Source organism: Nocardia alni, assembly GCF_019038435.1.
In the GTDB taxonomy this organism is placed as follows: Bacteria; Actinomycetota; Actinomycetes; order Mycobacteriales; family Mycobacteriaceae; genus Nocardia; species Nocardia alni.
The window spans coordinates 1-42,894 of sequence record NZ_JAGPOX010000079.1 but is presented as its reverse complement, the minus strand read 5'-3'; the positions used below and the strand labels follow the sequence as shown (position 1 = coordinate 42,894).

At 68.1% G+C, this 42,894-nt stretch carries 43 protein-coding genes and 1 riboswitch; of the genes, 13 read left to right on the top strand and 30 right to left on the bottom strand.

Features of this window, described 5'->3' with window-relative positions:
• Positions 1-134 precede the first annotated feature (134 nt).
• The 16 genes from JZ791_RS26755 to ftsH all read right to left on the bottom strand — a co-directional run bounded on the left by JZ791_RS26755 (position 135) and on the right by ftsH (position 14,673).
• A complete protein-coding gene (locus JZ791_RS26755) occupies positions 135-695 on the bottom strand; it encodes an FHA domain-containing protein (protein WP_254206349.1) in 561 nt (186 codons plus the stop codon).
• Positions 696-981: 286 nt separating this feature from the next.
• Positions 982-1,347: a histone-like nucleoid-structuring protein Lsr2 gene (locus tag JZ791_RS26750; RefSeq protein ID WP_216897989.1), complete on the bottom strand. Its 366-nt coding sequence runs from the start codon at positions 1,345-1,347 to the stop codon at positions 982-984.
• A gap of 115 nt (positions 1,348-1,462) precedes the next feature.
• On the bottom strand, positions 1,463-2,935 hold the full coding sequence (lysS, locus tag JZ791_RS26745) for a lysine--tRNA ligase (protein WP_216897997.1): 1,473 nt from the start codon (positions 2,933-2,935) through the stop codon (positions 1,463-1,465).
• Positions 2,936-3,196: 261 nt separating this feature from the next.
• A complete protein-coding gene (locus JZ791_RS26740) occupies positions 3,197-3,619 on the bottom strand; it encodes a rhodanese-like domain-containing protein (RefSeq protein ID WP_216897996.1) in 423 nt (140 codons plus the stop codon).
• 5 nt (positions 3,620-3,624) lie between these two features.
• A complete protein-coding gene (locus tag JZ791_RS26735) occupies positions 3,625-4,227 on the bottom strand; it encodes a cysteine dioxygenase (protein ID WP_216897988.1) in 603 nt (200 codons plus the stop codon).
• A 280-nt stretch (positions 4,228-4,507) separates the two neighbouring features.
• The gene (locus JZ791_RS26730) at positions 4,508-5,341 is read right to left on the bottom strand and encodes a type III pantothenate kinase (RefSeq protein WP_216897987.1); all 834 of its coding nucleotides are present in this window, start codon (positions 5,339-5,341) and stop codon (positions 4,508-4,510) included.
• Between the two features lie 13 nt (positions 5,342-5,354).
• Positions 5,355-5,774 (bottom strand): aspartate 1-decarboxylase, encoded by a 420-nt coding sequence (panD, locus tag JZ791_RS26725; protein WP_216897986.1) that lies wholly within the window; start codon positions 5,772-5,774, stop codon positions 5,355-5,357.
• Between the two features lie 12 nt (positions 5,775-5,786).
• On the bottom strand, positions 5,787-6,713 hold the full coding sequence (gene panC, locus JZ791_RS26720; protein WP_216897985.1) for a pantoate--beta-alanine ligase: 927 nt from the start codon (positions 6,711-6,713) through the stop codon (positions 5,787-5,789).
• Positions 6,710-7,651 carry a Rossmann-like and DUF2520 domain-containing protein gene (locus JZ791_RS26715; RefSeq protein ID WP_216897984.1) on the bottom strand — a complete coding sequence of 314 codons (942 nt, stop codon included), beginning with the start codon at positions 7,649-7,651 and terminating at the stop codon, positions 6,710-6,712. Before JZ791_RS26715 ends, panC begins: the two co-directional genes overlap by 4 nt.
• A 127-nt stretch (positions 7,652-7,778) precedes the next feature.
• Entirely contained in the window at positions 7,779-8,915 is a 1,137-nt protein-coding gene (locus JZ791_RS26710; RefSeq protein ID WP_216897983.1) for a DUF6779 domain-containing protein, read from the bottom strand.
• A gap of 73 nt (positions 8,916-8,988) precedes the next feature.
• Positions 8,989-9,456, bottom strand: coding sequence for a DUF3180 domain-containing protein (locus tag JZ791_RS26705; protein ID WP_216897995.1), 468 nt, complete (start codon positions 9,454-9,456; stop codon positions 8,989-8,991).
• A 133-nt stretch (positions 9,457-9,589) separates the two neighbouring features.
• Positions 9,590-10,126, bottom strand: coding sequence for a 2-amino-4-hydroxy-6-hydroxymethyldihydropteridine diphosphokinase (gene folK / locus JZ791_RS26700; RefSeq protein WP_216897982.1), 537 nt, complete (start codon positions 10,124-10,126; stop codon positions 9,590-9,592).
• A gap of 76 nt (positions 10,127-10,202) precedes the next feature.
• Positions 10,203-10,667 (bottom strand): dihydroneopterin aldolase, encoded by a 465-nt coding sequence (gene folB, locus JZ791_RS26695; protein WP_216897981.1) that lies wholly within the window; start codon positions 10,665-10,667, stop codon positions 10,203-10,205.
• Positions 10,664-11,500 carry a dihydropteroate synthase gene (gene folP, locus JZ791_RS26690; RefSeq protein ID WP_216897994.1) on the bottom strand — a complete coding sequence of 279 codons (837 nt, stop codon included), beginning with the start codon at positions 11,498-11,500 and terminating at the stop codon, positions 10,664-10,666. Before folP ends, folB begins: the two co-directional genes overlap by 4 nt.
• A 62-nt stretch (positions 11,501-11,562) precedes the next feature.
• Entirely contained in the window at positions 11,563-12,180 is a 618-nt protein-coding gene (folE, locus tag JZ791_RS26685; protein ID WP_216897993.1) for a GTP cyclohydrolase I FolE, read from the bottom strand.
• 141 nt (positions 12,181-12,321) lie between these two features.
• Positions 12,322-14,673: an ATP-dependent zinc metalloprotease FtsH gene (gene ftsH / locus JZ791_RS26680; protein WP_216897980.1), complete on the bottom strand. Its 2,352-nt coding sequence runs from the start codon at positions 14,671-14,673 to the stop codon at positions 12,322-12,324.
• Between the two features lie 358 nt (positions 14,674-15,031).
• On the opposite strand from ftsH, the gene JZ791_RS26675 reads away from it, so the two are divergent.
• Positions 15,032-15,964: a hypothetical protein gene (locus tag JZ791_RS26675; RefSeq protein ID WP_216897979.1), complete on the top strand. Its 933-nt coding sequence runs from the start codon at positions 15,032-15,034 to the stop codon at positions 15,962-15,964.
• A gap of 87 nt (positions 15,965-16,051) precedes the next feature.
• Here the strand turns inward: JZ791_RS26675 and JZ791_RS26670 are convergent, their stop codons facing one another.
• Entirely contained in the window at positions 16,052-16,873 is an 822-nt protein-coding gene (locus JZ791_RS26670) for a DUF1266 domain-containing protein (RefSeq protein ID WP_216897978.1), read from the bottom strand.
• A 116-nt stretch (positions 16,874-16,989) separates the two neighbouring features.
• On the opposite strand from JZ791_RS26670, the gene JZ791_RS26665 reads away from it, so the two are divergent.
• The 3 genes from JZ791_RS26665 (at position 16,990) to JZ791_RS26655 (ending at position 20,275) form a co-directional block, all read left to right on the top strand.
• Positions 16,990-17,241 carry a DUF2277 domain-containing protein gene (locus JZ791_RS26665; protein ID WP_216897977.1) on the top strand — a complete coding sequence of 84 codons (252 nt, stop codon included), beginning with the start codon at positions 16,990-16,992 and terminating at the stop codon, positions 17,239-17,241.
• A gap of 256 nt (positions 17,242-17,497) precedes the next feature.
• The gene (locus JZ791_RS26660; RefSeq protein WP_216897976.1) at positions 17,498-19,066 is read left to right on the top strand and encodes an aldehyde dehydrogenase family protein; all 1,569 of its coding nucleotides are present in this window, start codon (positions 17,498-17,500) and stop codon (positions 19,064-19,066) included.
• A gap of 330 nt (positions 19,067-19,396) precedes the next feature.
• The gene (locus JZ791_RS26655; RefSeq protein ID WP_216897975.1) at positions 19,397-20,275 is read left to right on the top strand and encodes a PfkB family carbohydrate kinase; all 879 of its coding nucleotides are present in this window, start codon (positions 19,397-19,399) and stop codon (positions 20,273-20,275) included.
• Between the two features lie 13 nt (positions 20,276-20,288).
• On the opposite strand, the gene JZ791_RS26650 is transcribed toward JZ791_RS26655, so the two are convergent.
• The 3 genes from JZ791_RS26650 to JZ791_RS26640 all read right to left on the bottom strand — a co-directional run bounded on the left by JZ791_RS26650 (position 20,289) and on the right by JZ791_RS26640 (position 25,672).
• On the bottom strand, positions 20,289-20,972 hold the full coding sequence (locus JZ791_RS26650) for a nucleoside/nucleotide kinase family protein (protein ID WP_216897974.1): 684 nt from the start codon (positions 20,970-20,972) through the stop codon (positions 20,289-20,291).
• A 63-nt stretch (positions 20,973-21,035) separates the two neighbouring features.
• Positions 21,036-23,273, bottom strand: a complete 2,238-nt coding sequence (locus JZ791_RS26645; protein WP_216897973.1) for a protein kinase domain-containing protein — start codon at positions 23,271-23,273, stop codon at positions 21,036-21,038.
• Positions 23,270-25,672, bottom strand: a complete 2,403-nt coding sequence (locus tag JZ791_RS26640) for a serine/threonine-protein kinase (RefSeq protein ID WP_216897972.1) — start codon at positions 25,670-25,672, stop codon at positions 23,270-23,272. The genes JZ791_RS26645 and JZ791_RS26640 overlap by 4 nt, the downstream gene beginning before the upstream one ends.
• Before the next feature lie 140 nt (positions 25,673-25,812).
• On the opposite strand from JZ791_RS26640, the gene JZ791_RS26635 reads away from it, so the two are divergent.
• Positions 25,813-27,417, top strand: coding sequence for an amidase (locus tag JZ791_RS26635; RefSeq protein WP_254206340.1), 1,605 nt, complete (start codon positions 25,813-25,815; stop codon positions 27,415-27,417).
• Positions 27,418-27,465: 48 nt separating this feature from the next.
• On the opposite strand, the gene JZ791_RS26630 is transcribed toward JZ791_RS26635, so the two are convergent.
• The 5 genes from JZ791_RS26630 to dacB all read right to left on the bottom strand — a co-directional run bounded on the left by JZ791_RS26630 (position 27,466) and on the right by dacB (position 32,935).
• Complete coding sequence (locus JZ791_RS26630) at positions 27,466-28,371, bottom strand: LysR family transcriptional regulator (RefSeq protein ID WP_216897971.1); 906 nt, start codon at positions 28,369-28,371, stop codon at positions 27,466-27,468.
• A gap of 341 nt (positions 28,372-28,712) precedes the next feature.
• On the bottom strand, positions 28,713-29,300 hold the full coding sequence (gene hpt, locus JZ791_RS26625; RefSeq protein WP_216897970.1) for a hypoxanthine phosphoribosyltransferase: 588 nt from the start codon (positions 29,298-29,300) through the stop codon (positions 28,713-28,715).
• Positions 29,301-29,350: 50 nt separating this feature from the next.
• On the bottom strand, positions 29,351-30,346 hold the full coding sequence (tilS, locus tag JZ791_RS26620) for a tRNA lysidine(34) synthetase TilS (protein ID WP_216897969.1): 996 nt from the start codon (positions 30,344-30,346) through the stop codon (positions 29,351-29,353).
• Positions 30,347-30,349: 3 nt separating this feature from the next.
• Positions 30,350-31,465, bottom strand: a complete 1,116-nt coding sequence (locus JZ791_RS26615; protein ID WP_216897968.1) for a zinc-dependent metalloprotease — start codon at positions 31,463-31,465, stop codon at positions 30,350-30,352.
• A gap of 12 nt (positions 31,466-31,477) precedes the next feature.
• The gene (gene dacB, locus JZ791_RS26610; RefSeq protein WP_216897967.1) at positions 31,478-32,935 is read right to left on the bottom strand and encodes a D-alanyl-D-alanine carboxypeptidase/D-alanyl-D-alanine endopeptidase; all 1,458 of its coding nucleotides are present in this window, start codon (positions 32,933-32,935) and stop codon (positions 31,478-31,480) included.
• Between the two features lie 168 nt (positions 32,936-33,103).
• On the opposite strand from dacB, the gene ppa reads away from it, so the two are divergent.
• On the top strand, positions 33,104-33,595 hold the full coding sequence (ppa, locus tag JZ791_RS26605; protein ID WP_216897966.1) for an inorganic diphosphatase: 492 nt from the start codon (positions 33,104-33,106) through the stop codon (positions 33,593-33,595).
• Positions 33,596-33,647: 52 nt separating this feature from the next.
• Here the strand turns inward: ppa and JZ791_RS26600 are convergent, their stop codons facing one another.
• A complete protein-coding gene (locus tag JZ791_RS26600) occupies positions 33,648-34,469 on the bottom strand; it encodes a crotonase/enoyl-CoA hydratase family protein (protein WP_216897965.1) in 822 nt (273 codons plus the stop codon).
• A gap of 167 nt (positions 34,470-34,636) precedes the next feature.
• On the opposite strand from JZ791_RS26600, the gene JZ791_RS26595 reads away from it, so the two are divergent.
• From JZ791_RS26595 to JZ791_RS26585, 3 genes are all read left to right on the top strand, one after another.
• Positions 34,637-34,957, top strand: a complete 321-nt coding sequence (locus tag JZ791_RS26595) for a 2-oxo-4-hydroxy-4-carboxy-5-ureidoimidazoline decarboxylase (RefSeq protein WP_216897964.1) — start codon at positions 34,637-34,639, stop codon at positions 34,955-34,957.
• 75 nt (positions 34,958-35,032) lie between these two features.
• Positions 35,033-35,506, top strand: coding sequence for a YbaK/EbsC family protein (locus JZ791_RS26590; protein WP_216897963.1), 474 nt, complete (start codon positions 35,033-35,035; stop codon positions 35,504-35,506).
• A gap of 110 nt (positions 35,507-35,616) precedes the next feature.
• Positions 35,617-36,081: a flavin reductase family protein gene (locus JZ791_RS26585; RefSeq protein WP_216897991.1), complete on the top strand. Its 465-nt coding sequence runs from the start codon at positions 35,617-35,619 to the stop codon at positions 36,079-36,081.
• Positions 36,082-36,088: 7 nt separating this feature from the next.
• Here the strand turns inward: JZ791_RS26585 and JZ791_RS26580 are convergent, their stop codons facing one another.
• The gene (locus JZ791_RS26580) at positions 36,089-36,832 is read right to left on the bottom strand and encodes a LysE family translocator (protein WP_216897962.1); all 744 of its coding nucleotides are present in this window, start codon (positions 36,830-36,832) and stop codon (positions 36,089-36,091) included.
• Positions 36,827-36,940: riboswitch (SAM riboswitch) on the top strand. (Overlaps the previous gene by 6 nt.)
• 43 nt (positions 36,941-36,983) lie before the next feature.
• Here JZ791_RS26580 and JZ791_RS26575 point away from each other — a divergent pair.
• A complete protein-coding gene (locus tag JZ791_RS26575) occupies positions 36,984-38,303 on the top strand; it encodes an aminotransferase class V-fold PLP-dependent enzyme (protein ID WP_216897961.1) in 1,320 nt (439 codons plus the stop codon).
• Between the two features lie 180 nt (positions 38,304-38,483).
• Here JZ791_RS26575 and JZ791_RS26570 read toward each other — a convergent pair whose 3' ends face one another.
• The 3 genes from JZ791_RS26570 to JZ791_RS26560 form a co-directional block, all read right to left on the bottom strand.
• Positions 38,484-38,672: a hypothetical protein gene (locus tag JZ791_RS26570; RefSeq protein WP_216897960.1), complete on the bottom strand. Its 189-nt coding sequence runs from the start codon at positions 38,670-38,672 to the stop codon at positions 38,484-38,486.
• Positions 38,673-38,693: 21 nt separating this feature from the next.
• Positions 38,694-39,155, bottom strand: a complete 462-nt coding sequence (locus JZ791_RS45310) for a DUF2752 domain-containing protein (RefSeq protein ID WP_308163107.1) — start codon at positions 39,153-39,155, stop codon at positions 38,694-38,696.
• A gap of 83 nt (positions 39,156-39,238) precedes the next feature.
• Positions 39,239-39,868 (bottom strand): TetR family transcriptional regulator, encoded by a 630-nt coding sequence (locus tag JZ791_RS26560; RefSeq protein ID WP_254206344.1) that lies wholly within the window; start codon positions 39,866-39,868, stop codon positions 39,239-39,241.
• 103 nt (positions 39,869-39,971) lie between these two features.
• Between JZ791_RS26560 and JZ791_RS26555 the strand changes: the two genes are divergently transcribed.
• The 3 genes from JZ791_RS26555 to JZ791_RS26545 all read left to right on the top strand — a co-directional run.
• The gene (locus JZ791_RS26555; RefSeq protein ID WP_216897957.1) at positions 39,972-40,760 is read left to right on the top strand and encodes an SDR family oxidoreductase; all 789 of its coding nucleotides are present in this window, start codon (positions 39,972-39,974) and stop codon (positions 40,758-40,760) included.
• A 9-nt stretch (positions 40,761-40,769) separates the two neighbouring features.
• Positions 40,770-41,834: an NAD(P)H-dependent amine dehydrogenase family protein gene (locus tag JZ791_RS26550; RefSeq protein WP_216897956.1), complete on the top strand. Its 1,065-nt coding sequence runs from the start codon at positions 40,770-40,772 to the stop codon at positions 41,832-41,834.
• Between the two features lie 417 nt (positions 41,835-42,251).
• The coding region (locus JZ791_RS26545) for a WXG100-like domain-containing protein (protein ID WP_368858339.1) at positions 42,252-42,894 on the top strand (643 nt) is incomplete at its 3' end.

Below are 42,894 nucleotides of genomic sequence, written 5' to 3'. Positions count from 1 at the left end.
GGTCGGGTACCGCTGCGTAGGCGACGAAGGAGCAAGCAGCGGTGCCCGACCGACGCGCCCCCAGGGCGCCGAAAACCCGCCGGAGCGAAGCGGAGGCCAAAGACACAGCAGCGAAGCGGAGGCCAAAAATACAGCTACAGGTCGCGGTCGGCGATGATGCCGCTCTGCAACGCGAGCGCCGCCAAGCGAACCCGCTTCTGGTTCTGCGGCAGGTCCTCCACCCCGAACTTCGAGAACAGCGTGCGCAGATGGGTTTTGATGGCGTCCACGCTCAGGAACAGCTCGTCGGCGATCTGCTGGTTCGAGGCGGGCGTGGCGAATTCGGCGTTGTTCTTGTAGGGGCGGCACAGCGCGATCAGCACCGCGCGCTGGGTATCGGTCAGCGAGCGCAGCGTGGGGAACGAGGCGGCGGAGGTACGGGTCGCATCGTCCGATACGCCGCTGAAGTCGTGGAACGAGACCATGGAGGTGCCCATGCGAATCCGGTCTCCGGCAATCAGCCTGCGCCGCCCGGCCAGCCGTTCGCCGTTGACGAAGGTGCCGTTGCGCGACAGGCCGTCGTCCACGATCGTCCACTGCGCGCCCAGATATTCCACCGAGGCGTGCAGACGCGAGACCTCGGCATCCCAGGACAGCGTGAGATCCGCCTGCGGCGAGCGTCCGATGGTGATCCGCTGCCTGTCGGGGCTGAGCATCAACTCCTGCTGACGCCCAGTGTCGTCGGCGAAGCGCAGAAACGACTCGCGTACCTCACTCACCTCGATCCCCTGCCCGTCCGCCTGCGACTGTTCTTGCACAGATTCCATGGTGCCGCGTGCCCGGAGACCGAGCAAGATCGCCGTGAACGAACCCGCCGAACACCGTTCCTCGGTTATATCCGATATGTATGAAAACGCCGCTGCCGTCCGGACGTCGCACGATTCCTCCGGACGGCAGCGGCGAAATGGAACAATCGGTCTTGTTCCACGCGCGCACCACTTACTAGTTGGTGCGGCCGACTTCCTTGTTGTACGCCTCGGTAATGTCGGCCGAGATACGACCGCGGGCCGACACCTTGTGCCCCTTGCGCCGCGCCCATTCACGAATTGCCGCGCTCTGCTCGCGGTCCATCGACACCCGGCTCTTGGGCGCACCAGTGCTCAAACCCGCGGACTTGGTGCGACGCCGGCCACTCACGCGGCGCGCGTTGGCGACCCATGTTTCCAAGCCACCGCGCAGCTTCTCCGCGTTTGCCTGAGACAAGTCGATCTCGTATGAAACACCGTCGATCGCAAACTCGATGGTCTCGTCCGCGTTGGACTCCCCATCGACATCGTCGATCAGGCTAACGGTGACCTTCTTTGCCATGAGATGAACGTCCTCTCGAAATCGTGCGACCCGCATACTAGGCCGATACCCGAGTCGAGAATACCTCTAATTCCGAAATTTCCAAGTCGAGATTCGACAATGAATCCAGAGGCGCTCAGCGAGAGGTCGGACGCACAATTGGGAACAGTATCGTTTCTCGGATTCCGTGACCGGTCAGCGCCATCAGCAACCTGTCGATTCCCATACCGGTACCGGTAGTAGGCGGCATGCCGTGTTCCATCGCCGCGAGGAAGTCCTCGTCCAGCCGCATCGCCTCGTCGTCACCGGCCGCGGCCAAACGGGCCTGATCGATGAACCGCTCCCGCTGAATCACCGGATCAACGAGTTCCGAATAGCCCGTTGCCAACTCGAACCCGCGCACGTAGAGATCCCACTTCTCGGTCACGCCGGGCTTGCTGCGATGCTGCCGGGTCAGCGGCGAGGTCTCCACCGGAAAATCGCGGACGAAAGTCGGCGCGTACAGCTTGTCGCCGTACACGTGCTCCCACAGTTCCTCGACGAGCTTCCCATGGCCATACGCGGTGACCTTGCCCTCGGGAATTTCCAGACCCACCCGCTCGGCCAGCGCCAGCAATTCCGGCACCGTGGTTTCCGGGGTGACCCGCACACCGAGGGAGTCCGACAACGACGGGTACATCTCCACGGTGTTCCACTCACCACCGAGGTCGTATTCGGTGCCGTCGGCCAGGGTGACCACCTGGGTGCCGAAGACCTCCTGCGCCACCTCCTGGATCAATTCACGCATCATCAGCGCGGAATCGTCATAGGTCCCGTACGCCTCGTAGGTTTCCAACATGGCAAACTCCGGCGAATGCGTGGAATCCGCCCCCTCGTTGCGGAAGTTGCGGTTGATCTCGAAGACCTTCTCGATACCGCCGACCACACAGCGCTTGAGGAACAGTTCCGGCGCGATACGCAGGTACAGATCGATATCCAGGGCATTGGAATGAGTGACGAAGGGCCGCGCCGCGGCGCCGCCGTGCAGGGTTTGCAGCATCGGGGTCTCGACTTCCAGAAAACCCCTGCGCTCCAACGCATTTCGCAGCGCCAGCACGGCCTTGACCCGGGTCCGCGCCATGAACCGCGCCTCCGGCCGCACGATCAGATCGACATAACGCTGGCGGACGCGCGATTCCTCGCTCATCTCCTTGTGCGCGACCGGAAGTGGGCGAAGCGCCTTGGCCGCCATCGACCAGGAATCGGCCATGACGCTCAATTCACCGGTGCGCGAAGAGATTACCTCACCGTGCACGAATACGAAGTCGGCAAGGTCGACATCGGTCTTCCAGGCGGCCAGCGCATCGGCCCCGACACCGTTCAGGCTGATCATCGCCTGCAACTTCGTGCCGTCACCGTCCTGCAGGGTGGCGAAACACAGCTTGCCGGTATTGCGGACGTAAATGACGCGCGCGGCCACGCCGACGACCAGCCCCGTCGGGGTATCCGGTTCCAGGTCCGGATAGGCGGCCCGAATTTCCGCGAGGGTATGTGTGCGCGGCACCACTACCGGATAGGGTTGCACGCCCTGCTCGAGCAGCCGTTCCCGCTTCTCCCGGCGAATCCGCATCTGCTCGGGTACGTCGACTTCCGCTGCGGCGGGACGGCTTTGTCCCGCGGGATTCGTGCCCGCGGCCCGGCCGGATGAAGGGGTGTTCGGGGAGCTCACACGCCTACCCTATCGTGTGCGGGAAATGCTTTAACGCACCGGTCGATGTCAATTCTCGACCACCCGCCGACGCCGCGTTATCCGCGACGCGAAACGCGCCGGAAATGCGATAATACGGACACCGGCGCGAAAACGACTGTGCCGCCCGGCTATTCGGGTAAATTACAACGAAACCAAGTCGCCCATCGTGCGCGCGAAGTGCGGTGCGCCCGCCGCCGCCGACAGGAGTCCGGCCGCCTTCAGCGCCTGATATCCGCCGACCAGATCGGTGGCGCGGTGCAATCCCAGCCGCTGCAGGGATGCCGCGGCCAGGCTGGAGGTATAACCCTCGGAGCACACCACGACCCATTCCACGTCGTGGTTCGCGGCCAGCGCCAAGCGCGCGGAACTGGTCGGATCCAGCCGCCACTCCAGCACATTGCGTTCGATCACCAGCGCGCCCGGTAACGTGCCCTCTTTCACCCGCTGCGCCTGCGGTCGAATGTCGACCAGTACCGCACCGCGCTCGACCGCCTGCGGCAATTCGAACGCGTAGATCCGAGTCAACGTCGCGCGTGCCTCGTCGAGCATGCGATCGATCGTCACATGGGTCATTTCACAGGGCCTTCCGGCTGATCGGTGAGTACGGTCCGGCTGCGGCGCAGCGTGCCGTGACCGGTGACCTCGTAATAGGACATGGCTGACAGGGGTGGTGAATACGCGTGCACGGACAGCGTCGGATCCGCCGGGCCCGCGATCGGGCCGGGTGCGCGCACGACGTCGTGCACCCAGCCGAGCGGAAATGCGGCCTGATCTCCGGCCGACAGCGTGCGCCCGCGCAATTCCTTGCCGTTCCAACGGAATTCCGAGAGCGCACCGCTGAGCACGGTGAGCGCGCCCAGCGATCCGGCGTGATCGTGCAGTTCGGTGGATCGGTCCGGCACCCAGCTGATCAGCCAGATGTCGACCTCGTCATCGGCGAGAAGTCTTGTGGCCCATCGCTCTTCGGTGGGCCACAGGCCGCCCTCGGGTAACAGGTGGTCGTATCGACCGGCCAGGACGTCCTCGGCGCCCTCATCGGTCAGGCGCAGCAGATCGGCCGGGCGAAGCCGGGTGGGCAGCGCCGAGGCGACCCCACGCTCGGTGATCTCGGCGGGCAGCCGGGAATTGCGCGGCAGATGCTGCGAGGAAAGGGTGACGGCAGAAGTACGCATGAGGCGAAACTCCAGAAGAAGTGTGGCGGTCGGGGGCAGAGACGAAGCCCCGACAACTGCCGAGGCGAATCAGCCTCGACAACACTCCTGGATGCTCACGCGGTAGGACACGAGCCGAAGTCTAACAGCACCCACGGATCGCGCAACTACCCTGTCGGATACGCCACATCTCCATCGCCACCGATTCCTTCTGCTCGGCGGAACCGCTGATTTCGTACGGTCCGGGTAACTCACCGGGTACGGGCTGAGACGGCCACCGACTTCCCGCCGTCCGCCAACGCTACTGGTGCCGCACGCCAGTCTGGCCTGAGCCGCGGGGAGGCGGGCTGCGACGTTGCTGGTTGCGCTCGTACACCACGCGCAGGCCCTCATGGGTCAGATGTGGTTCGTGGCGGTCGATGGTCTCGGATTCCGGCACGATCAGGGGCGCGTTCGCACCGGTCGCGACCACCGCGACATCGTCACCGGCGAATTCGTCGAACTCGTCGCGGATCCGGTCGACCAGGCCGTCGACCAGGCCCGCGAAGCCGAATATCGCCCCGGCCTGCATACATTCCATGCTGTTCTTGCCGACCACCGACCGCGGCCGGGCCAGCTCTATGCGGCGCAGCGCCGTGCGCGCCACCAGCGCCTCGGTGGAGATCTCCACACCCGGTGCGATGCAGCCGCCCAGGAACTCCCCTTTGGCGGACACCAGATCCACACAGATGGCACTGCCGAAATCGACCACGATCGCCGCGGAGTTGTAGCGGTGATAGGCCGCCAGACAGTTCACGATGCGGTCCGCCCCCACCTCCTTGGGATTGTCGACCAGCAGTGGAATTCCCGTGCGCACGCCCGGCTCGACCAGCACATGCGGCACATGGCTCCAATAGCCGCTCATCATGTCGCGCAACTCGCGCAGCACCGGCGGCACCGTCGAGAGCGCCGCCACCCCGATCACCTGATCGATGCGTTCGCCGATCAGCCCGCGTACCTGCATCGCGAACTCGTCGGCGGTCAGCTGCTGGTTGGTGTGTATGCGCCAGGTCCGCTCCAGCGTGGCGTGGTCACCGCTACCGGAGAACAGCCCGATCTCGATACTGGTGTTGCGCACATCGATGGTCAGCAGCATCGCCCGGCCTCCGTCACGCCGGGGTCAGCGAGCGAGGGGACGTCAGCCCCGATCCCTCGGGTGCGTGCGCCGGGTCGCTGCCGAGGTCCACCTGCCGGTTCTGCTCGTCCACGAAGACCACCCGCGGGGCGTACTCGCGCAGTTCGGCCTCGTCCATCATGCCGTACGCGATCAGGATCACAAGATCGCCCGGATGTACCAGGTGTGCTGCGGCGCCGTTGATTCCGATCACGCCGGAGCCGCGTTGCCCGGCGATGACGTAGGTCTCCAGACGGGCGCCGTTATCGATGTCGACGATGCAGACCTGTTCGCCCTCCAGCAGATCGGCGGCGTCCATCAGGTCCGGATCCACGGTCACCGAGCCGACGTAGTGCAGATCGGCGTGGGTCACCGTGGCGCGGTGAATCTTCGATTTCATCATGGTGCGCAACATGGTTCGTCTTTCCTAACGCAGGGCCGCGGCGGTTTCGGGGGTGGTCGGATGGCCGTCGATGTCGGCGCCGACCGTCACCGCCATGTTGTCGATCAGGCGAGTGGCGCCGACCCGGGCGGCGACGAGCAGGCGGGCGTTGCCGCTGCCCGGAATCGGGCCCAGGTCCGCGCCGCGCAGTTCCAGATAGTCGACCTCGATATCCGGTGCGCCGTCGAGTACGGCGCGCGCGGCGGCCAGCACCCCGTCCGGGCCCAGGCCCGCGGCGTGACGGCCGGCGGTCAGGGCCGCCGAGAGCGTGGTCGCCAGGTCTCGCTGGACCGGATCGAGGTAGCGGTTGCGCGAGGACATGGCCAGGCCGTCGTGCTCGCGGACGGTGGCCACCGGGACGATCCGCACATCGACATTCAGGTCCCGCACCGATTGCCGGATGAGGGTGAGCTGCTGGTAATCCTTCTCGCCGAAGTACGCCTCGTGCGGGCGGGCGATCTGCAGCAGCTTGTTCACCACGGTCAGCATGCCGGCGAAATGCGTCGGCCGGCTCGCCCCTTCGAGTTCCGCGCCGAGCGGCCCCGGCTGCACCATGGTGCGCGGGCCGTCCGGATACATGTCGGCGGCGCTGGGCGCGAACACCAGCTCCACCCCCTCGCCGCGCAGCAGCTCCACGTCGGCGTCGAGGGTGCGCGGGTATTTGTCCAGATCCTCGTTCGCACCGAATTGCAGCGGGTTGACGAAGATCGAGACGATGACGATCTGATTGGTGCGCCGGGCCTGGCGGACCAGGTGCAGATGCCCCTCGTGCAGTGCGCCCATGGTCGGCACCAGCGCCACCGTGCGGCCCACCGAACGCAGGGCGGTGGACACCGCGGTGAGCTTCGCCGGATCGTGCAGGACGGTCAGCTCGCCCGGTACGTACGCGCCACGCAATGAGGTATCGATCATCGGTCGTTCCTTTCCTGTCGCCCGCGATCATCCAGCAAATCGATCAGGGCGGGATTCTTCCCGGCCCGCTCGGCCGTGCGCAGCGATAGCGCGCGATATCCGGCGGCCAGACGTGGGTCGGTGCCGGCCAGCGCGGCCAGGTGCGCGGACACCGCCTCGACGTCACCGCGCGCCACCGGGCCGGTCAGTGCGCCCTGGCCGCGGCGCAGGGCGTTGTCCAACGCCGCCGAGGCCAGCGGGGCGAGCATGCGTTCGGCGAGACCGTTCGGCTCGTCGTCGACCACCTGCTGGCCCAGCAGCCCCGGACCCGCGAGCGCGGCCCGCAGCGCCGCCACCGCGTCGACGATCAGCGTGACCAGGTGGTTGCTGCCGTGTGCGAGTGCGGCGTGGTAGAGCGTGCGGTGCTCCTCCGCCACCCGGACCGGCTCCCCGCCCATCTCGATCACCAGCGACTGCGCGATCGCGTACCCGATCTCGTCGGCCGCGGTGACGCCGAAACAGGCGTTGGCCAGGCGCGCGAGATCCTCGTCGTGACCGGTGAAGGTCATCGCCGGGTGAATGGCCAGCGGCAGCGCGCCCCGCTCGGCCAGCGGCGCGAGCACGCCGATGCCGTTGGCCCCCGAGGTATGCACCACGATCGTGCCGGCCCGTACCGCGCCCGCGGCCGCCAGGCCCGCCACCAGTCCCGCCAGCTCGGTGTCCGGCACGGCCAGAACGAGCAGCTCACTGCGTGCGGCGACCTGCTCGGCCGGCAGTATCTGCGAATCGGGCAGCCGCGTACGCGCGCGATGCAGTGACGCATCCGAGATGGCGGATACGCCGAATACGACGTGACCGGCGCGTTCGAGCGCCGCTCCCAGTGCCGAACCCACGCGTCCCGCCGAGACGATTCCCACCGTCAGCCGTGCGGGCGCAGGATCAGCCCGCGACACAGGCATATCCGAGGCCACCGTTGTCCTCTCGAGAAAGTTCCAGTCCCGCGAATGCGCGGGTACCAGACGTTACGTACCGAGAATAGGACCCGGCTCTCGCCCGGGACAGACCAGGCCCTGGTGAGATTGCTAACTACCGTGCGCCACGCTCGGACTGGAGATTGGCCATGATCTCGGCGACCGAGAGCTTGCGGCCCGGAAAGTCCTCCTCGGACTCCGCACGGCGGCGCCGGCGGGAGGTGGAGGTGGATGTTCCGACCGGCGTGGACTCGGTGTGGACCGGACGTGTGGACGGATCCTCCTGCGCCGGCGACGTCCGCTTGGGTATGGACAGCCAGGAGAAGCGCGAGGACTCGGCGGCTGTGGGCGTCCGCGATTCGGACGGCTCGGCATCCGGCGAATCGGCGTCCGAGGACTCCGCGGCTTCCATGGATTCCAGGGATTCCGAATCCGGCGTGGACGCCTCATCCGGCCCGGCGGCCTCGAACGGCTCGAAGCCGAACGGCGACCACTCGGGATCGGCGCCCGGCACCGGCTCGGCGTCGGCGTCGGCATCGGCGTCGGCGTCGTCGGCCGAGCCACGCGCCTCGTCCGCGTCCAGTGCCGCCAGATCCTCGGCGGTGATCACCGAGGTCTCGGCCGTGACCGGCTCGTCGTCGGGGCTGGCGAAGGCCGGGGGCTCGGGGTGGTCCGGCTCGAAGACCGGGGTCAGTGGATAGCGGGGAATCACCGGCGAACTCCAGGCGTCCCAACCGTCCGTTTCCTCCGGGTTATCGTTCGCCGAGTCGGCGGACGCACCGGGCAACTCCTGCAGGCGGACCGCATCGGCACGCAGGGCGGGACGTTCGACGAGCAGATCGCCGTCGAACAGGCGCTGCAGACTCTCGCGCAGCACGGTCAGCTCGGCGCGCAGCGCGGCCATCTCGCCGGCGTCCGCACCGACCTCCTGGCGCACCCGGGCCTCGATGCCGCGCTCGTATTCGCGCCGCACGGTGACCTCGCGTTCGAGCTGTAACTCGTACACCGTCTGCAGGTCGTGCACCTTCGCTTGGTCGGCCGCGGCCTCGCGGCGGTAGCGGGTAGCGGCAATGGCGCCGATCACCGCGGCCCACAGCGCCGCCACCAGACCGACCCGGACCAATTGCACGCTGCTGCTGAATACCAGGAATGCGCTGGCGACCAGACCGAGCAGAATCAGACTGCCGATGACCAATTTCCCCGCATGATCCCGTCGGCGGCGGGAAGAACTGCTACGGGCGGGCGACACCATGTCCGCAAGGGTAGCCTGCGCCGGGAGTTCCGGTGTGCAGCTTAATCGGTGATTCGAGCGGCTAAGTTAGCTGTTAAGTTGCTGGCTCATCGGGCGGCTCGCTGGGCGCGCGGCAGCAATACTCCAGCCACAGAGCCGCGGCCACCAGCAGCAGGCCCGCGATCAACCCCGTGATGGCGCCCGGTGTGTCGGAGCCCGCGGCGTGCAGCGTCGAGCGCTGCGGCAGCACCCAGATCAGGAATCCCAGCCACACCCCGGCCGCCAGCGATCCCACCTGCGCCGATGCCTTGGCCAGCGCGACCGCCCGCGCGGCGGTGATCGGATGCATATGTTTGGGACCATCGCCGATGCGACGATCGCCCACCCTGGTCCGGATCACGAAGGCCAGGACCGCCTCCAGCGCCGCCACCGGATACAGCGAGGCGCCCGCGATCACCGTGATCGGCGGAAAACTCGAATACGCCCACCGCGTGGCGATCCAGGCGACCACCGCGGCGATCAGCACATTCGCCGCAAGGTCCAGAAGCTTGGTCGGCCGCATCACATTCATGCCAGTGCCTCATTTGCGCCGCCGGCAGCTCCACATGAATGGCGGCGCTTCCGAGGGCCTCCGTGGTGACGCTCCGCTGCCGCCTCCGGCCCGCCGGTACGCACCGCGAATCGTCGAGGTTCGATCACGGCTCCGCCCGGCGCAATGTCAGTTCGGTCAGTCGAACGCCCTCGCGCTCGGCCGGATCCAGCGCGTCCAGCAGGTCGCGCAGCGGGCTCGGCCGTCCCTGCACCTCGAGCGTCGCCTCCGGCTCGATCTCGAACCACGGCGTCAGCACGAAGGCCCGGTTGTGCGCCTGCGGATGCGGCAGCGTCAACGTCGGATCGGTACTGCGGCACACGCGCACACCGTCGGACCGGCGGTCGGCGCACCACACCACATCCACATCGAGAGTCCTCGCACCCCAGCGCACCTCACGCACGCGCTCGGCGGCCTGCTCGAGTTCCTGGCCGCGCAGCAGCCAGTCCCTCGCATCCGCCGACGGATCGTCCACCAGCAGAACCGCATTGAGGTAGTGCTGCTGCGGCACACCACCCCAGGGCGCGGTCGAATACACCGAGGACACTCGAATCAGCCACGGCGCGAAGGCATCCACGACACTGCGCAGATGAGCCAGGCGGTCGCCCAGATTCGACCCGATGGACAGCACCGCCCTGCTCATGACCGCACCTCGCTGACGCTCGGCTCCGTCATGCGCCGGGCGCGCTGTGCCCATGATTCGCTCCGCTGCGCTCCGCTCATGACTTCACCTCGCGGCTGCGTGCGGCGACCACGCGAACGTCGCTGAAGGCGTGGGGAATCGGTGCGGATGGCTTGTGCAGGACGACCTCGGCCGCGGTGACCTTCGGATCGTTCATCACGTCGTCGGCGATCTCCGACACCACCGTCTCGATCAGATTGCGCGGCGGACCCTGCACGATCGCCACCGCCCGCTCGGCCAGCTCACCGTAGTGCACGGTCTCCGAAAGATCATCGGTCGCAGCGGCTTTCGTGAAATCGAGCCACAGCGTGATATCGACGACGAACTCCTGCCCGTCGCGGCGCTCGAAGTCGAAGCAGCCGTGATAGCCGTAGGCGCGCAGCCCCCGCAGTTCGATGCGGTGCTGGTTGGCCTCCGCTTCGCTCCCCCGCTCCGTCAGTCCAGAATCGACCCGGGCCGCGAACTCCGTAGGGTCCTGGCTCTGCTCAGGCTCTGGTCTCATCGCGTGAACGTTCCCTCCGTGGTTCCGGTTCGGTCGACGGCCCGGCCCCAGGCGTCGGTGACGGCGATCGCGTCCAGGGTGGCGCGCACATCATGCACCCGCACACCCCAGGCGCCGCGCTCGGCGGCCAGTGCGGAGATCGTGGCGGTCGCGACCTCCCGACCGTCCGGCGGACGCAGCTGGTCATCCTGCGCCAACAGCGCGCCCAGGAAGCGCTTGCGCGAGGCGCCGATCAGGATCGGCAGGCCCGAGGCGACGTAACGCGGCAGCGCGCCCAGCAGCGCCCAGTTGTGTTCGGCGTTCTTCGCGAAGCCCAGTCCCGGATCCAGCACCAGACGCTCCGGCCGCACCCCGGCCGCGACGGCGTGGTCGACCTGCGTGCGCAGCTCGTCCCAGACCTCCGCGACGACATCGTCGTACCGATCGGCCGGACCGGTGTGCCGGTAGTCCGCGCCCGCGCGCCAGTGCATGAGAATCCACGGAACTTCAGCAGCCGCAACGATTTTCGCCATATCGGGGTCGGCACGACCACCGGAGACGTCGTTCACCATCGCGACACCGGCCTCGATCGCGGCCGCGGCGACCGGCGCCCGCATCGTGTCCACGCTGGTGGGCACGCCCGCCGCCGACAGCTCACGGATCACCGGCACCACCCGCCCCGACTCGGTGGCCGGATCGATCCGCACCGCGCCCGGTCGGGTGGACTCGCCGCCCACGTCGATGATGTCGGCGCCCAGCTCGTACAGCTCGAGCCCGCGCGCCACCGCCAGGCTCGGATCCAGATAGCGGCCGCCATCGGAGAACGAATCGCTGGTCACGTTGACCACGCCCATCACGACGCAGGAACGCGCACCGCGCGGGCGTACGGGCTCATCTCCGAATGTGGCCACCGCGCTCACTTCCGCAGGATGAGATCCAAGGCCTCCGCGCGCGAGGAGGCACTGCTCTGCAACAGACCGCGCACCGCGGAGGTGGTGGTGCTCGCGCCGGGCTTGCGGATACCGCGCATCGCCATGCACAGGTGCTCGGCCTCGATCACCACGATCGCGCCGCGCGGGTCCAGCTTGCGCATCACCGCGTCGGCGATCTGGCTGGTGAGACGCTCCTGCACCTGCGGGCGCTTGGCGTAGAGATCAACCACACGAGCCAGCTTGGACAGACCGGTGACCCGGCCGTGCGTGCCCGGGATGTAGCCGACGTGCGCGACCCCGTGGAAGGACACCAGATGATGTTCGCAGGTGGAGTACATCGGGATGTCGCGCACCAGGACCAGTTCCTGATGCCCCTCGTCGAAGGTGGTGTTCAGCACCGCGTCCGGCTCGGTGTACAGACCCGCGAACATCTCGCGGTACGCGCGCGCGACGCGGGCTGGAGTATCGACCAGCCCCGGGCGGTCCGGATTCTCGCCGACCGCGAGCAGCAGTTCTCGCACGGCAGCCTCGGCCCGTTCCTGATCGAAGCCGCGACCGGTTTCGAGCGCGACCATGCCGTTGGTGATCGCCGTATCGGACATCTCGTCGGACGTCCGGGCCGCCGCGCGGTTGTTGTTGGCCGACACTCGCGGACACCTCCACACAATCTATGGCGCCTGGCGGCGCGGGTCGGGGCACCGGCAAATCTCCGGTACCCCGATCTCGAGCCTAATCACCGAGGGTTAACGGTGACCGTTCGGTCCATCCCATTCGTTGCCTTCGCCCTCGCCCCGGGGCGGATAGCCGTTATCGGGAGAGTCGTTCGGCTGGGTGCCGCCACGCCCGTAGCGCTGACCGCCAGCGGGGGCCCAGCCACCGTTCTCCGTGCCACCGCGTACCGGCTGCTGACCCGTCTCCTCCTGCGGCGGCCAGCCGGGAGCGGACCAACCGGCCGGGGCGCCGTAATCGGGCCGCGAACCGTGCGGATGCGAATACCCCGGGGCCGCCCCGGGCGCCGAATAGCCCGGCTGGCCCGTCGGATATCCGGGCTGGGCCCCATAGCCCGGCTGCGCCCCGCGATAGGCCTCGGGCGGATATCCGTTGGTCGGGACCGGCTGGGCGGCCTGGAGTATCGGGGTCACCGGCTCCTCGGGCCACGGCTCACCGCGCTCGGCGGCCAGCTCCCGAGGCGTCTTCACCGGCGGCCGGTCGGACGGAACGCGATCACCGAAGTCGTTGAACGCGGTGATCCGCGGGCGCTTGTCGACCGTGGCCAGCACCTGTTCCAGATCCTTGCGGTGCAGGGTCTCGCGCTCGAGCAGCGCGGTGGCCAGCGCGTCGAGCTCGTCGCGGTAGTCGTTGAGGATGGCCCACGCCTCGGTGTGCGCGGCCTCGATGAGGTTGCGCACCTCCTCGTCGATCTCGCGGGCGACCTCGTGCGAGTAGTCCGGAGCCGTGCCCATGGACCGTCCCAGGAACGGGTCGCCCTGCTCCTGGCCGTATCGCACCGCGCCCAGGCGCGCGCTCATGCCGTACTCGGTCACCATCCCCCGGGCGATCTTGGTGGCCTGGTCGATATCCGACGACGCGCCGGTGGTCGGCTCGTGGAACACCAGTTCCTCGGCCGCGCGGCCGCCCATCGCCATGACCAGGCGGGCGATCATCTCCGAGCGGGTCATCAGGCCCTTGTCGTCCTCGGGCACTGTCATGGCGTGGCCACCGGTGCGGCCGCGGGCCAGGATGGTGACCTTGTAGACGGGCTCGATATCGGGCATCGCCCAGGCGGCCAGGGTGTGGCCGCCCTCGTGGTAGGCGGTGATCTTCTTCTCGTGCTCGCTGATGATCCGGCTCTTGCGCCGCGGGCCGCCGATGACACGGTCCACCGACTCCTCGAGCTGCGAACCGTTGATCACGTTGCCGTGTTCGCGCGCGGTGAGCAGCGCGGCCTCGTTGATCACGTTGGCCAGGTCCGCGCCGGACATGCCGACGGTGCGCTTGGCCAGACCGTCCAGATCGGCGTCGGGCGCGATCGGCTTGCCCTGTGAGTGCACGCGCAGGATCGCGCGACGACCGGCCAGGTCCGGATTGCTCACCGGGATCTGCCGATCGAAACGACCCGGGCGCAGCAGCGCCGGATCCAGGATGTCGGGCCGGTTGGTGGCCGCGATGATGATGACGCCGGTGCGGTCGCCGAAACCGTCCATCTCGACCAGCAGCTGGTTCAGCGTCTGCTCACGCTCGTCGTGACCGCCGCCCAGGCCCGCGCCGCGCTGGCGGCCGACCGCGTCGATCTCGTCGACGAAGATGATGCAGGGGCTGGCCTGCTTGGCCTGGTCGAACAGGTCGCGCACGCGCGAGGCGCCGACACCGACGAACATCTCGACGAAGTCCGAACCGGAGATGGTGAAGAACGGAACGCCCGCCTCGCCCGCGACCGCGCGGGCCAGCAGGGTCTTACCAGTGCCCGGCGGGCCGTACAGCAGCACGCCCTTCGGAATCTTCGCTCCCAGGGCCTGATAGCGGGCCGGATTCTGGAGGAAGTCCTTGATCTCGTACAGCTCCTCGACCGCCTCGTCGGCGCCCGCCACGTCGGCGAAGGTGGTCTTGGGCATGTCCTTGGACAACTGTTTGGCCTTGGACTTGCCGAAGCCCATCATGCCGCCGCGACCACCGCCCTGCATGCGGGCCATGACGAAGACGAACAGCCCCAGCAGCAGGACCATCGGCAGGACGAACAGCAGCACCTGGGTCAGCCAGCTGTCCTGCTTGACCGTGGTGTTGTACGGCGCGCCGGAATCCTGCACATCCTTGAGGACCTGTGCCGAGACCTCGCTGCCGCCCGGGTACTTCGCGATGATCTGAGTCTGGTTGCTCGTCGCGTCGTTGCCCTTGTTCAGGATGATGCGGAGCTGCTGCTCCTTATCGTCGATCTGAACCTGTTTGACGTTGGCCTTGTCGGCGAGCTGGGTGAGCGCCACCGAGGTATCGACGTTCTTCCAGCCGCGCGTGTCGTTGCTGAAATAGCTGACCAGATAGATCACGAGCAGGATGCCCGCGACTATGGCCAGGTTGCGAAACACTGTCTTGCGGTTCATAGAGCGTCGGCCGGCGGGCCAGTCCTTTCCGGTGATTTCCGGTGTCTTTCGATCGGGCACTGATGCGTCGGGCACTCATGCCTCGAACACTGTCCGCGCCCGGAACGCCTCGCGAAGCGCGTAAGGATGCGGACAAGCCACGTTACCGCGTACGGTCTAGTCGATACATCGCGCAGTTCGGCAGCTAATGCAGTTCGGTAGGTAAACGGTCGGAGCACGCAGGTGGTTCCCGGCCATTACTCGGGTCGACGCCCACGGCATCTATCCAAGTAGCAATAATCATGGCATGCACCACCTATTGTGAGCGACAACACAACCCCGCGGTGTCGACACCGCACTTCAACAGAGCGCAGGGGGTATGGACATAGTCGAGCTACGGACACCCACAGCGATACTGCGCCACGGCGGCGGGCGACTACAGGTCCTGCGGCCGGGCAGCGACGGCGAGCGCGTGCTCGACGTGCCGGTTTCCGATCTGCTGAAGGTGCGTTTGAATCGGCGTGCCGACGACGCGGTGGTCATCGAGATCTATCTCCGGTACCCCAGCCCCGTGCTGACCGGCGTCCCCGCCGACCGCACGCCACTGCCGGTCCTGATCTCCGAACACGACATGCCGACCGCCACGGTGATCGTGGAGCGGATCAACACTCAGATCCTGGCCACCCAGCGCATCGATATGACGGTGCCCGATCTCACGCCTCCCGCCCCGGCCTGGGGCAAGTCCGGGCCCACCCGGGCGGATGTGGATCGCGCGGTGCGGCGCATGGCGCCCAGGCGCGAGACCAAGCCGGCGATCGGCGCGCTGCACCGCATGGTCGGCGCGGACGAATTCACCCTGGAGACCGCCCTGGCCACGGCGCAGGCTCCGAACGGACGCGGGCTGCTGGCGGTCACCACCCGCCGGCTGCTGTTCCTGTCCGTCGGCGCCACCGACCACGCCGCCTACGAGGTTCCGGTGGCGGCGCTGTTGTCGGCGCGCCCCTCCGACCCGCAGGAAGCCACCGACACCCCGGACGACCCGTCCGCCGAATACGGCATCCACGTCTTCGACGGCAACCAGACGATGCGGTTCGCCGGCGCCGACCGCGCCGACACCGATCGCGTCATCGGCGCGCTCAACTTCGCCATCCAGCGTGAGGCCGCCGACGGCGCCATCGCCCCGCCCGACCCGGGCGTGGCCCAGCTGTACTCGGAGTGGGACCTGCTGGTGGAGCGTCACTCCCTCGGCATGGTCGACGATTCCCAGTTCCAGCGCTACGGGCGAGGGATCCTGCGTTCCCTGCCGGATTAGAGGTTTACGCCGTCGTTCCGGCGTGCCTGTCTGGAATCCAGCGCGGGATCCCGGCAACAAGCATGCCGGGATGACGGTTCGGCACGCCTACTCCGGCTGCAGCGAGATCCGCCGCCACGGGCTTGTCTGGCGTTGCCACAGGCGGATCAGCTCCAGGCGGCGGTCCACGCCGCCGGACTTGAGTTCCGCGAGGTCCTCGCAGGCCTGCCAGTAGGTCCAGCCGGTCAGGAAGGCGTCGCCGAACTGGCGCCAGTTGCGGTAGCGGCGCTGGGCCGGTACGAGCGCCCGCATCGCGTACTCCCAGGAGATGTCGGCGTCCAGGTATCCGGCGGTGAACGCCATGCGCGCCACCGCCACGACACGGGCCAGATCCCACGCCTGGATGTCCGAGGGCAGCGGCTGTACCAGATGGTCCACCAGCCCCAGCTTGATCGCCTGGGACCAGATGTCGTAGTCGCGCACCAGCGCCTCGGGGTTGTCCATCCCCCGAAACGCGCCGACCTGACGCAGGAAGGCCCGGTGCCGGTCGGCGCGCTCGCCGAAGCGGTCCCGCTCGGGCGAGTTGATCGCGGCCATCACCAGGGGATGCACCATGGCGTACAGGGGTCCGTGCATCCCCTCCAGCAGTTGCTCCATCGAGGCCATCGCCTCGGCGCCGTCGGTGATGCCCCACGCGCCGGTCAGCGTGTCGATGGCCAGTTCGCGCCGGTCGCCGAGCGGATGCTCGCGCTCGGGACCCAGCAGCAGCGCGTCGTGGAAGGCATCCCAGCGCGCGGAGTAGAACGCGCCCAGCGACAGGGCGCGCAACTCGTCATCGGAGACCTGGGCGCCGGACCAGTGATCGTCCTCGCGGCGATCCAGCTCCTCGTAGGGAAATGTGGTCAACGTCGGCAGGTCGCGGGCAGCCATGACACCGATTGTGTCCCATCGATCTTGCTCTGTGGCGTTATATCCCCCGGTGTTACACCCAGATATCCTGATTCTTCCGCTATCGCACAGGGGTGTCGAGGGCTAATCTCGGCCCCATGTGTAGGAACATCACCGTCCTGCGTGGGCTCGAGCCCCCTGCGACCGAGCAGGAGATCTACGCGGCCGCACAGCAATACGTGCGAAAGGTCGGTGGCCTGACCGGCCTGTCCTCGACGACGAAACCGGCCTTCGACAAGGCGGTCGCGGCCGTCGCCGCGGCGACCACCGCACTGTTGGCCGAACTTCCCGATCGTCGCGTGCCGCCGACCACCGAACCACCGCTGCGCAGACTCGCCAGCACGGACTGACCATGAGGCCGCGGCGGTCCGGCTCGTCCGCCGTGGACGCCGGACCCGGCTGCCACATGTCTGAACAAGCAACGCTCCACATCCGGTGGAGGGTCGAATCCTCCTGCGCGCCGAACCCGGCGGCCACCGGACGGCCAGTCAGGGCCATGGGTTGACCGCTAACGCCGATCGCCGGAGGCGTGATTGTGACACGATCGAGACCCAGGAAACAGATTCCCACGTCACAACAACGCAGCGCCCGGGAGAAACCGACACCATGTCCGATACCGAATCGCGCACCTGGCCCACCGAACTCGTCGTCCGCAATCCGGCCACCGGCCGGGTCGTGGCCGAGGTTGCGGCGCAATCCGCCGAGGAAGTGGCCGCCGCGGTCCGGGATTTACGCCTCCACCAGCACGAATGGGAGGTTATCGGCGCGCGCGGGCGCAAGCGGTGGCTACTGAAATTCCAGGACTGGCTGATCGACAACAACGATCACCTCGCCGACGTCCTGCAGTCCGAGACCGGCAAGCCGCGGGTGGACGCGCTGATCGACCCCAGCTTCGCGGTGGATCTGCTCGGCTACTACGCGCGCCGCGCGGAGCGGTTCCTCGCCGACGAACACCCCGCCCCGCACAGCCCCCTGGCCCGGGTCAAGCGCCTGACGACGGTGTATCGGCCGTATCCGGTGATCGGGGTGATCACGCCGTGGAACTTTCCGCTGGCCATGCCCGCCCTGGACGTGATCCCCGCGCTGGCCGCGGGCGCGGCGGTACTGCTCAAGCCGTCGGAGGTGACGCCCCTGTCGGCACTGGAACTGGCGCGCGGCTGGGCCGAGATCGGTGCGCCACCGGTGCTGACGGTCGTCACCGGAGGCCCGCAGGTCGGCGCGGCCGTAGTGGACAACGTCGACTTCGTGCAGTTCACCGGCTCCACCGCGACCGGTAGGCGGATCGCGACGGCCTGCGCCGAACGCCTGCTGCCGTACAGCATGGAACTGGGCGGCAAGGATCCCGCGATCGTGCTCGCCGACGCCGATATCGACCGTGCCGCATACGGAATCGCATTCGGCGCCCTGTTCAACTCCGGACAGGTGTGCATCTCGGTCGAGCGGATATACGTCGAGGCGCCGGTCTACGACAAGTTCCTGGACAAACTCACCGCGCACGTGCGCGAGCTGCGACAGGGCATCGACGGCCGCAAGCCCGAGCACGACCTGGGCGCCATGGCCAACGACGCGCAGCAGGCCATCGTCACCGAACATGTCCAAGACGCGATAGCCAAGGGCGCCAAGGTGTTGACCGGCGGCCAGGCGACCGGCGTCGGCACCTTCTTCGAACCGACGGTGCTGGTCGAGGTGGACCATTCGATGCTCTGCATGACCGAGGAGACGTTCGGGCCGCTGCTTCCGGTGATGCGGGTGGCCGACGAGACCGAAGCCATCGCGCTGGCCAACGATTCACGCTACGGGCTGTCGGCCTCGGTGTGGACCGGCGATCGGGTGCGCGGGGAACGCATTGCGCGGCAACTGGACGCGGGCGCGGTGAACATCAACGACATGTTCGCCAACCTGTTCAACTTCGCGCTGCCGATGGGCGGTTGGGGGCAATCCGGCGTCGGCGCCCGCTGGGGCGGCGCGGACGGCGTGCGCAAATACTGCCGGGCACAGGCGATCACCACGCCGATCCTCCCGACGCAGCAGAAGGAACCGCTCTGGTTCCCTTACAACACCAACAAACTCGTCGTGGCGCTGAGCGCGATGCGTGCGGCCGGGGCACACGGTCCGCGTCGCCTGGGCGTACTCGACATACTCAACTCCGCCAGAGGTCGCGTCGCCGACCTATAAAGACTTTGGTGTTCCGCCATTCCGGCACATGCCCACCCACGCAAGCACGCGCCAGTTCCTTTCCGTGGGGGTGCGCAGTCAGCCAGAATCCGAAGCCGGACACTCCAACCCACAGCACGCCAAGCCGACAACCCGGCCGAGCAGATCGGGATACCTTCGGCCCGACACGCTCGCTACGCCCGCCCACGCAAGCACGCGCCAGTTCCTTTGCGTAGAGGTACACAGTCAGCCAGTATCCGAAGCTGGACACTCCAACCGACAGCATGCCAAGCCGACAACCCGCTCGAGCAACCCGGAACGCCAACGCAACTATCTGTAAAATCCGCCGCTATGGCAATTGCGGTGTTCGTCGGGCTGTCGACCCTCGATATCGCCTATTCGGTGGCGAGGTATCCCGACGAGGACACCAAGACCCAGGCGCACGATCAGTTCCTGGGTGCGGGCGGTCCCGCGGCGAACGCGGCGGTCACCTTCGCGGCCCTGTCGGGGCGCACACCGGCGCTCGTCACCGCGCTGGGCGAGCATCAGCTGGCCCACGTGATCCGGCACGATCTGGACGAGCACGGCGTGGCCCCGCTGGACGCGACACCCGGGGAGCGGCATCGCCCGCCGGTGTCCTCGATCATCGTGGCGACCGAGGCCGGGACGCGCACCATCGTCTCGCTCGACGGCTCGGCCATCTCCGCACCCTTCGACCCCACCCATGTGCGACCGCTCAACGACGCGGCGATCGTCCTGGTCGACGGGCACTACCCCGAGCTGGCCTTCGGATTCGCGACCGCCGCCCGCGCACGCGGCATTCCGGTGGTGCTGGACGGGGGACGCTGGAAGGATTCACACGCCGGTCTGCTGCCGCTGATCGATATCGCGATCTGCTCGGCCGCCTTCGCCCCGCCGGGCGTCGCGGGCGGGGCCGACGGCCTGTTCGACCATCTGCACGCGCAGGGCGTGCGACACGCGGCGATCACATACGGCGGCAAGCCGATTCGGTATTCGACACCGGACGAGCGCGGCGAGATCGCGGTGGCCGGTGCCGATATGGTCGCGGTCGACACCCTCGGCGCGGGCGACATCATGCACGGCGCGTTCTGCCACTATCACGTTGCGGGACAGTCGTTTCCGCAGGCGCTACGCAGCGCCGCCGGGATCGCGACGCTGGCCTGCTGCCATCTCGGCACGCGCGCCTGGATCGCGGACCTGCCCCGCTGATTTCCGATCCTGCTCACCCGATGCGATAGTTCGGTCCGTCGGCGTACAGCACGAGATCCGCACGTTCCCGGGTTCCGGCGACCAGCTCCGCGTTCATCAAATCGCTCTGCGCCACCTTGGTCTCGGCGTACCGCGCGCTCTTGCCGCCGCGCATGTGCCGGTGCAGCAGACGCTCCGCCAGCACCTCGTGCGGAACATCCAGGTACCAGGTCTCGTCGAGGAATTCACGCACCGCCGACCAGGTCGACGGGCCGAAATCGTCCAGCAGCAGGTAGTTTCCCTCGGTCAGGACGATCGATTGCCGCTCGAACACCACCGAGCCGGGCACGGGCTCGTGCCGCTCGCGATCGTAGATGGGCCACGAAACCGGCTGTCCCAGTGGCGTTTCCCGCAGCCGTCGCAGTCCGGCGAGATAGCCCGCGACATCGAAGGTGTCCGGCTCGCCCTTGCGGGTCAGCGCACCGGCCAGCCGCAGTTCGATATTGCTCAGATGGAATCCGTCCATCGGCGCGACCTCCGCCACCGCCGCACCGGCCAGCGCGTCGAGAGCGTCGCGCAGGGCGGCGGCGAACGTGGACTTCCCGGCGCCGGGCGGTCCCGCGATACCGAGCACGAATCGGCCGCTTCGGGCGCTCGCACGCTCCCACACCCGGGCTGCCAGCGTCTCCAGCGAGATCTCGGTATCGTTGCGGACCATTCCGCCGACCCTAGCCGCCCGCGGATCACGGGCGCACGGACGCTCGGCCGTCTGTGTGCTCGCTCACCTGCTGTGTCCCCCGTCGACACCGTCGACGCACCATCCCCGCAGGGCCCGCACATCCGCCTCGAGCAACCGAAACAGCCAATAGGTCAGCACGAAGGCCGCGATACCGCCCACGCTGAGCACCCGCAGCGCCACGATCACCTGCGCCAGCTGCCAGGTCGGCACGAAGGTGACGCTGACAACACCGACCAGCGGAACCGCGGCCGCCACCGCCAGATATACCGTGCTGCGCCGCTGCAGTCGCTGCAGTTGCCGACCGTCCGAGGGCCCGGCGCCGCCCATCACGAGCAGCTGTGGATACACCGACCGCACCACGTACACCGAGACCAGGAAGAATGGATAGGCCAGCGCGATCGCCGCACAGACCGCCTGCGCGGCGTAGAACTGCAGCACGCCGTGCGACGGCAGCACCACGCCGGACCACATCAACGCCGACGGCCACACGATCCCGGCCACCAGCCACAGCACGAAGGGCACCCACACCAGACGGTCCGCGATCGTGAGCGTCTGCGCCCGCAGCCGTGCCGGATCGGCGATGAACTCCCGCGACGGACCGGCGCGCGCGAGCCGGTACGCGGCCACGAAGGGCCCACGGCACAGCACCAGAATCAGAACACCCGCCACGGTGAACGTGGCCACGTTGTTGATCGCGACCACGGTGGCGAACCGCGCCTGAGCAGCCGCCGAGAGCCCATCGATGATCAGCACCTTGTTCAACCGGATGTTGTAGAGGCTGGCCAGCAGGTTCGGCAGCGCGACACAGATCACCGCGATCGGCGCCAGCCAGCCCCTGGTTCGGCGTCGCGGACTGTTCGGCGGCGGATCGACCAGGTCGCGGGCGCGCGGATCCAGGCACAGTTCCAGCTGACCGGCCAGATCCGCGCCGGACCGGCGGCGGCGCGCCGGATCCGGGTCCAGGCACTCGAGCAGCACGCGTCGCAGCGTGGCCGGAGTATCCGGCGGCAGCCGTGCTATCGCGCCGGCGCCGACACCGGCCCGGCGCCGGCGAAGCAGTAGCGCGACCGCTTCATCGCGGCCGGCGTCATCCGAGACTGCGGGCGTATCGTCGAATGGGTTTGTGCCCGTGAGTATTTCCCAGAGCAGTACGGCCAGGGAATAGATGTCGCCGCGCGCGTCCGGCTCGGGCGCGTCGGGATCGTGCAATGCGGCCAGCTGCTCCGGCGACCAGTAGGACCATCGAATACGTTGTGCCGCAGCAGTGTTCGGACTCCTCAGCGAGAAATCGGCCAGCTGGGGAACACCCTCCGCGGTGAACAGCACATTCGAGGGCTGAATGGCGCGATGTGCGAGCCCCTGATGGTCGGCGTAATCCAGCGCCGTCGCCAGTCGGCGTCCCAGCCATGCCACGGCCTCCGGCCACGACAGGGCCGAGAGCTCCGCCCGCACACTCGAATCCGCCAGGCGAATCTCCCCCTTGGCGGCCATGGCCGCATCCACCGACCGCAGCAGCAGCGATCCGTCGAGCGTTGTCGCGGTGCGCCGCAGGCGGATCAGGTCGTCGCCGCTGCCGCCCGGCATGTACTGCATGTACTGCAACCGCAGAATCTGCCGCGCGCGCGCCGGGACCAGCCGCTGGTCGAATACCCGCACGATGTACCGATGATCCAGCTGCGCGACGGTGTGCGCGTCGTGCCCGGCGCCCACCTCGACCCGGACCGCGACCAGCCGCTGCATCGAACGCTGCCGTGCGAGAAACACTTTCGCGGACTCGTCACCGCCGAGCACGGTGAGCAGGTCGAAATCGTCCAGTGTCGCGCCGATCTCGACATCGGCGGGCAGGATGCCGACCGCCGCGGGGTCGGCCGGATCACCCTCGGCGGGCGGCGGGTCGTCCCGGCCGTTCAGCAGCGTTCGCAGCCGCACAGCCAGTTCCGGGAACTCCGGGGCGTACTCACCGACGAACTCCGACACCGCGATCCGCCGATACTGTTGCCGCACCGCGTATTCCTCGCAGACCAGCTCGACGAACCGCGGTCCGCCGGCCAGTTCGGGGAACTCGCGCGCATAGTCCACCATCCGCCTGCCCGGGGCCCCGGGGCGCTGCCAGCGCTGGCGCATGTCGATGCGAACCAGATCGGCGAGCACCGAGAGCCGCACCGCGCTGCCATCGGGAACGTAGTGCGACAGCCGTGGCGGTTCGGCCCGCGTCCCGCGCAGGCTGGCCTCCCAATCGGCGGCGAACCGCGCGACGGATTCCGTCGCCGCGTCGCTCACCTCCGGCCCGCCCCCGTGGGCTCCACCACACGCTCCAGTGCGCGCAGATCCTGCTCGAGCGCCCGGAACATGATGTAGGCGATCAGGAACGCGATGATCGCGCCGACGCACAACACCCGCACGACCTCGATGACGCCCGGAATATCCTGCGGCGGTAGAAATGTCACCCCGGCTACGGCAAGCAGCGGCACGGAGGCGACCACGGCCAGATAGGTGGTGCTGCGGCGCGCGAGGCGCCGCAGCGCGCGTGCCTCGCGCGCACCGAAGTCGCCGTGCCGCAGGAAAATCGGATAGATGCACCGCATCATGTAGAAGGTCACCAGGAAGAACGGATAGGCCACCGCCATCGCGCCGCACACCAGCATCGAGAACAGGAAGTGCACCAGCACCTGCGGGGTGACCTCACCGGTCTCCAGCTCGATGATGATCGGGAAGGTGATCGCCGCCAGTCCCCACAGCGAAAAGACCACCACCACAGTGCGATCCCCCAGCAGCAGGGTCGCGGATCGGGCCTGCGCCAGGGTCGCCGACGTGTAGGCGCGTCCTCGGTGCAGGCCGTACGGCACGGCGATCACCCGTCGTGACAGATAGATCAGCACCATCATGCCCACGGGGAAGAACACGCCGTTCACCACGCCGGTCACCACCATGAAGGTGTGCTGGGCGGATCCGTCGAGCCGGTCGATGATCAGCGAGCGGTTGTTCTGGATGTTGAACAGCGACGCGATCACATTCGGCACCCCGATGGCCAGCGCGACCACCACCACGCGCCACGCCCGCAGCCGCAGCCGCCAACTGCCCGCGGGCGGATCGACCAGATCCCGGGCCCGCTGATCCAGGCAGAGTTCCAGCTGCTGGGCCAGATCCGTGCCGTTGGCCCAGCGGCGTTCCCGGTCGGGTTCCAGGCACCGCAGCAGCACCCGCCGCAGCGCGGCCGGGCAATCGGGCGGCAATCGCTGCAGGGCCGGATCGTCCACTCCGGACCGGCGCAGCGCCAGCATCTCGGACAGGGTGGTCGTGTCACCGCGATCGTCGGAAGCGCTCGCATCGGCGAACGGCTTCGCGCCGGTGAGCAATTCCCACAGCACCACGCCGAGGGAGTAGATATCCGCGCGAGTGTCCAGGTCCGCGGCGGTGCGCTGGTAATCGGGGTGGCAGGCCTCGAGCTGTTCGGGCGACATGTACGACAGCGAGCCGCCGAAGTAGGCGACCGGGCTGTCGTCCAGCAGCGCACTGCTGAAACTGATGTTGAAATCGGCCAGTTTCGGCACTGCCTCGGCGGTGAGCAGCACATTGGCGGGTTTCACGTCCCGATGCAGCACGCCGTGCGCATCGGCGTAGGACAGCGCCTCGGCCAGCCGCCGCCCCAGCCACGCCACCGTTTCCGGCCACGACAGCCCCGCGACCTGGGCGCGCACGCTCGAGTCGGACGGCCGGATCTCGCCCTTCTCCTCCATCGCCGCGTCGACCGCGTCCAGCAGCAGTTGCCCGCTGCGCTGGTCGGGCGGTGTGGCGCGCACCCAGCGCAGCACGCTCAGCAGCGTCCCGCCCGGCAGAAATTGCATGTACAGCAGCCGAAGCCGGCGCACCCCCGCCTGATATCGGTCCTCGGGATCCTCCAGCAGCCGTTGATCGAATACCCGCACGATGTAGTCGTGGTCGAGCTGGGCCAGCGTCTGTGGCTCGGTACCCCGGTCGGCGGAGATCTTGACCGCTACCAGACGTTGCAGGGTGCGCTGACGGGCCAGGAACACGCGCGCGAACGCGCCGCTGCCCAGCCCGGTGAGCAGATCGAAATCGTCGACGCGCTGGCCGATCTGGAATCTGTCCAGCCCGTCGGCCGGGGCCGGGTCCGCCATGAAGTCCGCGGTCGTGCGGGTCGGATCACCCAGCCAGGCGGCGGATGCCGTGTCGGTGAGCCCGGCCGCGCCGGCGGTGGTCTCGAATCCGCCGCGCCGGGTGCTCTGATCCTCGTCGTCGGCATTGAGCAGCTCGCGCAGTTCGGCCGCCTGCTCCGGATACTCGCGCAGACAGTCCCGGGGATCCACTCGGTCGCCGCTGTGGCGGCGGATGACGAACTCCTCGTACACCAGCCCGGCCGGAATGGCTGTCGGCGCCAGTTCCGGGAATTCGGCGCAGTAGTCGCGCAGCCGCTTGGGCGGCTGGACCGCGGTGGCATCCGGGCGGGCGGGACGACGTAGCCAGCGGTGCCGTAGATCGACCCGGATCAGCTCGACCAGCGCACCCAACCGCAGCGTCTGCGCGTCGGGTAGGTAGTCGGCGATCTCCGGTGGACGGCCCGAACTCTGCCAGGCCGCCGCGAACTCGGCGACAGCACCGAATTCCGTTCCGGCCACTGGCTGCTCGAACCGGCCACCGGAGCCGGGACTGTCACTCATCCACACACCTCACGCCCGGTCACGTCGGAAGATTGCGCCACACCCGACACCATCATCCCCCGATCGATGCCTAAATGATAATTTTCGCATCAGCACCGAATCAGCCCATTTCGACCACGACGCGACAGGGGCTTGACAGTATGCAGAACGAGGGCGCCGCCCTAGCCGACGCGATGACGACCACCGCCACCGGCGCCGCTCAGGAGGTATCGGTGAGCGAGCGCAGCGAGCGACCAGAAGACACAGCCGAGCCCTCGCTCGTGCCGGAGCGCAGCGGAGGCAAGAGCGAGCGCAGCGAGCGATCAGAAGACACAGCCGAGCCCTCGCTCGTGCCGGAGCGCAGCGGAGGCAAGAGCGAGCGCAGCGAGCGACCAGAAGACACAGCCGATCACGACACCAATCCCCCGCCGGACCTGCGCACGGCGACGGCCATCGCGGCCGCGGTGCGCGACGGCGCCGTTCGCCCCGAACGGATCGCCGAGGCCGCCCTGGAAAGAATTCGCCTCGGCGATCCGAAGGTGAACGCATTCAGCCTCGTTCGCGCCGAACAGGCCGTCGCGGAGGCCCGGGCGCTGGCCGAGCGTCCGGACCTGGACGCGCTGGCGCTGGCCGGTGTGCCGATCGCGGTGAAGAACAACATCGACGTCACGGGAGAGGTGACCCGGGGCGGCTCGCTGGCCGGTGACGAGCGCCCAGCGAGCGCCGACCATCCCGTGGTGCGGCGGTTGCGCGCGGCGGGCGCGGTGGTCGTCGGGCTCACCGAACTCCCGGAGTTCGGCCTGTTCGGCACCACCGACACCCCGGCGCGAATCACCCGCTCGCCCTGGAACACTCGCTACAGCGCGGGCGGCTCCTCCGGCGGGTCGGGCGCGGCGGTCGGCGCGGGTCTGGTGCCGGTGGCGCACGGCAACGACGGTATGGGTTCGATCCGCATCCCCGCCGCGGCGTGCGGCGTATTCGGCGTCAAGCCCGGCCGGGGGATGGTCCCGGCCGAGGTCGGCCTCGACTCCTGGGGCGGCCTGGCCGAGAACGGCGTCCTGGCCACCACGGTCGCCGATGCCGCGCTGGTGCTGTCGGTCCTGGCCGATCAACCCACCCTCGCCGATCTGGAGTCGCCGGCCGGACTTCGGATCGCACTGGCCGTCGGCGCGCCCTCGCCCCTGATGCGGGCCGACGAGCACTGGTCGCGGGCGGCCTCCGACGCCGCCCACGTCGCGCGGGAGGCCGGGCACACCGTGCGCGAGGCCGAGCTGCCGTACGCCGGCGCGACCACCGCTCTGACGTTGCGCTGGGTCTCCAACGCCGCGCGCGAGGCCGACGCCGTCGCGCATCCGGAGCGACTACAGCGGCGCACCCGCACACATATCGCCCTGGGCCGCGCGGTGTTGCGCGCGGGACTGGTCCGGCCGAGCCAGGTCGATCGCATCGAGGCCCGGCTGCTGGAGTTCTTCGACCAGCACGATGTCGTGATAACGCCCACCCTGGCCACCCCGCCGCCGCGAGCGGTGGCCTGGCACAGCCGCGGCTGGCTGGCGAATGTCGTGACGAACGCACGGTATTCGCCGTTCACCCCGCTGTGGAATCTGGTCGGCTGGCCCGCGGTGAGCGTGCCGATGGGACTGCATCCGCGCACCGGCACCCCCGTGGCCGCGCAGCTGGCCGGACCGCCCCGCAGCGAATCGACCCTGCTGCGCCTGGCCGCGCAGCTCGAGTCGGCTCACCCCTGGCGACGCACCGCGCCCTGATCCCGCAGCCGCGCTCGAGCAACTCGGGGCGCCGGCGGAGCGACGCGGTCAGTCTGCCGCCGCAGCGGCCACGGCGGCGACGGGGCCGTCGGCGCCGAAGCCGCCGGACAGCACCCGGTTCGCGAAGTCGAGGATGGTGGCGCGGTCGTCGTCGGCGCGCCAGGCCACGGCCAGCTCGCACGGCGGCAGGCCGGAGACCGGGCGCGCGGTCAGGCCCGGCCAGCGGTACATCGGCACATTGCTCTCGGCCAGCAGGCATACGCCGAGGCCGAGGCTGACCGCCTCGAGGCGCTCCTCCGCGGTCGCGGCGTCGCCGCCGATCTTCGGCTGGCGTCCCGCACGCGCGTCGTTGCCCAGCCAGAAGTCGCGGGCCGCGCCCGCCTCCGGCGGCATCGCGACGAACGGCTGGTCGGCCAGCTGGGCGAAGTCGATGACCTCGTGCTCGGCCAGCGCGTGGTTCTCCGGCAGCAGCACCCAGCGCGACTCGCTGCGCAACACCTGCCATCGATAGCGGCCCACATCCGGCACCGGCAGCCACATCAGCGCCAGATCCGCCTGACGTCCGGCCAGCCCGCTGGACGGGTCGGTCCAGGAGGCCGAGTGCAGTGCGAGCCGATGCCCGCTGGCGCTCTCCAGATCCGCGACCAGGCCGCGCCCGATCGAGCTCTGGATGCCGATGCGCAGGACCTCACCCGCCTCCTGCAGCGCGACGTTGGTGACCTCCCACAGCTCGAGGATCTTGCGAGCCCCCTCGAGCAGTTCCTTACCCGCCACGGTCAGGGCCACGCTGCGCTGGTTCCTGTCGAACAGCACCACATCGAGCTGACGCTCGAGCTGGCGGATCTGCCGCGACAGGGTGGGTTGGGCGATGTGCAGCCGCTGAGCGGCATTGGTGAAGTGCAGTTCCTCAGCGACGGCGACGAAATACCGCAGGTCGCGCAAATGCGGGTCCATAGCACCTTGCTATCAGAATCGATGGTGAAAATCCAGCGGTATCAAGGCCCACAGTCTTGATTGTGGGCAAGAAACAGCCAGCAGGTTTGTTAAGGACAGCATATTGCCTAACCAAAACGGCCGCGCACGCGCCTCCGCGAATTTCCGGAAACCCCCCACGACCCCGCCGAATCGAGTATTCAGCCGACAATAAAGAAGATCGACCAGCAGTAACGGCGATCACCACGAACCGCAACCCTCCACACAGCAGGGTTGCGCACCCCCGATCGCCGTGCCAGCAACAACGGCTCGGCCCGGTCGGACGGGCCGTGTTATAAAACTGTGATTTTAGTCACACTTAGTCAAGCACTGTAAACCTTGGGATCCAGCGTGCCGATGTAGGGCAGATCCCGGTAGCGCTCGGCGTAGTCCAATCCGTAGCCCACGACGAATTCGTTGGGTATGTCGAAACCGACGTGCGCGACCTCCACCTGGGTCCGCAGCGCGTCGGGCTTGCGCAGCAGCGTCACCACCTCGAGCGAGGCCGGATTGCGGCTGGACAGGTTCCGCTTGAGCCAGGACAGGGTCAGGCCCGAATCGATGATGTCCTCGACGATCAGCACATTGCGTCCGGCGATGTCCTTGTCCAGATCCTTGAGGATGCGCACCACACCCGAGGAGGAGGTGGACGAGCCGTACGAGGAGACGGCCATGAATTCCATCTGAGTCGGAATCGGCAGGGCCTGCGCCAGGTCGGTCATGAAGAAGATCGCGCCTTTGAGGACGCCGACCAGGAGCAAGTCCCCCTCCGGACGAAGTGGGGCGGCGGTCCCATCGGACTCGGGTACATCCGTCGAATATCTTTTGGCGATGATTTCGGCCAGTTCACCGACCTTCGCTTGGATCTGTTCCTGGGTGATCAATACCGACGCGATGTCGTCCCCATACACGTGCGTGGGTTCCCTTCGGTGATGATCCGGCGATGATCCCGATCGCCGGATCAATGTGGTGTAAACGCCAGCGTCAGCTTCCCATGTTCGCGTTTGGCAACCAACCTCGTCCCCGGCTTCGCACCGCCCACGGCCACCCCGCCCTGGCCCCGCCAGTTCGTGACCAACGCGTCGACCGCGCGTAAATGCTTGTCCGTCAATGCTTTTGCGCCCGCGGCCAGCAGCCAGGACCGGATGGCGCGTCGGCGCAGCGCCACCGGCGCAGTGGCGAGGGTCTCTATCGAGAGTGATCCGGCATCACTCGCGGCGTTCAGCAACTTTTCAGCAAGCTCATCGAGGACGGCGCCGTCCTCGCGCAGTTGCTCGGCCGTCCGGGCCAGCGCCGGGGCGACACCGCCGCCGAGCACCCGTTCCAACAACGGCAGCACCTCGGTGCGCAGACGCACCCGCGTGAACTCGGGCGAGGCGTTGTGCGGATCCTCGTGCGGGGTCAGGCTCAGGTCGGCGCACAGCTCCCGGGTCGCGGCCCGGCGCACACCCAACAGCGGACGGCCCCACGGATCGGCGAAATCGGCCATACCGCGGATCGAGCGCGCGCCCGATCCGCGCGCGAGCCCCAGCAGCACCGTCTCGGCCTGATCGTCGAGGGTATGGCCGAGCAGCACGGGCAGGCCGCCGCGCGCCGCATCGAGCGCGGCGTATCGAGCACTGCGGGCGGCCGCCTCGAGACCGCCCTCGCCGGTCACCTCGACCGTGAGCACCCGCGCCGACCGGCACCCCAGCCCCAGCGCGATATCGGCCGCCGCGGCGGCCACGGCCTGCGACCCCGCCTGCAGCGCGTGGTCCACGATCAGCGCGTCGACCACCTCGGCCTCCGCGACGGCCGCCGCCGTCAGGGCCAGCGAATCCGCACCCCCGGAGAGGCCCACGGCAACGACACCGTTCGGCGCGTAGCGCCCCAGCCAATCGCGCACGGCATGTCGCAGTTCCAGCGCCGCCGGGGTCTGCGGGAGCGGCCGTACCCTGTCACCGCCCGGCGCCGCCATGCCTCAGCCCAGCACCCGGGCGATCCAGCGCCCCGGCTCGGCGATCTCATCGGTGCGCGGCAGGGTCTCGGCATCGGTCCACACCGTGTTGAAACGCGCCATGCCGACCCGGCCGACCACCTCGTCCACGAACGCCTTGCCACGCACGTACTGGGCGACCTTGGCGTCCACCCCGAGCAGCGCGCGCAGCAGCCGCTGCAGCGGATTCGCTGGACGGCGACGGCGCTGATCGAAGGCCTGCCGGATCTGCTCCACCGTCGGAATCACCGCCGGACCGGCCGCGTCCATCACATGGTCGGCGTGCCCCTCCAGCAGCGTGCCGAGCATCAGCAGCCGATCCAATGCCTCGCGCTGCGCCGGGGCCTGGGTGGCACGCAGCAGGCCGAGCACGCCGCGGTCGGCCGGATCCGCGCTCGCATCGCCGGACCGGCGCTCGCGCACCTCGTCCATCAGGCGCGAGAGCATCTCGGTGAGCGGCTCGTCGCCGACGTCACCGAGGACCTCGACATTGTGCTTCATATAGTCGCCGAGCCAGGGCGCCGAGGAGAACTGCACCCGGTGGGTCACCTCGTGCAGGCACACCCACAGCCGGAAGTCGGCGGGCGAGGAGACGCCCAGGGCGCGCTCCACCATGACGATATTCGGCGCGACCAGCAGCAGCGTGCCGTCCGGGCCGCTGAACGGGTCGTACTGGCCCAGGATGGCCGTGGACAGGAAGGCCAGCATCGCACCCGCCTGCAGCCCGGCCGGCTTACCCCGCAGCCGACCGCCCTCGCCGGCACCGACGCCTGTCAGCTCGGTCATCGACGCGGCGGCCGCGTGGATCCAGCCCGGCCGGTCCACGATCCTGGCCTCCGGTATCGCACCGTCGTCCGCGAGCAGGCTCACCTCCCGCACCGGGCCCTCCGCGCGCGCGGAGACCTCGGCCAGCTCCGCGACGACCTGTTCGGCCGAATATCGCGACGTCCGGGGTCCAGCCGGGACAAGAGCCGCGCCGGCACGGGCGGCCAGCTGCCAGTCGATCGCGCCGGCCAACGTCGAATGCTTGGGTTTGCGAATCAGCTCACCCGTCGCGGCATCGACCAGGACCTGCTCGGCTTGTTCTTCGGAACCGGTCATCTCATCCACCCGTCAGGAGCATCCACAGTTACGCAGCGTCGCGACAACGGCATCCAGCGCCAGCCGGCTCGGATCCGTCGACCCACCGTTCGACATCAGCGCGAAGGTCAACACCCGGCCGTCGTCATCCAGGACATACCCGGCCAACGCGCTGGAAACCGACAGAGTTCCGGTCTTGGCCCGCACCCATCCCGCGGCGACCTTGTCACGCGGGGTCGTGTAGCGGTAGGCCAGCGAGCCGGTACCCGCCCCGACCGGCAGATAGTCCAGCAGCGGCGCGAGCGGATTGCCCGTACTCGCCGAGGTGGCGCCGACCGTGGCGCTCTCGGTAGTGTTCTGGCCGGCGCCCTGTGGTCCGGCCGCCGCCTCGGCGATGATCTTGTTCAGCAGCCGGGCCGGGATGCGGTCGTCGGTGGACAGCCCGCTCGTGTCGTGCAGCACCACCCCGGAGGTATCGAATCCGGCCGCGTTCAACGCCGTCAGCACGGCCTGCGCGGCGCCGGCGAAGGACGGCTGGGCGCCGGTGGCCGCCGCGACCTCGCGGCCGATCGACTCGGCGACCACGTCGTCGGAGTCCGTCATCATCTGCGTCAGCCGCTCCCACAGCGGTGCGGACTGCACCTGCGCGACCGGTGTGGCGTCGGCCGGGGCCTTGCCCACGTGCACCTTGGCCGGATCCATCCCCAACTGCTGGGCCAGCCGCCGTCCGACGTCCAGCGCCGGAGTCGGGGTGCGCGGTGCGTATTCGGCCGAACCCAGGCGTCCGCCCTCGAGCATGACCGGTTCGATCGGCGCCCAGGAACCACCCGCGATATCGGCGGGGTCCCAGCCCGGCGCCTGCGTCGGACCGGTGTAGGCGGAGTTGTCCACCACGATGCTGCCGAAGGTGCGGCCGGTGGCGCGGATCCGCGAGACCAGATCGGACAGTTTCGGGCCGTCGGGGTAATACCCCTTGCCGTCGGGGTTCGCGGTCAGGGTCGGATCGCCGCCGCCGATCAGGACGAGTTCGTTCTCCTCCGGTGCGGCCACCACGCGGGTGGTGACGCGATGATCGGCGGGCAGCACCAGCAGCGCGGCCGCCGAGGTGAGGATCTTGGTGGTCGAGGCGGGGATGACCGGCTTGTCCTGGCCGGAACTCCACAGCGCGGCGCCGGTCGCGGCGTCGGTCACCACACCGCTGAACGCACCCAGATCCGGGCTGGCGATCACCGGGGCGAGCGCCGAGGTCAGGCCCTGACTGCTGGGTTCGGGAGCATTCGGAGAAGCCGCGGCCACCTGGGGCGAGGGCGCGACCGGAGCGGGCGCCGCGGTGATCTTCAGCCCGTGGTGCCGGAATTCCTCGGTCCACGGCTTGAACCTGACCGCCGCCGCCGCGGCTACCGCCACGACCACGACGAGGCCGACGCTCACACCGATCCACAGACCCCGGTGTCTGCCACGACGGTTTCTCCTGTTATTTCGCCCTGCCACCTGACCGTAGTCTCCCTCTCGAGCCCTGCGACACCGCTGTATCGCGTCCCTGCCGCACCGGTGCGCCCACCGACCACACTATCCTCACTTCGCCGGCGTTCCGCCGAACGAACTGGCGAGTCGAGCCTGCCCCGAGTACGAACACGAGCATCAGACGAAGGAGTTGACGTGGAGTTCGACGTCACCATCGAGATCCCCAAGGGCCAGCGCAACAAGTACGAGGTCGACCACGAGACCGGACGGGTGCGGCTGGACCGCTACCTTTACACCCCGATGGTCTACCCGGCCGATTACGGCTACGTCGAGAACAGCCTCGGCTCGGACGGCGATCCGCTGGACTGCCTGGTGCTGCTTCCCGAATCGGTCTACCCCGGTGTGATCGTGGAGGCCCGTCCGGTGGGCGTGCTCATCATGAGCGACGAGGCCGGCGGCGACGAGAAGATCGTCGCGGTGCCCGCCGGTGACAAGCGCTGGGACCACATCCAGGACGTCACCGACATCCCGGAGTTCGACCGCAAGGCCATCGAGCACTTCTTCGAGCACTACAAGGATCTCGAGCCCGGCAAGTGGGTCAAGGTCGACGGGTGGGGCGACAGGGCCAAGGCCGAGACCCTCGTCGACGAGGCCTTCGCGCGTCTGAAGGAGCAGGGCGGGCACTGATGACCACCCCTGGCCCGGTGGGAGATCTCCCACCGGGCGTCGGCGGGTGAGTTCAGCGTCCCTTGTAGTCCGGCGAGCGCTTCTCGAAGACCGCCTGCATGGCCTCGGTGAGATCCTCCGAGGGCAGGAATGCCGCGTTCCACGCCGAGACGTAGCGCAGCCCGTCGGCGACCCGGCCGGCCCGGGGCTGGTCCAGCACATCCTTGATGCCCTGCACCACCAGCGGCGGATTCGCCGCGATATCCGCCGCCAACTCGTGCGCGGCAGCCAGGACCGCGTCCTGATCCGGGTGGACGTCGTTGACCAGACCGATCTTTTCGGCGCGGGCGGCGTCGATATCCTTCGCGCTGAACGCGAGTTCGCGCAGATGCCCGTCGCCGATGATGCCTGGCAGCCGGTGCAGCGAGCCGATATCCGCGACGATGGCAACCTTCGCCTCGCGCAGGCTGAATTTCGCGTCGGCGCTGGCCAGCCGGATATCGGCGGCGGCGATCAGATCCAGTCCACCACCGATGCACCAGCCGCTGACCGCGGCGATCACGGGTTTGCGGCAGTCCGCGACGGCGGTGACCGAGGCCTGCATCCGGCGCACCTCGTTCAGGAATTCGGTGCGCGGTGCGGCGAAGGCGCGCTCGGCGAGCAGCGGCCCGAACGTCGGGGCCATCGCGGGCAGATCCAGCCCGTAGGAGAAGTGCTTGCCCGAGCCGGTGAGCACCACCGCGCGCACCTCGGGATCGGAGTCGAGTTCGGCGAAGATCAACGGCAGCTCGCGCCAGAAATCGGGGCCCATGGCGTTGCCTTTGCCCGGACCCGTCAACGTCACCTGCGCGATCTTGTCGCGGTGATCGACGGTAAAGGCCTTCCATTCGGTCATCTGCCCAGCGTAGCGGCCCTTCCCGGAGGTACGGACACCCATGTAAAAGGTCCGCAAAATATAGTGTGCCGCAGTGCCATCACCCCTCGATCGGACGGATTATTCAGTGATATGCCCCTATCCCCTCGGTATCCGGAGATCCTCGATTTGATGCGCACAGGTATGTCATGTTGATGCACAAAGGTCTCGGGCTGGACCGGTTCAATGCGTTGCCCCGCACGAGCGCGGTACACGCGCTGTACGAATGCTGCGGCCATGTCACGTGGTCCGAACGGCTCGCCGACGCGCGCCCCTATTCGGATCGTGACGCGCTGCTCGCGACGGCCGCCGTCGAAATTCTCGCGTTGTCCAGGGACGATCTGGATCGGTCGTTCGATTCGGTTGCCCGCGAACCGGTTTCCGAGCGTACGGCGCAGGAATTGGCGCGCATCACCCGCGATCGGATCGAGGGGATGCTCGGGCCGCTGATCGGCTATCCCGAATACTGAGCTGCCTGCCTCGCCGGGCGGCCATCCGCGAAGTTCCACCCGGCGACAACCCGGCATCGGCTCTACTCTGGTGCCATGGCCAGGTCGTTACCCACTGTCGCAACCCGGGTTTCGGACACGCTCATCGCCCGCGGCCACCACGGCGTGATCCTCACCCAGACCAAACCCACCCACACCGCCGAGGAGGCCGCGCAAGCCCTCGGTGTCGACGTGGGCGCGATCGCCAAATCGCTGGTGTTCCTCCTGGACGACGACCCGGTGCTGTTACTGGTGTCCGGCGCGCATCAGGTCGATCTGGCGCGCACCGGACAGCGATTACAGGGCGCGCTCACCCGCGCACCGGTCACCATGGTGCGCGAGGTCACCGGGCAGCCCATCGGCGGGGTCGCGCCCGTCGGGCATCCGACCAACCTGTCCACCTATGTGGACAACGCGCTGTCGCGGCACCGCGAACTGTGGGCCGCGGGTGGGCATCCGAATACCGTCTTCCGCACCTCCTTCACCGAGTTGGTACGGATCACAGCGGGCCTGGCGATCGACGTCGACTGACCAGCCGAATGGACCACACCGGAATATTCGCCGGACACGCGACGTAGGTTGGTTCTGTGGAGAGAGTGGACGATCTCAGCGGTATCACCGCCGCGCAGTTCCGCGCGGCGATGCGGCATTATCCAGCCGGAGTGACGATCGTCACACTCGGGCAGGACGACGGCCCCGTCGGTTTCACCGCGACCTCGTTCGCCTCACTCTCCGCCGAACCACCGTTGATTTCCTTCAATATCGCGCACACCTCATCGAGCATCGAGGCGATGTCGGCAGCCGATTCACTCGTGGTGCATTTCCTGGGCGAACACCAAAAACATCTGGCGCAACGATTTTCGCGCGACGCGACCGACCGTTTCACCGATTCCTCGCTGTGGACCCCCCTGGACACCGGCGAGCCGGTATTACACGGCACCCCGCTGTGGGTCCGCGCCACGGTTCACCAATTGCTCCCGATCGGCGACCACACCCTGGTCATCGCGCTGGTCACCAGAGTCCACGACAACACCGACGAACACCCCATCGCCGCCCCCCTGGTGTATTACAACGGGGCCTACCACGGCGCGCACGAAATGCGGTGAAATACTTTCACGTCGCCGAGGCGATGGTGCCGATTCCCAGGGCGGCGAGCACCCCGGCGCTGATCTGCTCCAAGCGATCTCGCACACGCGGCCTGCGCAGCAGCGTGACAGTCCGTGCCGCCGCGATAGCGACGAGTGTCAATACCGTTCCGCCGATGCAACATTCGATCGCCCCGAGGGTCAACGTGCCGGCGAATGTCACCCGGGTCAGGAACTGCGGAAGCACCGCCAGATAGAACAGACCCACCTTCGGATTGAACAGGCACGACACCAGCCCCGCGGCGAATGCCGAACGCGCCGGGATCATTCGGGCCGTCGCCTCCGAGGAGAACGCGGATCCGGCGCCCGCCGCCCGCCGATGTGCGAGCAGTGTACGAATTCCCAAGTACAGCAGGTAGATTCCGCCGATCACCTTCAGGATCCGATACGTCGTCGCGGACTCCTGCAACAACGTCGCCACGCCCGCGGCGACCACCGTGGCCCACACCATTCCGCCCAGCGCCGAGCCTAGGGCCGCGGCGATCGCCGGGCGCCGTCCGGACATCGCGAAGCGCAGCACGAGGAAGGTGTCCGGTCCGGGGGTCAGGGCCAGCAGGGCGCACAGCCCGATGAAGCCCAGCAGCAACGAGACGCTCACCGATCCACGGAAGCGCAGTTCAGCGGCGATGACAAGCGAATATTGGCGCGCCGACACGATCGGGGTGGGAGTTGACAAGGTCTCCGGACATCTGCCAACCTGGTGCCAGGTCATGAGTGCCAGCGTCAAGCCCCGGCTAGCTGGTCGGCAACCCTCCTCCGCGGCGGGGTGCTCCGGGTGACGACCGGGCCGTAGCCCGACCGGGTGCGGCAAGCGCGGACTCCGTTGATCATTTCCCCGGGGTCCTCACCCGATGGGATTTGTGATGACTGCCGTACTCGATTCCAGCTGCGCCCCGATCGCCCGCGTCTCCGGATGTGATCTGCGAGTTCCCTTGGTACAGGGCGGAACTCGTGAATACGCCAACTTCGACTACGCGGCAAGCGCGCCCGCGCTCGCCCAGGTCGCCGACCGGGTGAGCGAACTGCTGCCGTACTACGCCAGCGTGCACCGCGGCGCGGGCTACGCCTCGCGCATCTCCACCGACTGCTACGAGAACTCCCGCACCGCGGTGGCCCGCTTCCTGCACTGCGCCGACGACCAGGTCGTCGTGTTCACTCGCAACACCACCGATTCGCTGAACCTGCTGGCCTCCTGCGTACCCGGCGACACCGTGGTCCTGGACATCGAACATCACGCCAACTTCCTGCCCTGGACCCGCCACGGCCGCCGCGTGGTGCGCGCCGCGGACACCGTCGCGGAGACCATCCGCCGCCTCGTCGCCGAACTGTGCGTCAAACCGGCGGCGCTGCTCGCGATCACCGGTGCGTCCAATGTGACCGGCGAGGTGCTGCCGCTGCGCCGCCTGGCCGATATCGCCCATCAGTGCGGGGCCCGAATCCTGGTCGACGCCGCGCAATTGGCGCCGCATCGCCGGATCGACCTGTGCGCCAACGGAATCGACTACCTCGCGTTTTCCGGGCACAAGCTGTACGCGCCGTTCGGTGCGGGCGTGCTCGTCGGCCGCCGGGACTGGCTGGACGCCGCGGCGCCGTATCTGGCCGGTGGCGGCGCGGTGCGCCAGGTCTCCACGACCGGCGCGGACTGGGCGCCCGCACCCCAGCGCCACGAGGCCGGATCGCCCAACGTGTTGGGTGTCGCCGCCCTGGCCGCGGCCTGCGACGCGCTCGGCGCGATCGATGAGCGCACCGCCGCCGAGCACGAGCGCACCCTCGCGGAGCGACTGCGAAACGGGCTGAAAGCCGTTGCGGGCGTGAACTTCCTGCGGATCTGGTCGGACAGCGCGGACAGCGTCGGCATCGTCGCGTTCACCCTGGACGGATTCGAACCTGGTCGGGTGGCCGCCTACCTGTCCGCCGAATACGGCATCGGCGTGCGCGACGGCCGGTTCTGCGCGCATCCGCTCCTGGCCCGCCTCGGCGTGGACGGCGCGATCCGCGCCAGCATCGGACTGGGCACCTCCGCCGCCGACGTGGACCGTCTGGTCGATGCGATCGCCACCCTGGTCTCTCACGGCCCGGACTGGAACTACGCCTGCACCGACGGCCAGTGGAATCCGGTCCCCGAAACCCGCCCCGGCCTCACCCCGACGGCCACCACCGGCGCCACTCCCTGCACCCTCTGATCGCCCTGTCGTCTCCCCGTCATCCACACGTGTGCCACCCCGTCACCTCGGCATATGCCACTCCGCCATCCCAGCACGCTTTCGGGCGGGATCCACCGGAACCCCATCCATACCGGAGGTGGATTCACGCCGAAATCGTGCGGGAATGACGCGCAGGCACCCCAGGAACGACGTGCAGGTTCACGGCACCAGGTACCGCGCCGCGAGCTCCTCCACCAGCGGATCGTCCTCGGCGACCGCGTCGAGCGCCTCCAGGTCCTCCTCCACCGAGATCTGCCGGGGATCATCCCACTCGGCATCCGGAGCGCCGTCCTCGTTGAGCTGGCGCAGGAGCTTCTCGCGTATTCGAGCTTTCAGCGAATCGACCATGAACACCAGCATGCCGCATGCCTACACCGGCGTGAGCCAGGTGCCCCACGAGGTGTTACGCAGCACAGTGAACGCCGTGAGCAGTACGACCAGCACGATCAATGTGATCCGGCTCATCGAGAACGGGCGGGGCGACAGTCCGCGCCAGCGCCGCACCACCCAATCACCCCACCAGAGCGAAAAGCCGAGGATCAGCGGCAGCAGGAAGATATTGCTGTGCACCGCGTCCACGATCCGGCCTTCGGTCAGATCGTGCATCGCGCGCAGGCCACCGCACCCGGGGCACCACCAACCGGTCAGGGCGTAGAACGGGCAGATGCCGTACGAACCCTGGGAATGCGGGTCGTGGAAGTGCACCAGCGCCGCGGCGGCCACCGCCACGCCACCGACCAGCGTCGGCAGCCCGAGAGCTCGCCAGCCCGAAGGGCTTTCGGTCGGTCCGGTCGAATTCGGTGCGGCCCAGAGCCCGCCCACGGTATCCACAGCACCCACGGTAGCCGTCGCCGGCCGATGGCCGCCAGGTCGATCCGGCCACGTCCGACCCACCGCCGCCGACGGGCCGCCCGCTATGTGAGCAGCGCGCGCTCGACGATCGGGGCGGTCAGCACTCCGGCGAGCATATCGATGGTCTCGGCCCATGCCGTCACATCACCGGCCTCCACCTGCCCGTCCTCCACCGCGCGCTCGTGATCGGCGAGCAGGGCGAACAGCACCGTCGGCAGCCGCCGCAGCCGCCGCACGCGCAGCGCGGGAGCCAGCCCGGGCAGGCCGCGCCCGAGCCGGTGCATGATCACTCGCACCGAGGTGCGGCGCTCCCCGACCAGGTTGGCCTCGTCGGTCAACGCCGGATGGGTGCGGATCTGCTCGAGAAACCGCGCATAACACCCGATTCCGTGCCGGGCGCCCAGTTCGAACATCGGCACGACGAGGACCTCCAGCAGGGTGTGCACATCGTCCGGTGAGCCGTGCGACGAGAGCGCGCGCTCGGCCAGCAGTTCCAAGCGCCGCACCTCGAGCATCGCGATGCGCTGCGCGACCACGGCCTCGATGAGCCCGTCCCGGGAGCCGAAGTGGTACTGAACCGCGGAATTGTTGCGCTGCCCGGCCGCCGCCGCGATATCGCGCAGCGGCACGAACTGCCCGCGCTCGGCGATCAGCCGCTCGGCCGCGAGGATGATCCGCTCCCTCGCCGTCATTTCTGCCACATCATGCAGGTTAGCGGGCGAAGAACGATCTCTTGACAATTAAGCACAAGTTCTTAAGACTTCGTGACCGGAACCACACCGAGAGGAATTTCGAATGATCCTGGACAACTTCCGCCTCGACGGCCGCGTCGCCGTCGTCACCGGCGCGGGGCGCGGCATCGGCGCGGCCACCGCCCTGGGCCTGGCCGAGGCGGGCGCCGACGTCGCGATCGCCGCCCGCACCACCGCACAACTGGACGAGGTGGCCGACAAGATCCGGGCCCTGGGCCGCCGAGCGGTCACCGTCCCGTGCGACCTGTCGGACCTGGCGACCGTGACCGCGTTCGCCGAGACCGCCGCCGAGCAACTCGGCCGCATCGACATCGTCGTGAACAATGTCGGCGGCACCATGCCCAATACCTTCCTGACCACCACCCCGGAGTTCCTCGAGGAGGCGTTCCGGTTCAACGTGTCCACCGCGCACGCGCTCACCCAGGCCGCCGTGCCGCATATGCTGCGCGGGGACGGCGGTTCGGTCGTCAACATCTCCTCGATGATGGGCCGCAGCCCGGGACGCGGATTCCTGGCCTACGGCACCGCGAAGGCCGCCCTGGCGCACTGGACCCGGCTGGCCGCGACCGATCTGTCGCCGCGCATCCGGGTCAACGCCATCGCGGTCGGCTCGGTTCTCACCTCGGCGCTGGAAGTCGTTGCGCAGCAACCGGAGATCAAAAAGCAGATGGAGGACGCCACCCCGCTGCACCGCCTGGGCGAGCCCTGGGAGATCGCCGCGGCGATCGTCTATCTGAGCTCCCGCGCGGGCGGCTACATCACCGGAAAGATCCTCGAGGTCGACGGCGGCATCGAGAGCCCGAACCTCGAACTGGGCGTTCCCGATCTGTGAGGACATGGCATGACATATCGCGTAGTGCAGTGGAGCACAGGCAATGTCGGGCGGTGGGCGCTGCGGTCCATCATCGCCCGGCCCGAACTCGAACTGGTGGGTGTCTGGGTTTCCGGCCCTGCCAAGGCCGGTAAGGACGCGGCCGAACTGGCCGGACTGGATCAGCCGACCGGCATCCTGGCCACCACCGACGTACAGGCACTGCTCGCGCTGCGGCCCGACTGCATCGTGCACACGGCCATGGCGGACGACCGGCTGATGGAGGCGGTCGAGGATCTGAAGATGTTCCTGCGGGCCGGGATCAACGTGGTCTCCAGCAGTCCGGTTTTCCTGCAGTTCCCCTACGGCACACTGCCTTCCGAGGCGATCGACCCGATCGTCGAGGCCGCCCAGGAGGGCGGCGCCTCACTGTGGGTGAACGGAATCGACCCGGGCTGGGCCAACGACTGGCTACCGCTGCTGCTGACCGGCGCGAGCGAACGCATCGATAGGGTCGTGTGCTCGGAGCTCATGGACTACTCCACCTACGACAATCCGAAGGTGTTGTTCGAGATCATGGGCTTCGGCAGCGATCTGGACGATCTACCGCTGCTGCTGCAACCCGGCGTGCTCACCCTGGCCTGGGGCAGCGTGATCCGCCAACTCGCCGCCGCGCTCGATGTCGAACTCGACAGCGTGACACAGGAATTCGAACGCCTGCCCGCCACAGAGCAGCTCGAGGTCTGCGGCCGTGCGATCCCCGTCGGCACGGCCGCCGCACTCCGCTTCCGGATCAGCGGAATCCGCTCGGGGCGCGAGGTTTTCGCCCTGCAGCACGTCACCCGCCTGCATCCGAGCCTGGCGCCCGATTGGCCGCAACCCGCCGGAAAGGGTTGCTACCGCGTCGAAGTCGAGGGCGAGCCGGATTACCACCTGGACCTGCAGCTCTACAGCGACGGCGATCACGCCCGCGCCGGCGTGGTCGGCACGGCGGCCCGGCTGGTCGGCGCCGTTCCGGCCGTGGTGCGCGCGCGGACCGGCCTGCTCACCGCGACCGACCTGCCCCTCACCACCGGTCGCGGGCTGGTTTCCTGACCGATCGGTCGGCCCGGATCGGCCCTAGCACATCGGGCCGATCCGGCCGTAAGCAGGCACGTAATACGCACGTAACTGTTATCGCTCACATGAAGAAACAACCTCGAGAACGATAACAGCCGGGGATCAGAAGATTGCGGTACCGTTTACTCCAGGAGCTGATCGCACGGGTTCCCGGGCCGGGCAGGAGTACACGTCGTGAACATTCAGAGAGCGGTATCCGATCTCACGAATTCGACTGACGCGCATGTACATTCGGTTGCCACGGCATTGCGATCGCAGTTCATGGCTGTTGCTGCGCCTACCCGGAGCCGGCTCGCCACAACCGGATCCGGCCCGCGGAACGTCACCTTCGAGGGTGACCTGCAGGGGAAGTTTTCGTTAACACTCGACTGTCGTTGATCGATGAGTTGAGCGATGAGTCTGGAAATCCCCCCCGAGCTGCAGTGGCTGGCGTATCTCGCTGGTTCCTCGTGGCCGAAGGGTGATGAGGACAAGCTTTTCGCGCTGAGCAAGGATTGGTCGAATTCGGCTGATTCGTTGAACGGGATCATCGATCCGTTGCACGCGGCGGTGGACAGTGCGCTGTCCGGTTATTCCGGTTCGGGTGCGGATCAGATGAAATCGCAGTTCGATCAGTTCTTCTCGGGGGACAACTCGGTCGAGTCGATGGTGAAGGGGCTCGAGCAGCTCGCGGACTCGGTGTTCGATATGGGTTCGCAGACCGAGTACGCGAAGTTGCAGATCATCATCACGCTGGCGTTGATGGCCGCGGAGATCGCGTATGCGCTTTCGACGTTGTTCGGTGCGTGGGCGGTGTCGTTGATCGAGGCCGAGGGGGCCGGGATCATGCGGTTGATCGCGCGTGAGCTGGCTGAGGCGTTGGAGGCGCAGGCGGTCAGAGTGGCCGAGCGGCCGTTGTGGAAGTTGACCGCGATCGAGGCGCTCAAGCAGGGCGGGATCGGTTTCGGGGCGGATCTTTTGGCGCAGGAGATCGAGGTCGGTCAGGGGCATCGTCATGGCATCAATTGGGTGCAGGCGATCGAGTCGGGGGTGACCG

Excerpts from the sequence above, each read along its gene's own strand:
- JZ791_RS26595 (WP_216897964.1), top strand. The coding sequence starts at position 34,637 with ATGTTGATGCACAAAGGTCTCGGGCTGGACCGGTTCAATGCGTTGCCC.
- JZ791_RS26550 (WP_216897956.1), top strand. The coding sequence starts at position 40,770 with ATGACATATCGCGTAGTGCAGTGGAGCACAGGCAATGTCGGGCGGTGG.
- JZ791_RS26670 (WP_216897978.1), bottom strand. The coding sequence starts at position 16,873 with ATGGCTGCCCGCGACCTGCCGACGTTGACCACATTTCCCTACGAGGAG.
- JZ791_RS26755 (WP_254206349.1), bottom strand. The coding sequence starts at position 695 with ATGCTCAGCCCCGACAGGCAGCGGATCACCATCGGACGCTCGCCGCAG.
- ftsH (WP_216897980.1), bottom strand. The coding sequence starts at position 14,673 with ATGAACCGCAAGACAGTGTTTCGCAACCTGGCCATAGTCGCGGGCATC.
- JZ791_RS26660 (WP_216897976.1), top strand. The coding sequence starts at position 17,498 with ATGTCCGATACCGAATCGCGCACCTGGCCCACCGAACTCGTCGTCCGC.
- JZ791_RS26730 (WP_216897987.1), bottom strand. The coding sequence starts at position 5,341 with ATGCTGCTGACCATCGATGTGCGCAACACCAGTATCGAGATCGGGCTG.
- folE (WP_216897993.1), bottom strand. The coding sequence starts at position 12,180 with ATGTCCGATACGGCGATCACCAACGGCATGGTCGCGCTCGAAACCGGT.
- JZ791_RS26650 (WP_216897974.1), bottom strand. The coding sequence starts at position 20,972 with ATGGTCCGCAACGATACCGAGATCTCGCTGGAGACGCTGGCAGCCCGG.
- JZ791_RS26570 (WP_216897960.1), bottom strand. The coding sequence starts at position 38,672 with ATGGTCGATTCGCTGAAAGCTCGAATACGCGAGAAGCTCCTGCGCCAG.
- JZ791_RS26665 (WP_216897977.1), top strand. The coding sequence starts at position 16,990 with ATGTGTAGGAACATCACCGTCCTGCGTGGGCTCGAGCCCCCTGCGACC.
- JZ791_RS26735 (WP_216897988.1), bottom strand. The coding sequence starts at position 4,227 with ATGCGTACTTCTGCCGTCACCCTTTCCTCGCAGCATCTGCCGCGCAAT.
- JZ791_RS26615 (WP_216897968.1), bottom strand. The coding sequence starts at position 31,465 with ATGACCGGTTCCGAAGAACAAGCCGAGCAGGTCCTGGTCGATGCCGCG.
- JZ791_RS26600 (WP_216897965.1), bottom strand. The coding sequence starts at position 34,469 with ATGACCGAATGGAAGGCCTTTACCGTCGATCACCGCGACAAGATCGCG.
- JZ791_RS26705 (WP_216897995.1), bottom strand. The coding sequence starts at position 9,456 with ATGCGGCCGACCAAGCTTCTGGACCTTGCGGCGAATGTGCTGATCGCC.
- folP (WP_216897994.1), bottom strand. The coding sequence starts at position 11,500 with ATGGGCGTGGTCAACGTGACCAGCGATTCGTTCTCCGATGGCGGCCGC.
- panD (WP_216897986.1), bottom strand. The coding sequence starts at position 5,774 with ATGTTGCGCACCATGATGAAATCGAAGATTCACCGCGCCACGGTGACC.
- JZ791_RS26585 (WP_216897991.1), top strand. The coding sequence starts at position 35,617 with ATGCGGCATTATCCAGCCGGAGTGACGATCGTCACACTCGGGCAGGAC.
- lysS (WP_216897997.1), bottom strand. The coding sequence starts at position 2,935 with ATGCGGATTCGCCGGGAGAAGCGGGAACGGCTGCTCGAGCAGGGCGTG.
- JZ791_RS26675 (WP_216897979.1), top strand. The coding sequence starts at position 15,032 with ATGGACATAGTCGAGCTACGGACACCCACAGCGATACTGCGCCACGGC.
- JZ791_RS26750 (WP_216897989.1), bottom strand. The coding sequence starts at position 1,347 with ATGGCAAAGAAGGTCACCGTTAGCCTGATCGACGATGTCGATGGGGAG.
- JZ791_RS26590 (WP_216897963.1), top strand. The coding sequence starts at position 35,033 with ATGGCCAGGTCGTTACCCACTGTCGCAACCCGGGTTTCGGACACGCTC.
- folK (WP_216897982.1), bottom strand. The coding sequence starts at position 10,126 with ATGAGCAGGGCGGTGCTGTCCATCGGGTCGAATCTGGGCGACCGCCTG.
- panC (WP_216897985.1), bottom strand. The coding sequence starts at position 6,713 with ATGATCGATACCTCATTGCGTGGCGCGTACGTACCGGGCGAGCTGACC.
- tilS (WP_216897969.1), bottom strand. The coding sequence starts at position 30,346 with ATGGCGGCGCCGGGCGGTGACAGGGTACGGCCGCTCCCGCAGACCCCG.
- JZ791_RS26655 (WP_216897975.1), top strand. The coding sequence starts at position 19,397 with ATGGCAATTGCGGTGTTCGTCGGGCTGTCGACCCTCGATATCGCCTAT.
- JZ791_RS26715 (WP_216897984.1), bottom strand. The coding sequence starts at position 7,651 with ATGCCTGTGTCGCGGGCTGATCCTGCGCCCGCACGGCTGACGGTGGGA.
- JZ791_RS26560 (WP_254206344.1), bottom strand. The coding sequence starts at position 39,868 with ATGACGGCGAGGGAGCGGATCATCCTCGCGGCCGAGCGGCTGATCGCC.
- JZ791_RS26640 (WP_216897972.1), bottom strand. The coding sequence starts at position 25,672 with ATGAGTGACAGTCCCGGCTCCGGTGGCCGGTTCGAGCAGCCAGTGGCC.
- folB (WP_216897981.1), bottom strand. The coding sequence starts at position 10,667 with ATGAGACCAGAGCCTGAGCAGAGCCAGGACCCTACGGAGTTCGCGGCC.
- JZ791_RS26635 (WP_254206340.1), top strand. The coding sequence starts at position 25,813 with ATGCAGAACGAGGGCGCCGCCCTAGCCGACGCGATGACGACCACCGCC.
- JZ791_RS26580 (WP_216897962.1), bottom strand. The coding sequence starts at position 36,832 with ATGACCTGGCACCAGGTTGGCAGATGTCCGGAGACCTTGTCAACTCCC.
- JZ791_RS26575 (WP_216897961.1), top strand. The coding sequence starts at position 36,984 with ATGACTGCCGTACTCGATTCCAGCTGCGCCCCGATCGCCCGCGTCTCC.
- JZ791_RS26710 (WP_216897983.1), bottom strand. The coding sequence starts at position 8,915 with ATGGTGTCGCCCGCCCGTAGCAGTTCTTCCCGCCGCCGACGGGATCAT.
- JZ791_RS26555 (WP_216897957.1), top strand. The coding sequence starts at position 39,972 with ATGATCCTGGACAACTTCCGCCTCGACGGCCGCGTCGCCGTCGTCACC.
- JZ791_RS26630 (WP_216897971.1), bottom strand. The coding sequence starts at position 28,371 with ATGGACCCGCATTTGCGCGACCTGCGGTATTTCGTCGCCGTCGCTGAG.